This window comes from Novosphingobium sp. 9 (assembly GCF_025340265.1).
Lineage (GTDB): Bacteria > Pseudomonadota > Alphaproteobacteria > Sphingomonadales > Sphingomonadaceae > Novosphingobium.
Genome location: NZ_CP022707.1, coordinates 396,920 through 453,614, shown reverse-complemented (window position 1 = coordinate 453,614; position 56,695 = coordinate 396,920). Strand labels below are relative to the sequence as shown.

49 protein-coding genes, 2 tRNA genes and 4 pseudogenes (2 of these 55 cut by a window edge) are annotated in these 56,695 nt (G+C 65.6%); 33 read left to right on the top strand and 22 right to left on the bottom strand.

Going from position 1 to position 56,695, the window contains the following annotated elements:
- Window positions 1-1,046 carry the 3' portion of a CDP-alcohol phosphatidyltransferase family protein gene (locus tag CI805_RS02265; RefSeq protein WP_260925741.1) on the top strand. Its footprint begins 130 nt before the window's first position, so only the last 1,046 of its 1,176 coding nucleotides appear in the window; the start codon falls outside the window, past its left edge; the stop codon is at window positions 1,044-1,046.
- Complete coding sequence (locus CI805_RS02260) at window positions 1,043-1,468, top strand: HIT family protein (RefSeq protein WP_260925738.1); 426 nt, start codon at window positions 1,043-1,045, stop codon at window positions 1,466-1,468. The genes CI805_RS02265 and CI805_RS02260 overlap by 4 nt, the downstream gene beginning before the upstream one ends.
- Here CI805_RS02260 and CI805_RS02255 read toward each other — a convergent pair.
- The 4 genes from CI805_RS02255 to CI805_RS02240 all read right to left on the bottom strand — a co-directional run bounded on the left by CI805_RS02255 (window position 1,465) and on the right by CI805_RS02240 (window position 5,610).
- Window positions 1,465-1,605, bottom strand: coding sequence for a hypothetical protein (locus tag CI805_RS02255; protein ID WP_260925735.1), 141 nt, complete (start codon window positions 1,603-1,605; stop codon window positions 1,465-1,467). The two genes, CI805_RS02260 and CI805_RS02255, sit on opposite strands and share 4 nt — an antisense overlap.
- Before the next feature lie 122 nt (window positions 1,606-1,727).
- Window positions 1,728-2,744, bottom strand: a complete 1,017-nt coding sequence (locus tag CI805_RS02250) for an agmatine deiminase family protein (RefSeq protein ID WP_409934919.1) — start codon at window positions 2,742-2,744, stop codon at window positions 1,728-1,730.
- Window positions 2,745-2,770: 26 nt separating this feature from the next.
- Complete coding sequence (locus CI805_RS02245) at window positions 2,771-4,537, bottom strand: M28 family metallopeptidase (RefSeq protein WP_260925731.1); 1,767 nt, start codon at window positions 4,535-4,537, stop codon at window positions 2,771-2,773.
- Window positions 4,538-4,728: 191 nt separating this feature from the next.
- Window positions 4,729-5,610: a hypothetical protein gene (locus tag CI805_RS02240; protein WP_260925729.1), complete on the bottom strand. Its 882-nt coding sequence runs from the start codon at window positions 5,608-5,610 to the stop codon at window positions 4,729-4,731.
- Between the two features lie 157 nt (window positions 5,611-5,767).
- On the opposite strand from CI805_RS02240, the pseudogene CI805_RS02235 reads away from it, so the two are divergent.
- From CI805_RS02235 to CI805_RS02220, 4 genes and pseudogenes are all read left to right on the top strand, one after another.
- Window positions 5,768-8,492, top strand: a pseudogene (locus CI805_RS02235) (bifunctional [glutamine synthetase] adenylyltransferase/[glutamine synthetase]-adenylyl-L-tyrosine phosphorylase).
- A 1-nt stretch (window position 8,493) separates the two neighbouring features.
- Complete coding sequence (locus CI805_RS02230) at window positions 8,494-8,967, top strand: peroxiredoxin (RefSeq protein ID WP_260925727.1); 474 nt, start codon at window positions 8,494-8,496, stop codon at window positions 8,965-8,967.
- Window positions 8,968-8,974: 7 nt separating this feature from the next.
- On the top strand, window positions 8,975-9,781 hold the full coding sequence (locus tag CI805_RS02225; protein WP_260925725.1) for a ferritin-like domain-containing protein: 807 nt from the start codon (window positions 8,975-8,977) through the stop codon (window positions 9,779-9,781).
- 253 nt (window positions 9,782-10,034) lie between these two features.
- A complete protein-coding gene (locus tag CI805_RS02220; protein WP_260925723.1) occupies window positions 10,035-10,688 on the top strand; it encodes a M23 family metallopeptidase in 654 nt (217 codons plus the stop codon).
- A 244-nt stretch (window positions 10,689-10,932) separates the two neighbouring features.
- Here CI805_RS02220 and hemN read toward each other — a convergent pair whose 3' ends face one another.
- Complete coding sequence (gene hemN / locus CI805_RS02215; protein ID WP_260925721.1) at window positions 10,933-12,261, bottom strand: oxygen-independent coproporphyrinogen III oxidase; 1,329 nt, start codon at window positions 12,259-12,261, stop codon at window positions 10,933-10,935.
- Between the two features lie 201 nt (window positions 12,262-12,462).
- Between hemN and CI805_RS02210 the strand changes: the two genes are divergently transcribed.
- On the top strand, window positions 12,463-13,164 hold the full coding sequence (locus CI805_RS02210; protein WP_260925719.1) for an OmpW/AlkL family protein: 702 nt from the start codon (window positions 12,463-12,465) through the stop codon (window positions 13,162-13,164).
- A 127-nt stretch (window positions 13,165-13,291) separates the two neighbouring features.
- Here the strand turns inward: CI805_RS02210 and CI805_RS02205 are convergent, their stop codons facing one another.
- On the bottom strand, window positions 13,292-14,608 hold the full coding sequence (locus CI805_RS02205; RefSeq protein WP_260925716.1) for an MFS transporter: 1,317 nt from the start codon (window positions 14,606-14,608) through the stop codon (window positions 13,292-13,294).
- A 279-nt stretch (window positions 14,609-14,887) separates the two neighbouring features.
- On the opposite strand from CI805_RS02205, the gene cyoA reads away from it, so the two are divergent.
- The 7 genes and pseudogenes from cyoA to CI805_RS02170 all read left to right on the top strand — a co-directional run bounded on the left by cyoA (window position 14,888) and on the right by CI805_RS02170 (window position 21,730).
- The gene (gene cyoA, locus CI805_RS02200) at window positions 14,888-16,027 is read left to right on the top strand and encodes a ubiquinol oxidase subunit II (RefSeq protein WP_409934918.1); all 1,140 of its coding nucleotides are present in this window, start codon (window positions 14,888-14,890) and stop codon (window positions 16,025-16,027) included.
- A 20-nt stretch (window positions 16,028-16,047) separates the two neighbouring features.
- The gene (gene cyoB, locus CI805_RS02195) at window positions 16,048-18,054 is read left to right on the top strand and encodes a cytochrome o ubiquinol oxidase subunit I (RefSeq protein WP_260925712.1); all 2,007 of its coding nucleotides are present in this window, start codon (window positions 16,048-16,050) and stop codon (window positions 18,052-18,054) included.
- Window positions 18,055-18,077: 23 nt separating this feature from the next.
- Window positions 18,078-18,709: pseudogene (cyoC, locus tag CI805_RS02190) on the top strand (cytochrome o ubiquinol oxidase subunit III).
- Window positions 18,706-19,113 carry a cytochrome o ubiquinol oxidase subunit IV gene (cyoD, locus tag CI805_RS02185; protein WP_260925711.1) on the top strand — a complete coding sequence of 136 codons (408 nt, stop codon included), beginning with the start codon at window positions 18,706-18,708 and terminating at the stop codon, window positions 19,111-19,113. Before cyoC ends, cyoD begins: the two are co-directional and overlap by 4 nt.
- Before the next feature lie 66 nt (window positions 19,114-19,179).
- Window positions 19,180-19,884 (top strand): SURF1 family protein, encoded by a 705-nt coding sequence (locus CI805_RS02180; RefSeq protein WP_260925709.1) that lies wholly within the window; start codon window positions 19,180-19,182, stop codon window positions 19,882-19,884.
- Entirely contained in the window at window positions 19,872-21,200 is a 1,329-nt protein-coding gene (locus CI805_RS02175; protein ID WP_260925706.1) for an ATP-binding protein, read from the top strand. The genes CI805_RS02180 and CI805_RS02175 overlap by 13 nt, the downstream gene beginning before the upstream one ends.
- Window positions 21,197-21,730, top strand: a complete 534-nt coding sequence (locus CI805_RS02170; RefSeq protein WP_260925704.1) for a response regulator transcription factor — start codon at window positions 21,197-21,199, stop codon at window positions 21,728-21,730. Before CI805_RS02175 ends, CI805_RS02170 begins: the two co-directional genes overlap by 4 nt.
- Window positions 21,731-21,878: 148 nt before the next feature.
- Here the strand turns inward: CI805_RS02170 and CI805_RS02165 are convergent, their stop codons facing one another.
- Window positions 21,879-22,355 (bottom strand): GNAT family N-acetyltransferase, encoded by a 477-nt coding sequence (locus CI805_RS02165; RefSeq protein WP_260927711.1) that lies wholly within the window; start codon window positions 22,353-22,355, stop codon window positions 21,879-21,881.
- A 148-nt stretch (window positions 22,356-22,503) separates the two neighbouring features.
- Between CI805_RS02165 and dxs the strand changes: the two genes are divergently transcribed.
- Window positions 22,504-24,426 carry a 1-deoxy-D-xylulose-5-phosphate synthase gene (gene dxs, locus CI805_RS02160; RefSeq protein ID WP_260925702.1) on the top strand — a complete coding sequence of 641 codons (1,923 nt, stop codon included), beginning with the start codon at window positions 22,504-22,506 and terminating at the stop codon, window positions 24,424-24,426.
- Window positions 24,427-24,449: 23 nt separating this feature from the next.
- On the opposite strand, the gene CI805_RS02155 is transcribed toward dxs, so the two are convergent.
- Both CI805_RS02155 and CI805_RS02150 read right to left on the bottom strand, forming a co-directional pair.
- Window positions 24,450-24,902, bottom strand: coding sequence for a GFA family protein (locus tag CI805_RS02155; RefSeq protein ID WP_260925700.1), 453 nt, complete (start codon window positions 24,900-24,902; stop codon window positions 24,450-24,452).
- A 123-nt stretch (window positions 24,903-25,025) separates the two neighbouring features.
- Window positions 25,026-26,867 (bottom strand): peptide MFS transporter, encoded by a 1,842-nt coding sequence (locus CI805_RS02150; protein WP_260925698.1) that lies wholly within the window; start codon window positions 26,865-26,867, stop codon window positions 25,026-25,028.
- Between the two features lie 258 nt (window positions 26,868-27,125).
- Here CI805_RS02150 and CI805_RS02145 point away from each other — a divergent pair, with 258 nt between their 5' ends.
- From CI805_RS02145 to CI805_RS02135, 3 genes are all read left to right on the top strand, one after another.
- Entirely contained in the window at window positions 27,126-27,407 is a 282-nt protein-coding gene (locus CI805_RS02145) for an integration host factor subunit beta (RefSeq protein WP_260927710.1), read from the top strand.
- Window positions 27,408-27,561: 154 nt separating this feature from the next.
- Window positions 27,562-27,646, top strand: a tRNA-Leu gene (locus tag CI805_RS02140).
- 204 nt (window positions 27,647-27,850) lie between these two features.
- Window positions 27,851-28,486 (top strand): PilZ domain-containing protein, encoded by a 636-nt coding sequence (locus CI805_RS02135; RefSeq protein WP_260925697.1) that lies wholly within the window; start codon window positions 27,851-27,853, stop codon window positions 28,484-28,486.
- Window positions 28,487-28,504: 18 nt separating this feature from the next.
- On the opposite strand, the gene msrB is transcribed toward CI805_RS02135, so the two are convergent.
- Genes msrB through CI805_RS02120 form a run of 3 tightly spaced genes read right to left on the bottom strand, consistent with a single transcriptional unit; the run spans window position 28,505 to window position 31,257 of the window.
- A complete protein-coding gene (gene msrB / locus CI805_RS02130) occupies window positions 28,505-28,996 on the bottom strand; it encodes a peptide-methionine (R)-S-oxide reductase MsrB (protein WP_260925695.1) in 492 nt (163 codons plus the stop codon).
- A 45-nt stretch (window positions 28,997-29,041) separates the two neighbouring features.
- Window positions 29,042-30,295, bottom strand: a complete 1,254-nt coding sequence (locus CI805_RS02125) for an ABC transporter permease (RefSeq protein ID WP_260925693.1) — start codon at window positions 30,293-30,295, stop codon at window positions 29,042-29,044.
- A complete protein-coding gene (locus CI805_RS02120; RefSeq protein ID WP_260927709.1) occupies window positions 30,292-31,257 on the bottom strand; it encodes an ABC transporter ATP-binding protein in 966 nt (321 codons plus the stop codon). The genes CI805_RS02125 and CI805_RS02120 overlap by 4 nt, the downstream gene beginning before the upstream one ends.
- Before the next feature lie 107 nt (window positions 31,258-31,364).
- On the opposite strand from CI805_RS02120, the gene queG reads away from it, so the two are divergent.
- Entirely contained in the window at window positions 31,365-32,444 is a 1,080-nt protein-coding gene (queG, locus tag CI805_RS02115) for a tRNA epoxyqueuosine(34) reductase QueG (protein WP_260925690.1), read from the top strand.
- Between the two features lie 7 nt (window positions 32,445-32,451).
- Here the strand turns inward: queG and CI805_RS02110 are convergent, their stop codons facing one another.
- The 6 genes from CI805_RS02110 to CI805_RS02085 form a co-directional block, all read right to left on the bottom strand.
- Window positions 32,452-33,705, bottom strand: a complete 1,254-nt coding sequence (locus CI805_RS02110; protein ID WP_260925688.1) for an NAD(P)/FAD-dependent oxidoreductase — start codon at window positions 33,703-33,705, stop codon at window positions 32,452-32,454.
- A 61-nt stretch (window positions 33,706-33,766) separates the two neighbouring features.
- A complete protein-coding gene (locus CI805_RS02105; RefSeq protein WP_260925686.1) occupies window positions 33,767-34,756 on the bottom strand; it encodes an LLM class flavin-dependent oxidoreductase in 990 nt (329 codons plus the stop codon).
- Window positions 34,753-35,718, bottom strand: a complete 966-nt coding sequence (locus CI805_RS02100; RefSeq protein ID WP_260925684.1) for a hypothetical protein — start codon at window positions 35,716-35,718, stop codon at window positions 34,753-34,755. The genes CI805_RS02105 and CI805_RS02100 overlap by 4 nt, the downstream gene beginning before the upstream one ends.
- Window positions 35,719-35,737: 19 nt before the next feature.
- Window positions 35,738-36,511 (bottom strand): alpha/beta fold hydrolase, encoded by a 774-nt coding sequence (locus CI805_RS02095; RefSeq protein WP_260925682.1) that lies wholly within the window; start codon window positions 36,509-36,511, stop codon window positions 35,738-35,740.
- Window positions 36,512-36,578: 67 nt separating this feature from the next.
- The gene (locus CI805_RS02090) at window positions 36,579-36,785 is read right to left on the bottom strand and encodes a helix-turn-helix transcriptional regulator (protein WP_260925672.1); all 207 of its coding nucleotides are present in this window, start codon (window positions 36,783-36,785) and stop codon (window positions 36,579-36,581) included.
- Window positions 36,782-37,213, bottom strand: a complete 432-nt coding sequence (locus tag CI805_RS02085; RefSeq protein WP_260925670.1) for a hypothetical protein — start codon at window positions 37,211-37,213, stop codon at window positions 36,782-36,784. The genes CI805_RS02090 and CI805_RS02085 overlap by 4 nt, the downstream gene beginning before the upstream one ends.
- Window positions 37,214-37,642: 429 nt before the next feature.
- On the opposite strand from CI805_RS02085, the gene thrS reads away from it, so the two are divergent.
- Both thrS and CI805_RS02075 read left to right on the top strand, forming a co-directional pair.
- Complete coding sequence (gene thrS, locus CI805_RS02080; protein WP_260925668.1) at window positions 37,643-39,667, top strand: threonine--tRNA ligase; 2,025 nt, start codon at window positions 37,643-37,645, stop codon at window positions 39,665-39,667.
- Between the two features lies 1 nt (window position 39,668).
- Window positions 39,669-40,340 (top strand): spermidine synthase, encoded by a 672-nt coding sequence (locus CI805_RS02075; RefSeq protein ID WP_260925651.1) that lies wholly within the window; start codon window positions 39,669-39,671, stop codon window positions 40,338-40,340.
- 115 nt (window positions 40,341-40,455) lie between these two features.
- Here CI805_RS02075 and CI805_RS02070 read toward each other — a convergent pair whose 3' ends face one another.
- Together CI805_RS02070 and CI805_RS02065 are read right to left on the bottom strand one after the other, a co-directional pair.
- Window positions 40,456-41,151 (bottom strand): SDR family NAD(P)-dependent oxidoreductase, encoded by a 696-nt coding sequence (locus tag CI805_RS02070; RefSeq protein WP_260925649.1) that lies wholly within the window; start codon window positions 41,149-41,151, stop codon window positions 40,456-40,458.
- An 85-nt stretch (window positions 41,152-41,236) separates the two neighbouring features.
- Window positions 41,237-41,995 carry a phosphocholine cytidylyltransferase family protein gene (locus CI805_RS02065; RefSeq protein WP_260925647.1) on the bottom strand — a complete coding sequence of 253 codons (759 nt, stop codon included), beginning with the start codon at window positions 41,993-41,995 and terminating at the stop codon, window positions 41,237-41,239.
- Between the two features lie 195 nt (window positions 41,996-42,190).
- Between CI805_RS02065 and CI805_RS02060 the strand changes: the two are divergent.
- Both CI805_RS02060 and CI805_RS02055 read left to right on the top strand, forming a co-directional pair.
- Window positions 42,191-42,997: pseudogene (locus CI805_RS02060) on the top strand (lipopolysaccharide biosynthesis protein); the annotation flags it as partial.
- Window positions 42,998-43,585: 588 nt separating this feature from the next.
- Window positions 43,586-44,823: pseudogene (locus tag CI805_RS02055) on the top strand (M20 family metallopeptidase).
- 6 nt (window positions 44,824-44,829) lie between these two features.
- Here CI805_RS02055 and CI805_RS02050 read toward each other — a convergent pair.
- Window positions 44,830-45,120, bottom strand: coding sequence for a GNAT family N-acetyltransferase (locus CI805_RS02050; RefSeq protein WP_260925645.1), 291 nt, complete (start codon window positions 45,118-45,120; stop codon window positions 44,830-44,832).
- A 91-nt stretch (window positions 45,121-45,211) separates the two neighbouring features.
- Here CI805_RS02050 and CI805_RS02045 point away from each other — a divergent pair, with 91 nt between their 5' ends.
- Window positions 45,212-46,207 carry a threonine aldolase family protein gene (locus CI805_RS02045; protein ID WP_260925643.1) on the top strand — a complete coding sequence of 332 codons (996 nt, stop codon included), beginning with the start codon at window positions 45,212-45,214 and terminating at the stop codon, window positions 46,205-46,207.
- Between the two features lie 13 nt (window positions 46,208-46,220).
- On the top strand, window positions 46,221-47,141 hold the full coding sequence (locus CI805_RS02040) for a DMT family transporter (RefSeq protein ID WP_260925635.1): 921 nt from the start codon (window positions 46,221-46,223) through the stop codon (window positions 47,139-47,141).
- Here the strand turns inward: CI805_RS02040 and CI805_RS02035 are convergent.
- On the bottom strand, window positions 47,042-47,905 hold the full coding sequence (locus CI805_RS02035; protein WP_260925633.1) for an SDR family NAD(P)-dependent oxidoreductase: 864 nt from the start codon (window positions 47,903-47,905) through the stop codon (window positions 47,042-47,044). The genes CI805_RS02040 and CI805_RS02035 overlap by 100 nt on opposite strands.
- Before the next feature lie 81 nt (window positions 47,906-47,986).
- Between CI805_RS02035 and pepN the strand changes: the two genes are divergently transcribed.
- The 8 genes from pepN to CI805_RS01995 form a co-directional block, all read left to right on the top strand.
- Entirely contained in the window at window positions 47,987-50,638 is a 2,652-nt protein-coding gene (gene pepN, locus CI805_RS02030; RefSeq protein ID WP_260925631.1) for an aminopeptidase N, read from the top strand.
- A gap of 28 nt (window positions 50,639-50,666) precedes the next feature.
- Complete coding sequence (gene pgeF, locus CI805_RS02025) at window positions 50,667-51,464, top strand: peptidoglycan editing factor PgeF (RefSeq protein WP_260925629.1); 798 nt, start codon at window positions 50,667-50,669, stop codon at window positions 51,462-51,464.
- A gap of 243 nt (window positions 51,465-51,707) precedes the next feature.
- Window positions 51,708-52,241 carry a ubiquinol-cytochrome c reductase iron-sulfur subunit gene (gene petA, locus CI805_RS02020; protein ID WP_260925627.1) on the top strand — a complete coding sequence of 178 codons (534 nt, stop codon included), beginning with the start codon at window positions 51,708-51,710 and terminating at the stop codon, window positions 52,239-52,241.
- A 37-nt stretch (window positions 52,242-52,278) separates the two neighbouring features.
- Window positions 52,279-53,598: a cytochrome b gene (locus tag CI805_RS02015; RefSeq protein WP_260925626.1), complete on the top strand. Its 1,320-nt coding sequence runs from the start codon at window positions 52,279-52,281 to the stop codon at window positions 53,596-53,598.
- Window positions 53,595-54,434: a cytochrome c1 gene (locus tag CI805_RS02010; RefSeq protein WP_260925624.1), complete on the top strand. Its 840-nt coding sequence runs from the start codon at window positions 53,595-53,597 to the stop codon at window positions 54,432-54,434. The genes CI805_RS02015 and CI805_RS02010 overlap by 4 nt, the downstream gene beginning before the upstream one ends.
- A gap of 121 nt (window positions 54,435-54,555) precedes the next feature.
- Window positions 54,556-55,092 carry an adenine phosphoribosyltransferase gene (locus CI805_RS02005; protein WP_260927708.1) on the top strand — a complete coding sequence of 179 codons (537 nt, stop codon included), beginning with the start codon at window positions 54,556-54,558 and terminating at the stop codon, window positions 55,090-55,092.
- 128 nt (window positions 55,093-55,220) lie between these two features.
- Window positions 55,221-55,294 (top strand) — tRNA-Gly (locus tag CI805_RS02000).
- 209 nt (window positions 55,295-55,503) lie between these two features.
- Window positions 55,504-56,695 carry the 5' portion of a tyrosine-type recombinase/integrase gene (locus CI805_RS01995; protein ID WP_260925622.1) on the top strand. It continues 38 nt past the right edge of the window, so 1,192 of the gene's 1,230 nt are visible here — the first part of the coding sequence; the start codon lies at window positions 55,504-55,506; its stop codon lies beyond the right edge, outside the window.

Below are 56,695 nucleotides of genomic sequence, written 5' to 3'. Positions count from 1 at the left end.
CGGGGCCGGGCGCCACCGTGCTCTCGAACGCGGCCTATGCCTTCGATCCGGCGTGGTGGCGGCATGTGCTGGCGAACCCCGGCATGGTGCTGTGTCTGGGCGGCGTGCCGGTGCTCGCCCATGCCCGGACGCCCGACGAGGCGCAGCGAATCGCCAAGGCGATGGAAAGCGCCTCGCCGATGGGGCCGCTGGCGCTCGATGGCGAGGGCGCCTTCACCCTGCTGCGCTACGAGGATGGCCCGACCATCGAGAACAAGTCGTTGCGCAAGCGCGAGACGCCGTTCGTCCTGCCGCTGCGGGCCGATACCGTGCGCCAGATCGAGCGGGCGAGCTATTTCGGCGCCTACAAGGGCGTCACCGATATTCTCACCAAGTACCTCTGGCCGGAATGGGCGCTGGTGCTGACCCGGATCTGTGCCGCGCTGCGGATCACGCCGAACATGGTGACGAGCGTCGGCGCGGTGTTCTGCGTGATCGCCACGGTGCTGTTCGCGCAGGGGCACTACTGGTGGGGCATGGCGACCGGCCTGGTGTTCATGGTGCTCGATACCGTGGACGGCAAGCTGGCGCGCTGCACGATCACGTCCTCGGCCTGGGGCAATGTGTTCGACCATGGCATGGATCTGGTCCATCCGCCGTTCTGGTGGTGGTTCTGGGCGACGGGCCTTGCCGCGTGGAACCTGTCCTTCGACAGTGCGACGTTCTGGTGGGTGCAGGCCGCGATCCAGCTGGGCTATTGGGTCCAGCGCGCGATCGAGGGCGTGTTCATGCGCCAGAACGGCGGGATGCATATCCATGTCTGGCGCCGTTTCGACAGCCGGTTCCGGCTTATCACCGCGCGGCGCAATCCGAACATGGTGATCCTGTTCGTCGCGACCGCGCTCCAGCGCCCCGACATCGGCCTGATCGTGGTGGCGTGGTGGACGGTGCTGTCCTGCGCGATCCACGCGGTGCGGCTGGTGCAGGCCTGGGCCTTGCGCGCGCGGGGCGGCAGGATCGTCTCGTGGCTGTCCGATGAAGGCGAGAAGATGGAGAAGGCGGCATGAACGCGACGCTCGAAAAGTTCGGCTATCCACACACGCTGGTGGCCGAGTTCGATCACTGGGTGGTGCTGGCCCGCCCTGCGCAGCCCACGCTGGGCGCGCTGGTGCTGGCGGCAAAGTCGGACGTCACGGCCTTCGGTGATCTGCCGCTCGAAGCCCACGCCGAACTGAAGACGGTCACGACAGCGATCGAGGCCGCGCTGCGCGAGGCTGTCGACTACGCGAAGCTCAACTACCTGATGCTGATGATGGTGGACCCGCATGTCCACTTCCACGTCATCCCGCGCTACGAAGGCGCGCGCGAATGGCAGGGACGCGCGTTCGTCGATGCCGGCTGGCCGAAAGTCCCCGATCTGGGGCAGGCGATTGCGCTGGAGGGTGAGGATCTCGCCGCGCTGGTCGCGTGGCTGAAGCTGCGTTTTTAGAGAAACGGCAGCGGCGCGCGGGCGAGGATCACTACCGCAGCGAAGGCCACCACCAGCGCACAGCGCAGCGCATCGGCGGGTGCCGAGAGCGGTTGCGGGCGCACCAATGTGCGGCTTAGGGCGATGACTTTTGCCATGCCCGCCGTTCTGCGCTGCCAGACCTTACCAAAATGCTAAGATCGGCTACTGCGCCGCGCCGCTGGAACGGCAGGGCGCATATTACGGGAGAGCCGTTTTTGCGACTCTCCCGCCTGATGCCTCAGCCTTCGATTGGCGAGGGCATCTGCTGGCTGGAGCAGTGGAACGAGCCGCCGCCCGCCAGCACCGCGTCGGCCAGCACGCCCACCGTCTCGCGATCGGGGAACAGCTCTGCGATCGCGGCGACGCCATCGGCATCGTGCTTCGTGCCATAGACCGGCACCACCACCAGCTTCGAGGTGATCGCGAAGTTCATGTAGCTGGCAGGCTCGATCCGGCCCCCATTCTCACTGGCACTCTCGACCCGACCGGGGGAAAGGACTTCGCGCACCGTCACGCCATAGGCCTCGGCGCGGGCCTTGGCATCGGCATAGATCGCCGCGTTGGGATCGTCGGTGCCGGTCGCGCGCGGCAGGGCGAGCGTGTTGGGCGCCACGAACCGGGCGAGGTTGTCGACATGCCCGTCGGTATGGTCGTTGATCAGGCCGTCGCCCAGCCACAGCACCCGGTCGTAGCCGAGATCGCGCTGGAGGCGGGTCTCCAGATCGTTGCGGGTCAGATGCGGGTTGCGGTTGGGGTTGAGGAAGACCTGTTCGGTCACGGCGACAAGGCCCGTGCCATCGCCGTCGATCGCGCCGCCTTCGAGAATCCAGTCCGCCACTTCGACGTCGAGCCCGGCATCGCGCGCCAGTTCAGCGCCGATCTCCTGATCGCCGTCCATCAGGTACTTGCCGCCCCAGCCGTTGAAGCCGAAACGCTTGGCCTTACGGTTGCCGAGCGTGTCGGTGACCACCAGCGGCCCGGTATCGCGCAGCCAGACATCGCCATAGCTGCGCACTTCGAGCGAGACCTTCGAGGAGACCAGCGAGGCGGCGCGCGCCCGGTTGGCTTCGTCGCGCACGACCAATCGCACCGGCTGGCCGCTTTCGGCTACGGCGCTGGCGAAGGCCGCCATCTGCACCTGCGCGTCCTCCAGGAAGCCCGGCCATTCGACCGGATCGTGCGGGAAGCCGATCCACAGCCAGTCCTGCGGGTGCCATTCGGGCGGCAGCACCCAGTTCACGGTATCATTCGTCACGTCAGATCGTCTCACTTGTGGCATTCTTACGGATGACAGCCGCCCGTGGCAGCTGCACAGGCCTTGTCGCGGATGGCGCGGAACTCGTCACCTTTGCGCCAGTTCGGCCACCAGTCGCTGTCGGCCATGGCGCGGCCGAGCGCATAGTACATTTCGGCGTCTTCCTGAATGCCCGCCCAGTTCCAGCTGTCCGAATATTCGTCCGACGGGGCGTGGTAATGGTGCTGGTTGTAATCCTCGCCGATCTTCTCGCCCGCGGCCACACCACCGTCGAACAGGTCGGGGCTGCGGGCGATGTCGAACATCGGCACGCCGCGCTTGGCGAAGCTGAAGTGGTCCGAACGGTAATAGCCGCCGCGCTCGGAATGATCCTCGGGCACTTCGGACAGGCCCTTGTCGGCCAGCACGTCGCGGAACAGGTCGGTCAGGTCCGACTTGTCGCCGCCGGTCATCGAATACGAGCGCGAGCGCGGCGCGGGCAGCAGCGCGTCCATGTTGACGCCGCCCACGGTGTGATCGAGCGGATAGACCGGGTTCTGCGCATAGTATTCCGAACCGAGCAGCCCCGATTCCTCCAGCGTCAGCGCGATGAACACCTGACTGCGCGCGGCAGGCCCGGCCTTGACGTTGGCGGCGGCGAGCGCGGTCAGCGCGGCGACGCCGGTGGCGTTGTCGACCGCGCCGTTGCAGATGCCGTCACCCGTCGCATCGGGGGTGCAGTGGCCAAGGTGATCCCAGTGCGCCGAATAGAGCACGACCTCGTCCGGGCGCTGCGAGCCCGGCAGGATGCCGATCACGTTGTGCGAGCTGGAGCGGCGGATGGTGTTGTCGAAGCCGTAGCTGATCTTAAGGCCCAGCGGCACCGCGTGGAACCCCTTGACCTTGGCAGCGGCAGACAGCGCGGCGAAGTCTTTGCCCGCATCCTTGAAGATCGCTTGTGCGACCGGCAGCTGCACCCAGCCGTTGGCCATGGTCTGGTCCATGCCGTCGTTGGCCTTCTGGACCGAATATTGCGATCCGGTCCAGCTGGAGTTGACGACGTTCCAGCCATAGGCGGCGGGGAAGGTGTCATGCACGATGATCGCGGCAGTGGCGCCCTGCCGCGCGGCTTCCTCGAACTTGTAGGTCCAGCGGCCGTAATAGGTCATGCGGCGGCCCTTGAACGGGCCGGTCTCGTCCTTGGCCTCGTAATCGGGATCGTTGACGAGGATCACCGCCGTCTTGCCGTGCATGTCGATGCCCGCATAGTCGTTCCAGCCGAGTTCCGGGGCGTTGATGCCATAGCCGACGAACACGAGGTCGCTGTTCTCGATCCGGGTCTTGGGCGTCACGCGCCAGCTGGCGGCGACGAAGTCCGCGCCGACCTTGAACGAGAGCGGCGTCTTGCCGCCGGTCACGGTCATCGGCGTGAAGTTCCCGGCGGTCATCTCCACGGTGGGCACTTCCTGCAACCACTGGCCGTGGTTGCCCGGCTGGAGCCCGGCGGCCTTGAACTGCGCGATGATGTAGTCGAGCACCTTTGGCTCGACCGCCGTGCTGGGGCCGCGTCCCTCGAAATCGTCTGCCGAAAGCCGCTTGGTCACGGCCTTCATCGTGTCCACCGAGATCGCGGGCGCGACGTCCGCATCGTCCTTGGGCGGGGCGAGCGCGGTGCCCTTGGGCAGCGGGCCATCGTACTTGCTCTTCTGGGCCAGCGCGGGCGTGGTGCCGATCAGCGCCAGCGCGGCAACGCCCGCCAGTGCCCGGCCCACAAAGGAGGCGGCGGCCAGAGAAGGAGAGGAGACATGCTTCATCGTGAGAAGAACCCGTGCTTGAGGCCCGGCAGGCGCGAGACTGGAATGCGGCCCGTCGACAGGACGGGCAGCGGATGCGGGACCGCAGCACACAACGCAGGGGACGACAAGAGTCGAGTGCGCAAGGAGCCATGCTTTTCCGCCGCGGCGTAGCGTCAGGCCGAAGGCGTTGTCAGGCCGAAGGCGCGTTGTCAGGTAGAAGGCGTGGCGGCTCTGGCGGAGGCCGCGATCAGGTCCGCACCGGGAAGCCGGGCCAGAGCGAAGCGCTGCCAGTAGGGCTGCGTCACGACCGCGCGGCACAGGTCCGCCCAGAACGCCTGACGTCCCGCTCGCTGCGGCCACGCGCGGCGGAGCAGGGCATCGGCTTCCTTGGCGTGGCCGGACAGCATCAGTTCGACGAGCGTTTGCACGGTAACCGGCGTGCCGGAGAAGGAGGGGCCGGGATAGAGGCTTTGCGTTTCCGGCGTGCCGTGCGTCCACTGGGTGAGTTCGCGGGCGACGGCCCGTTCGCGCCGGTCGAGGTCGGCGGAGCGCATGGGGCGGGTGGTCAGCGCTTTGGGATCGAGCGCGAAGTCGCCATCCCGCCACACCAGCGGCAGCGGGACGAGCGCGGCGCCTGCATGGGGTGCGCCGTTGAAGTATTCGATGTCGAAGGCCAGCGAGATGCGGGGGCCGTCAGGCGATGGCGTGACTTTCGCGGCATCGATGCGCTCGCCGCGCAGGCGCTTCACGACAGGCGCGGCGCTATCGGAGAAGGTCACGGCCAGCAGATCGCCATCTCCTCCGGAGCCGCCGTCGTCACCCAGCACGATGACATCCGGTCCCGCCCCGCCGGGAGGCCGGCTCCAGAGCACGCGGGTGGTCATATAACCCGCGCCGATCAGCGTTTCCTGCCCTGCATGGCGCAGCGCGATGGCCTTGCAGGTCTCGTCGATATCGCCGCCCGGCGGGCAGCGGGTGGTCAGCAGCGCATCGCTGCCGTGCTGCCAGAGCACTTGCGCTGTTGGCGGCGTCGCAAAGGTGACGGATGCTGCAAGCAGGGCAAGGGGCATGACGACGCGGTATGCGGACATGATCGACTCCGGGCGTTCGGGGAACAGCGAAAAGCTACGCCTGATCAAGGATCAGCGTAAGCTATCGCGCGAAAAATTCCGGCCCGTTCGCGGAGGAAATGGAGGTGTTTGCGCAAGCCCGTTTCCAAACCGGCGCGAAGCGGGCAGGACTGCGGTCATGACTGCCGCTGATACTGCCGACTGGGCCGGAGCCATTGCGCGGGCGAAGGCCCATGCCCCCTACCTTGCCACCGGGCTGGAGCGCCTGCCCGCGCTGGCCGGATTGCTCGCGCAGGGAGACTGGAACGGTGCGCTGGCGCTGGCCCGTGCGGCAGGCGAAGGCGCCTCCGATGTCGGCGTTGCCCTGAGGCGGGAGCGGCGGGCGCTGTCGCTGGCGCTGGCCATCGGCGATCTGGCCGGAGCCTTGCCGCTGCTGGAGGTGACAGGCGCGCTGTCCGACATGGCCGACCGTTCGCTCGACATGGCCATCGCCGATGCCATCCGCCGTCGCGCGCCCGATAGCGAGCCTGCGGGTTTCCTCGCGCTGGCGCTGGGCAAGCATGGGGCGCGCGAGCTGAACTTCAGCTCCGATATCGACCCGATCCTGCTTTACGATCCCGCGCTGCTGCCCCGTCGCGAGCGTGACGATCCGGGTGAGGCGGCGCAGCGCGTGGCGCGCAGCGTGGTCGAGACGCTCTCGCGCGTGACCGAGGAGGGCTATGTCTTCCGCGTCGACCTGCGCTTGCGCCCGGCGTCCGAAGTCAGCCCCTTGGCGATCCCGGTCGCAGGCGCGCTCAGCCATTACGAAAGCTCGGCGCTGGCATGGGAGCGTGCCGCGTTCATCCGGGCGCGGGCCTGCGCCGGAGACGTGCCTGCGGGCGAGGCGTTCCTGACGGCGATCCGGCCTTTCGTGTGGCGTCGCAGCCTCGATTTCGGCGCGATTGCCGAGATCGGGCGGTTGACCCGCCAGATCCGCGCCAGTGCGCGCGGGCCGGAGCGGGTCGGCCCCGGCTTCAACCTCAAGAAAGGGCGCGGCGGCATCCGCGAGATCGAGTTCTACGCGCAAGTTCATCAGCTGATCCATGGCGGTCGCAACCCGGCGCTGCGCCTGCGTGGTACGCGCGAGACTCTGGATGCGCTGGCCGATGCGGGGCTGCTCCCGGTCCGCGAGGCGCAGCTTCTGGGCGAGAGTTACGACCGGCTGCGGGTGATCGAGCACCGGTTGCAGATGGTCCATGATCAGCAGACCCATGCGCTGCCCGAAAAGCCGGAAGCGCTCGATGCCGTGGCCCGGCTCGATGGTCTGGCAGACGGCGCCGCGCTGCTGGGGGAAGTGGAGGCGATCACCTCCGAAGTCGGTACGCGCTACGATGCCCTGATCGCCCAGAGTGCGCCGGTAGCGCCCGGTGTTTCCGTACCGGTGGCGATGCCCGATCAGAGCGACCTTGACGAGGCGAGCACCGCGCTCGGCTTCAGCGATGCCGATGCGCTGGCGAAGCGGCTGCAAAGCTGGGAATCGGGCAAGATGCGCGCGCTGCGCAGCGATGCCGCGCGGGGCGCCTTCGCGGCGATCCGCCCGGCGCTGATCGCTGCACTCGCCGCTGCGCCCGAGCCCGAGCGCGCACTCGCCCGCTGGGAGCGGCTGCTCGACAACCTGCCCAGTGCGATCAACCTGTTCCGGCTGCTTGAAGCGCGCCCGGCCTTGCTCGATATGCTGGCGCACATCCTCTCGATCGCGCCGCCGCTGGCCGATGCCCTCGCGCGCCGTGCCGACCTGCTCGATCCGCTGATCGATGCCAGCGCCTTCGCGCTGCCCGGTGAGGTCGATCAACTGGTCGCCGACTTTGCGCGGCGCGAGGCGGGGGACGATTACGAGGCGGTGCTCGGTCGCGTCCGTCGCCGGGTGGGCGAGCTTCGCTTCGTGCTCGGCGTCCAGCTTATCGAAGGGCGCAACGATCCGCTCGATGTCGGTGCGGCGCTCTCGCGCATTGCCGAGGCGGCGATCCGCGTGCTGATCGACGCCGCCCGCGCCGAGTTCGAAGCGCGCCACGGCGCCGTGCCGGGGGGAGAGCTCATCCTGCTCGGCCTCGGGCGGCTGGGGGGGTATCCTGACCCATGCTTCCGATCTCGACGTGGTGTTCCTGTTTACCGGCGAGCATACGCGCGAATCGCAGGGCGAGCGTCCGCTGGGGGCCACGCTCTACTTCAACCGGTTGGCGCAGCGCGCGATTGCGGCGCTTTCGGTGCCGACGGCGGAGGGCGCACTCTATGAGGTCGACACGCGTCTGCGCCCCTCGGGAGAGCAGGGGCCGCCTGCCGCCAGTCTCGACAGTTTCGTGCGCTATCAGGCCGAACAGGCGTGGACCTGGGAGCACATGGCGCTGTGCCGGGCGCGCCCGCTCTACGGTTCGCCGGAGGGGCGCGCCGCGCTCGATGCCGCCGTGCAGGAGGTGCTCACCAGTCCGCGCGACCCGGCGAAACTGCGCACCGATGTGATCGAGATGCGCGCGCGGATGGCGCAGCACAAGCCGGGCAAGGGGGCTCTCGACGTGAAACTGGCGCGCGGCGGTCTGGTCGATCTGGAGTTCCTTGTCCACCACGCCCAGCTGGCGAGCGGGAAAGGCCTGGACCCGCGCATGGGCATGGCGATCGCGGCTCTGGTGAAGGCGGGGCAGCTGCCTGCCGATCTGGTGCAGGCTTACGGCGTGCTCGCGCGGTTTCTTGTCGCGGCAAGGCTGCTGGCACCCGATTCGCTCGACCCGCCCGAGGCGGCGCGGCTGGCCCTTGTGCGAAGCTGCGGCTATGGCGGCTGGGAAGAACTGACGGCCGCGCTGCGGCAGGCCCGCCGGCAGGTCGCTGCGGCCTGGCAGGCAGCCTTCGGCGAGACCTTGGAGATCGATTGACATGACCAGCTTCCCCGGCGTCGGCGACGCCATGCCCAACATCGCACTTGAAACCACCGATGGCGGGCAGGTCCGCGTTTCGGATTTCAAGGGCCGCAAGCTGGTGCTGTTCTTCTATCCCAAGGATTCGACGCCGGGCTGCACGACCGAGAACATCGACTTCTCGGCGCTTGCGGGTGCGTTCGAGGCGGCGAACACGGCCTTGCTCGGCATCAGCAAGGATTCGGCGAAGAAGCACCTGAACTTCATCGCCAAGAACGATCTCAAGGCCCCGCTTGCGACCGATGCGGAAGAAGGCGGGTTGTCCGACGCACTCGGCATCTGGACCGAGAAGCAGAACTATGGCCGCACCTACATGGGCATGGTGCGCACGACCTATCTGGTCGATGCCGAAGGGAAGATCGCGCAGGTCTGGAACAAAGTGAAGGTCAAGGACCACGCCGCGCAAGTGCTGGAAGCCGCAAAGGCGCTCTGACCTCCGCATGCGCGATGCCCTACCCAGTGTTGCGGGCGCGATCCGCGCGGCGCTGCTCGAAACCGATCCGCATGCCAAGGTGATGAAGACCCGAACGGTGGCGCGGGACTGGCGCATGGGCCGTCTTTCCCATCGTTTCGATGTGGCGATGCCGGACGAGCCGGGGCGGCCCGAGCGCCCCGAACTGCTCCCGCCCGGCCAGATGCCCCGGCGCGGCAAGGCAGGCGGCGGCCGCATCGCGCTGTGGCATTCGTTTGCGCATATCGAGTTCGTGGCGATCGACCTGGCGCTGGATATGGCGGGGCGGTTTGGTGAGGAGATGGGGGATCGCGCTTTCGTCAGCGATTTTCTGGCGGTCGCGGCGGACGAGGCGATGCATTTCGCGCTGATCGACCGGCATCTGCGCACGATGGGCAGCCAGTACGGCGCTTTGCCTGCGCATGGCGGCTTGTGGGAGGCCGCGAGCGCCACGCGCGCCGATGTGGCCGGACGTCTGGCGGTAGTGCCGATGGTGCTGGAGGCGCGGGCGCTCGACGTCACGCCGTCGACGCTCGAACGCGTGCGGGCAGGCGGAGACGAACGCGGGGCGCGCATCCTCGAACGAATCCTTGACGATGAGATCCGGCACGTCCGTTTCGGCGCAAATCATTTCGCCGCAGTGGCGACGAAGCGCGGCGAAACACCTTCGATTCTCTGGAAAACCCTCGTAAATCATTACTTCCGGGGTAAGGTTAAGCCGCCGTTCAACGACTCGGCGCGGGCCGCAGCCGGTTTGTCGCTGGAATTTTATGGCGATCTTGCGCCTGATTTTTGACAGCGCATAACTTCCAACATCGAGAGACGGCGGGGGTTCCGACCATCTCAAATATTTTCGCGATGCCGAAACGGCGTCGCAGCAGACAGCACGCGCCGGTCGGCTGCGGAATTCGCTTCCGCGCAGATCGCCGGGAAACAAGGTATTGCGAGTGGTCGTAACGAAGAATTTCGCCAAGCTCTCCGCAGTTTTGGGCCCAGTAGTTTCGGGTAGGGCCGTTTCGGGCAAGTTGGCCATTACCGGCGCGGCAGGCATGCTTCTGGCAGCGCATCCCGCTCTGGCGAACAGCAGCGCAGCAGACATTTCGGCGCCGATCCGTGCCAGCCAGCAGGCAGCACAGTCGGCCAGCGGCGGCGAGGACACCCAGTTCCGCCGCCTTTTCAGTTCCTGGCAGAACTACGAGGAAACCGGCTTCGTGGCCGTGAAGCCCAAGGCCGAGGTCGCCGGTATCGGTTCGCTCCAGCAGGTGTCGATCCCCTCGCTGGTTCCGGTCGATTACGTTCGCGAAAGCAGCGGCTTCGGTCTGCGTGACCACCCGATCCTCGGTGGCATTCGCGCGCACAAGGGCCTCGATCTCGCTGCCCCCACCGGCACCCCGATCCATGCGACCGCCGATGGCGTTGTCGGCCGCGCCCAGTGGGTCAGCGGCTATGGTCTGCTTGTCCAGCTTGAACATGGTGGCGATCTGGAAACCCGTTACGGCCACATGTCGCGCATCGCCGTCGCCGATGGCCAGTTCGTCCACAAGGGCGATGTGATCGGCTACGTCGGCCAGACCGGCTATGCCACCGGCCCGCACCTGCACTACGAAGTCCGCGTCGATGGCGTCGCTGTCGATCCGACCCCTTACATGCAGGTCAGCCTTGCCTCGTTCGAGAAGAGCGAAGGTGAAGCCAAGGGCGGCTGATCGTCACCAGTTTTCCGGTTAGGAGAGGGGAAGGGCGGCCATTGGCCGCCTTTTCTTTGTGGGCCTCGCGCCGATGCTGGCGTGGCTCCCTATCTTCGATGCGGGAAAAGCGGGGCGGCACAGGTGATGGCCCATGCCGCCCAAGGTAGGGAGAAGCGGACAGGCAGGACGCTCGGGTAGGAAACACCTGCGCTGCCGGCGATCCGCTTGTGCCCGTGCCCGCAGGCGCGGGCATTGATCGCGGTCAAACCGCTGAACTGAAACGCCTTGCCGATTCCCGGCGATAGGGATCGAAGCAGGCGGCGATGGCACGGGCATAGGGCAGCCCGGCAGGCGGGATCACCAGATCGCCCCGGTCGATCTCGCAGACACCCGCCAGCAGGAACGGCGCCAGCAGCGCTGCCGCTTCATGGGCGATGGCTTGCGGCATGGCGCTGCGTCCCTGACAGAGCAGCGCCTCTATCACCTCGCCGCGCGCGCGGTCCTGCGGGCTGCGAAGAAGGCCGCGCGTGGCGGGAAGGCGATCCTCGGCCAGCAGCGCACGGTATCGACCGGCGTTCTTGTCGTTCTGGGCGAGCAGGTCGGGAAAGCCGGAGATCGCCGAGGCGCCAAGGCCGATCAGCACCGGCGCGCTGTCCTCGGTAAAGCCCTGGAAGTTGCGCCGCAGCCGCCCGGTAAGCGCCGCCTGCGCGAGGGCATCGCCGGGCCTTGCGAAATGGTCGAACCCCACCGGGATATAGCCCTTGCCGGTCAGGTATTCGTGGCCGAACGCGGCCATGGCGAACCGGGCGGCAGCATCGGGCAAGGCGCTGCCGTCGATCCGGCGCTGGCGCGGCACGATGTGCGGGACATGGGCATAGCCGAACAGCGCGATCCGGTCGGCCCCGAGCGCGACGCTGCGGGCAAGGCTGTCCTCCAGATCGTCCATGGTCTGGCCGGGCAATCCGTACATCAGGTCGAAGTTGATCGAGGTGACGCCCGATGCCCGCAGCATGGCGCAGGACGCCTCGATCAGTTCGCCCGGTTGAATGCGGCCGATCGCCCGCTGAAGCTGCGGAGAGAACGTCTGCACGCCAAGGCTGGCTCTGGTGAAACCGATCGAGCCCAGGACTGCGGCCCATTCCCGGCGCAGCGAGCGCGGGTCCAGTTCGATCGAGAGCACCGGGCGTTCGGCGGCCTTGGCGGGAATCGCGAAGTGCAGCAGCAGCGCATCCATCAGCCGCACGAAATCGACCGGGGCAATGCCGTTGGGACTGCCGCCACCGAAAGCGATTCTCCCTATCCGTGCTTTTGACGGTAGCCGTTCCGCGACCAGCGCGATCTCGCGATGGAGCGCATCGAGATAGCGCGCGACCCGTTCGGCACGGTTCGCGGCGCCGGTATTGCAGCCGCAGTACCAGCAGATCGCCTCGCAATAGGGAATATGGACATAGAGCGAGACCTCGCCGTCGATGCTCTCGATGGCCTGGGCGAGCGGGGCCGAGAGGTCGGTCTCGGCGAACTCGGCAGCGGTGGGAAAGCTGGTGTAGCGCGGCACCGGCACGGCGAGCAGATCGGGATGATAGGTCCACATGCGGCATTGTGTCTCATGGCGAGGCCCTGGCTCGCATTGCGCTCGATCAAGTGGGCGCCGCCAAAACATCGCAAGTTTGCGGCGTATCAATTTCAGCGCGTTGCAAAAGGCGCAAAGGCCTTCGGGACAGCCGCTTTACAGGGGGAGACGCACGGTGCGGCCCCGGCGACTGCCACAGACAGTTCGGAAAAGAGAAGGATTATGCGCAAGATCACTCTGCTGGCCGCGCTTGCCGCCGCGACGACTTTGACGGCCCCTGCCCATGCGGGCAGCCCGGATGGCAAGATCCAGGTGAAGGTGCTGGGCAGCGCGGTGCTGCCGGACGGCGGGATCTCGAAAATCGAGACGCTCGATACCTCGACGACGCTGGGCAGCACGCTGGCGGGCATGGGCTCGGTCGGCACCAAGGCGAACAACAATGTCGTACCCACCGTCGCGATCGAGTACTTCTTCACGCCCGCGATCTCGGTCGAGACGATCTGCTGCTTCACCCAGCACCACGTCAGCGGGACCAAGGCGCTGGCGGGCACCGATCTGGTCGATCACGTGCTGATCCTGCCCGCCACGGTGACGCTGAAGGCGCATCTGGTGAACAAGACGCCGTTCAAGCCCTATGTCGGCGTCGGCCCCGCCTGGTTCTTTGTGTTCGATGAAAAGCCCGGCGATACGGCGCAGGCGCTGGGTATCGACAAGGTGCGCATGTCGAACAAGGTCGGCTTTGCGCTGCAGGGCGGTGTGGATGTCGCGCTGGGGCAGAGCGGGTTCGGCCTGTCGCTCGATGCCAAGAAGTACTGGGTGAAGCCAACCGCCTCCTTCTATGACGAGGATGGCACGCTGGCACTGCGCACACGCCACGATCTGGACCCCTGGGTGCTCAGCGCGGGCGTGAGCTACCGGTTCTGAGAGAAGGGCCGGTTCTGGCGCGACCTATGTGAAAACGGCTCCGGGTTCTGGTGAACCGGAGCCAGGCAAAGAAAAAGGGGGAGCCCGATGGGCTCCCCCTTTTTCGTGTCGGGATGGACCGTCTCGCTCAGTTCTTGCTGGCGAGGGTCTTGTTCCACCACAGCGCGATCAGCGTGGCGACCGCGCCCGAGAGCAGGTAGGCGCCCGAGGCCCAGAGGCCGAAATGGGTCGCCAGCGCCAGCGCCAGCAGCGGTGCGAAACCGGCGCCGACCAGCCAGGCCAGATCGCTCGTCAGGGCCGAACCGGTGTAGCGGTGCTCGGGCGTGAAGCCCGAGGCCACGACACCCGACGACTGGCCGAAGGCGAGGCCGAGCAGCGCGAAGCCGATGAACAGGAACAGCGACTCGCCGCCCGCACCGGCATTCAGGGCCAGCGGCGCGAGAATCGCGAAGATCGCGATGGCCACCGAGCAGCTGCCCAGCAGCGTGCGGCGGCCCAGCTTGTCGGCCAGAACGCCCGAGAAAATGACAGCGACGAGGCCAACGGCAGCCGCTGCCGATTCGAGCAGCAGGAAGTGGGTCGGCTCCTCGCGCGTGAACAGGAACGTCCACGAAAGCGGGAAGACCGAGACCATGTGGAACAGCGCGAAGCTGGCGAGCGGTGCCAGCGCACCGGCAACGACCGTGCGCCAGTTGTTCGACAGCATTTCGGCAACCGGCTCGGGCTGGAGGTCACGCGATTCGAACAGGTTCTCGAACTCGGGCGTGACGACCATGCGCAGGCGCGCGAACAGCGCGACGACGTTGATCGCGAGCGCCACGAAGAATGGATAGCGCCAGCCCCAGTCGAGGAAGTCGGCGGCCGGCAGTTCGGCGATCATGTAGGCGAACAGCAGGCTGGCGATCAGCAGGCCGAACGGCGCGCCGATCTGCGGGATCATCGCGTACCAGCCACGCTTGCCTTCCGGCGCGTTGAGCGCGAGCAGCGAGGCGAGGCCGTCCCAGGTGCCGCCGAGCGCGAAGCCCTGCAGCAGGCGGAAGATCGCCAGCAGAACCGCGGCATTGCTGCCGATCGTCTCATAAGTCGGGACGAAGGCGATCGCGGCGGTCGACCCGCCCAGCAGGAACAGCGCGACGGTCAGCTTGACGCCGCGACCGGCAGCGCGATCCAGCGCCATGAACGCGATCGAGCCGAAGGGGCGGGCGATGAACGCCAGCGCGAAGATGCCAAACGAATAGAGCGTGCCGGTCAGCGGGTCCACATTCGGGAAAATGACCGAGGGGAACACCAGCACCGAAGCGATGGCATAGACGAAGAAGTCGAAGAACTCGGAGGTGCGGCCGATGATGACACCGATCGAGATTTCTCCCGGCGAGATGTCGTGGCTCGACTTGTGTTCCTCCAGCCCTAGGGCTTCGCGGGGTGTCTGGGCGGTGGTCGTCATCGTTGTTGCGGACCTTGAGTGGCAAATATCGAAAGGTACGAATCGAGGCGCGTATCGTCAAAAGACGAGCGCCGACAGCGTGGCCCTATCGGCATTGACGAAGGTCAAGGGGATTGGACAAAATGTCCTATGTTCGCACCCGCAGCACCGGCGTAGCCGACCGCCATGCGCACTTCAGACTCGAGCAGGGGCAGTCGCGCCCTGCGATCCTTCCGCCTGCAGCCGCTGTTTGCGACCCTGGTCGCAACGTCCGCCCTCGCCCTGGGCGGATGTAACACGGTGGTTCTGCATCCCGCGGGCGATGTCGCCCAGCAGCAGGGCGACATGGTGGTCATCTCCACCCTGTTGATGTTGATCATCATTCTTCCGGTGATCGCGCTGACGGTTCTGTTCGCCTGGCGCTATCGCGCCTCGAACAAGGCTGCCAAGTACGATCCCCACTGGGAGCACTCGACCCAGCTCGAACTGGTGATCTGGGCCGCGCCGCTGCTCATCATCATCTGCCTTGGCGCGCTGACCTGGGTCGGCTCGCACATGCTCGACCCCTACCGCAAGCTTGGCCGCATCGACGCATCGACCCCGGTCGCCGCGAATGCCAAGCCGCTTGAGGTGGATGTCGTCGCGCTCGACTGGAAGTGGCTCTTTATCTATCCCGAGCAGGGCATCGCCACGGTGAACGAACTGGTCGTTCCCGAAGGCCGCGAGATCGCGTTCCGCATCACTGCTTCGAACGTGATGAACTCCTTCTATATTCCTGCCCTTGCCGGCCAGATCTACGCGATGCCGGGCATGGAGACGCAGCTGCACGGCGCGTTCAACCGCACCGGCACGTTCGAGGGCTTCTCGGCCAACTACTCGGGCGCGGGCTTCCCCTACATGCGCTTCAAGACGCACTCGGTTTCGGATGCGGACTTCCAGTCGTGGGCCAAGGGCGTGCAGGGGCAGTCGCTTGACCGCACCGCCTATATCGATCTCGCCAAGCCGAGCGAGAAGGTGCCCGTGATCCATTACGGCAAGGTCGACGCCGACCTCTACAACGCGATCGTCAACAGGTGCGTCGAGCCCGGCAAGATGTGCGAGAGCGAGATGATGATGATCGACCAGCGCGGTGGTCTCGGCAAGGCAGGCGTTCATAACGTCGCGATGCTGAACCACGAGCGCGCCGGTGCCAACGATCCCGCCACGCTCGCCAAGGCGCAGCAGGAGCTCGCCTGGGTGCGCGCCCTGTGCAAGGACAAGCCGGGCGAAGTGGCCGACAATTCGGTCGCCGCACCTGCCAGCCTGCGCCCGCTTACCGGTGCCGGTCTCTCGGTGCCCGGCCAGTCGCTGCGTAGCGCTGCCGCCGAACGCCGTTCCGAGACCGCCATGGCCGAGTCTGCAAAGACCGACGCCGCGGCTGCCTCGCGCAATCCTTCCTGACCTGACCCAGGACCGTATTCATGGAAACCGTAGTACATAATCACTGGAGCCCGTTACTGGGCCGCCTATGGTGGGATGCCCTTCCCACCGAGGCGATTGTCCAGGTCACCTTCATGGTTGTCGCACTGGGCGGCATCGCGCTTGTCGCGGCCGTGACCTATTTCAAGCTGTGGGGCTATCTCTGGAAAGAGTGGCTCACCAGCATCGATCACAAGAAGATCGGCATCATGTACATCATCCTCGGATTGGTGATGTTCCTGCGCGGCTTCTCCGATGCGATCATGATGCGTCTCCAGCAGGCGATCGCGTTCAACGGTTCGGAAGGCTATCTGCCGGCCTACCACTACGATCAGGTCTTCACGGCGCACGGCGTCATCATGATCTTCTTCGCGGCGATGCCGTTCGTGACGGGTCTGATGAACTATGTGGTGCCGCTCCAGATCGGTGCGCGCGACGTCTCGTTCCCGTTCCTGAACAACTTCAGCTTCTGGATGACGACGGCCGGTGCGGTTCTGGTGATGGCTTCGCTGTTCATCGGTGAATTCGCGATGACCGGCTGGCTGGCCTATCCGCCGCTGTCGAACCTGGCCTACAGCCCGTGGGTCGGCGTGGACTACTGGATCTGGTCGCTGCAGATCGCGGGCATCGGCACGCTGCTGTCCGGCGTCAACCTGATCGCAACCATCGTGAAGATGCGCGCACCGGGCATGACCCTGATGCGTATGCCGATCTTCACCTGGACCGCGCTTTGCACCAACATCCTGATCGTCGCCGCCTTCCCGGTCCTGACCGCGGTTCTGGCGATGCTCACGCTCGACCGCTACGTCGGTTTCGACTTCTTCACGAACGACTTCGGCGGCAACCCGATGATGTACGTGAACCTGATCTGGATCTGGGGCCACCCCGAGGTCTACATCCTCATCCTGCCGCTGTTCGGCGTGTTCTCGGAAGTCACCTCGACGTTCTCGGGCAAGCGTCTGTTCGGCTACTCGTCGATGGTCTACGCCACCGTCGTCATCATGCTGCTGTCCTACCTCGTGTGGCTGCACCACTTCTTCACCATGGGTTCGGGCGCGAGCGTCAACTCGTTCTTTGGCATCACCACGATGGTGATCTCGATCCCGACCGGCGCGAAGCTCTTCAACTGGCTGTTCACGATGTATCGTGGCCGCATCCGTTTCGAGCTGCCGATGCTGTGGACCGTGGCGTTCATGATCACCTTCACCATCGGTGGCATGACCGGCGTTCTGCTCGCCGTTCCGCCTGCCGACTTCGTGCTCCACAACTCGCTGTTCCTGATCGCGCACTTCCATAACGTGATCATCGGCGGCGTGGTGTTCGGTGTGTTCGCCGGCATCAACTTCTGGTGGCCGAAGGCCTTCGGGTTCAAGCTCAACAAGTTCTGGGGCCTTGTCAGCTTCTGGTGCTGGGTTGTCGGCTTCTACCTGGCGTTCATGCCGCTCTACGTCCTGGGCCTGATGGGCGTCACCCGCCGCATGCGCGTGTTCGACGATCCGTCGCTGCAGATCTGGTTCGTCGTCGCCGCCATCGGTGCCTTCGTGATCGCTGCCGGCATCGCCGCGATGATCATCCAGTTCGCCGTGTCGATCTGGAAGCGCGAGGAACTCAAGGACGTCAGTGGCGATCCCTGGGGCGGTCGCACGCTCGAGTGGTCGACCAGCTCGCCGCCGCCGGCCTACAACTTCGCGTTCACCCCGATCATTCACGATCGTGACGCGTGGGACGACATGAAGCGCAACGGCGTGGCACGTCCGACCTCGGGCTACCTGCCGATCCATATGCCCAAGAACACGGGCGCCGGGATCATTCTGGCCGGTTTCGCTACGGTGTTCGGTTTCGCGATGATCTGGTTCATCTGGTGGCTGGCTGCGGTCTCGTTCGCGGCGACCATCGGCTACGCGATCTTCCACACCTTCAACTACAATCGGGACTATCATATCCCGGCCAGCGAGGTCGAAGAGACCGAGCAGGCACGTGACCGCCAGCTGGCGGCGCTGGGAGCTTGAGCACCATGAGCACTGCAACCCAGATGAACCCGCATGCGGGCCTCGATCCGGCGCAGCTGACGGCTGCCTACTACGAGCTGGAAGAGCATCACCACGAAGAGGGCGCCAGCACGTCGCTCGGCTTCTGGCTCTACCTGATGAGCGACTGTCTCATCTTCGCGATGCTCTTTGCAGCTTACGGCGTTCTCGGCGGCAACTATGCCGCCGGGCCCGGCCCGCACGATCTGTTCGAGCTGCCGCTCGTGGCGATCAACACCACGATGCTGCTGCTTTCGTCGATCACCTACGGCTTCGCCATGCTCGCCATGGAGAAGGACAAGCAGGGCCAGACGCTGGCCTGGCTGGCGATCACCGGCCTGTTCGGTGCCTCGTTCGTCGGCATCGAGCTGCACGAGTTCGCAGGGCTGATCCACGAAGGCGCCACGCCCGAGCGTTCGGCCTTCCTGACCTCGTTCTTCTCGCTGGTGGGCACCCACGGCCTTCACGTCACCTGCGGCCTCGTCTGGCTGTGCACGCTGATGGTCCAGGTCGTGAAGAAGGGCCTGATCCCGCGAACAAGCGCCGCCTGATGTGCCTCAGCATGTTCTGGCACTTCCTCGACGTCATCTGGATCGGCGTCTTCACCTTTGTCTATCTGATGGGAATGCTGCGATGAGCGCGCACCACGACTCGCACGACCATGGCCACGGCCATGGTCACGACGATCACCACGGCGGTGCCAGCCACGGGACTTTCGGGTCCTACATGATCGGCTTTGTCCTCTCGGTGATCCTTACGGCCATCCCGTTCTGGCTGGTGGGCAGCGGGGCGATCTCGAACCACACCACGACGGCGCTGGTCATCACTGCCTTCGCCGTGGTGCAGATCGTCGTTCACATGATCTACTTCCTGCACATGAACACTAAGTCGGAAGGCGGCTGGACGTTCATGGCGATGATCTTCACGGTGGTGATCGTGGCGATTGCGCTGTCGGGTTCGCTGTGGGTCATGTGGCACCTGAACACCAACATGATGCCGTCGATGGCGGACATGGCGAAGCAGGCCCAGAACCTGCCCTGATCGGGCGGGTTCCTACCGACCAAGTTCGCACCAATGACCACTCCAACACGCAGGCGGCCCTGGGCTTTGACAGTCCTCTTGCTGCTGGCCGCCTGCGTTTTCGTCGCCCTGGGTATCTGGCAGGTCCACCGGCTCGCCTGGAAGGAAGCCCTGATCGCCCGGGTCGACGCCCGCGTTCATGCAGCCCCCGTCGCCCTGCCGCCCAGCGCGGCCCTCGATGCGGCAGCAGCCAGCGACGATAGCGACAGCATCGACTATCTTCGCGTTCGCTTTTCCGGGATCTATGACGCGTCAGGAACCGCGCTGGCGCTTGCCTCCACCGATCTGGGGCGCGGATACTGGGTGATGACGCCGATGCTGCTCGACGGCGACCGCAAGATCTACGTCAATCGCGGGTTCGTCCCCGACGGCACCAAGCCGGACAGTGCGTTGCTCGCCGTGCCGAACGATAAGGTTGAGGTTGTCGGCCTGCTCCGCTCGAACGAGCCCAAGGGCAGCCTGCTGCAATCCAACCGTCCGGCGCAGGACCGCTGGTATTCCCGCGATGTGCTGGCGATGGCGATTGCCCACAAGGTCGGCGCGGTCGATCCGGCCTTCGTCGATGCGCAGACGCCGGTTCCGGCCAAGGGCGCAGGCCCGGTTCCCGGTCTGACCGTGATTTCATTCCCCAACAGCCATCTTTCCTACCTGCTCACGTGGTTTGCCATGGCTGCGCTATCGCTCGCCGGCATTGTCGTGATCTGGCGCCGGCGTGAGCCGTGGTCCGCCTGACGCGGCCTTTTCGCGCGGCGCGCAGCGAAGCGCTGAGCTGGAGCAACGTCGAACTCCTGATGTGGCTGCGCTGGCTGGCGGTGGCGGGGCAACTCGTCACCATCCTGCTCGTGGAGACCGTGCTCGACGTTCGGCTGCCGCTGGTGCCGCTGCTGGCGGCGCCGGTGGTGCTGATCCTCGTCAACTTGGGCAGCATCGCGCTGCTCAATCGTCGCCACCGGTTCTCGCAAGGGGAACTCTATGCCGCGCTGACGATCGACGTCGAGGCGCTGTGCTGGCAGCTCTATCATTCCGGCGGCGCGACGAACCCTTTCACCACACTGTTCCTGCTGCAGATCGTCATCGGCGCGATCATCCTCGAGGCGCGCTGGTCGGTTCTGGTGGCGGTGAACACCAGCCTGTGCATGCTGCTGCTGCTCTTCGCGCACGTACCGCTGGATTTCCCGAACACGCACGCAAACGAGCCTTTCGGGCTCTACCTTGTCGGCAGCCTGCTGTGCTTCCTGCTGTCAGCCGTGTTGCTGGTCGTGTTCGTCGGCCAGCTTAATCGCAACCGCCGAACCAGCGAGCGCGAACTGTCGAAGCTGCGCCAGCAGGCGACCGAGGAGGCGCATATCGTGCGCATGGGCCTGCTCGCATCGGGCGCGGCGCATGAACTGGGCACCCCGCTGTCCTCGCTCTCGGTCGTGCTCGGAGACTGGAGCCGCATTCCGGCCATCGCCCAGGAGCCGGACCTTCTGGCCGACATCGCCGACATGCAGCGCGAACTCCAGCGCTGCAAGGCGGTGGTTGGCAGCATCCTGATGTCCGCCGGTGAGCTTCGCGGCGAAGACCCGCAGGTCGAGGGACTGCGTTCCTTGCTGGGCGATATCGTCACGGAATGGCGCCCGCGCGCCGGTGGCATCTTCCTGTACGAGGACGGCCTTGGCGAGGATCTCGACGTGATTTCCGATCCGGGCCTCCAGCAGGTGATCGGCAACGTGCTGGACAACGCGCTGGAGGCCTCGCCTGCCTATGTGCGGATGGCGGCGGTGCGCGAAGGGACCGAAGGGCTGGGCGATCTCGTGATCACGGTGGAGGATCGCGGGCCGGGCTTTTCGGCATCGGTGATCGGGCGGATCGGCCAGCCTTACATCTCGACCAAGGGATCGGAGGGGCGCGGCGTGGGCCTGTTCCTGACGGCCAACGTCCTGCGCACGCTCGGCGGCCGACTGGCGGTTGCAAATCGCGCAGAGGGTGGTGCGCAAGTACGGCTCACGATTCCGCTTGAAGCCATTGCATGGCAACCCGCAGAGGCGCAGAGGCGCAAGACATGACCGACGACAAACCCCGCCTTCTCATCATCGAGGACGACGCCACGCTGGCGCGCACTCTGGCGCGCTCCTTCGAGCGGCGCGGATACGTGGTCTCCACGGCGGCGAGCCCGGACGAGGCCGCGCGGCTGCTGGAAACCGGAAGCTTCGATTTCGCCGTGGTCGATCTCAAGCTGGGCGCCGCGTCGGGCCTCACTTGTGTCGAGATGCTGCACGCCCATGACCCGGAAACGCGCATCGTTGTGCTGACCGGCTTTGCCAGCATCGCCACCGCCGTCGAAGCGATCAAGCTGGGGGCCTCGCACTATCTGGCGAAGCCTTCGAACACCGATGATATCGAACAGGCCTTCGGCATGCGGGAGGGCAACACCGCCGTTCCGGTCGAAGGGCGGCGCAGCTCGATCAAGACGCTGGAATGGGAATATATCCACCAGGTCCTGGCCGAGTGCGACTTCAACATCTCCGAGGCGGCGCGTCGGCTCGGAATGCATCGCCGCACGCTGGCGCGCAAGCTCGAGAAGCGGCAGGTCTAGGGCCGATCGACATTCAGCCCTGACGGCCTGCAAGTGGCGATTTCCCAAGCTTCCGGTACTCACGTAAAGAAAGTACGCTGCGCTCCGGGTCTCGAAAATCACCCTTTTCGGCTCGCCATCGTCTGAATGTCGATCAAGCCTAAGGCCGTTACGCGAGCGGTTTGCGCATGCGGATAAGCGGGACGGGCGCTCCGCCGCGCGCATCCTCGATATGCTCGATGGCTTCGTATCCGCTGACCTTGTAGAGCGGAATGCCCGCCGCCGTTCCCATCAGTTCGCACGAGGTGAAGCCCTCGGCTTTCGCGGCTGCCTCGCAGTGCGCGAGCAGGGCGCTACCGATACCGCGCCGGACCCACGCGGGATCGGTGTACATCGCCCGCACACGCGCGGCTTCGGTGGCTGGATCGAGCAGGCGCGGTTCGCGAAGGCCTGCCGAGTGATCGCCGCCATAAAGAGTCGCGCGACGGCTCCAGCCACCGCAGCCGACGATCTGGCCGTCGATCTCCGCCGCGAAATAGGTTCGGTCTTCCACCAGCTGGCGGTCGAGGCCCATGACGGCCTTGCTCGATTCGATCTGTTCGGGGGACAGGAAATCGCCCTGCAGGTGCGCGATGGCCGCGTCCATGATCTGCGAAAGGCGCGGCAGGTCTTCGGGCAGGGCGGTACGGATGACGGGCTGTGTCTTGGAAGGGGCCACGGATCTTTCCTCAGGTCTTGAATGATGCCGCCATGTCATAATCGACACCGCCCAGCCAAGCGTGTAAGGCCGCTGGATGGCTGAAAAACCGGCAACCCCGCTGCTCGATACCGTTGATACTCCGGATGACCTGCGCAGGCTCAAGCCCGCACAATTGCGCCAGCTCGCCGATGAACTGCGTGCAGAGACGATCTCTGCCGTCGGACACACCGGCGGCCACCTCGGCTCGGGCCTTGGCGTGGTCGAGCTGACCGTTGCCATCCACTACGTTTTCAACACGCCTGCCGACCGGCTGATCTGGGACGTCGGCCATCAGGCCTACCCGCACAAGATCCTGACCGGTCGCCGTGACCGTATCCGCACGCTGCGTCAGGGCGGAGGACTTTCGGGCTTCACCAAGCGTTCGGAAAGCGAATACGATCCCTTCGGCACCGCGCACAGTTCGACCTCGATTTCGGCAGCGCTGGGGTTTGCCGTGGCGAACAAGATCGCGGGCAAGCCGGGGCGCGGCATCGCCGTGATCGGCGACGGCGCGATGAGCGCAGGGATGGCCTACGAGGCGATGAACAACGCCGAGGCCGCCGGAAACCGCCTTGTCGTGATCCTCAACGACAACGACATGTCGATCGCGCCGCCGGTCGGTGGGCTTTCGTCCTACCTCGCGCGTCTGGTGTCTTCCGGCAAGTTCCTGGGTCTGCGCGAACTCGCGCGCAAATTCGCCCGCCGCCTGCCGCGCCCGCTGCACACGGCGGCGCGCAAGACCGAATCGTTCGCGCGCGGTATGGCCATGGGCGGCACGCTGTTCGAGGAACTGGGCTTCTACTACGTCGGCCCGATCGACGGGCATGACCTCGATTCGCTGGTGCCTGTGCTCGAAAACGTGCGCGATGCGGGCGAAGGCCCGATCCTCGTCCATGTCGTGACGCAGAAGGGCAAGGGCTACGGCCCCGCCGAACAGGCGGCGGACAAGTATCACGGCGTCCAGAAGTTCGACGTCATCACCGGGGAACAGGCCAAGGCGCCTGCTGGTCCGCCCAGCTACACCGGCACCTTCGCCAAGGCGCTGCTGGCCGAAGCCATGGTCGATCCGACGATCTGCGCGATCACTGCGGCGATGCCGTCCGGCACCGGGCTCGACAAGTTCGCGCAGACCTTCCCCGATCGCAGCTTCGATGTCGGCATTGCCGAACAGCACGCGGTGACGTTCGCGGCAGGGCTTGCGGCGCAAGGGATGCGCCCGTTCTGCGCGATCTACTCGACCTTCCTCCAGCGCGCCTTCGATCAGGTGGTGCACGATGTGGCGCTCCAGAACCTGCCGGTGCGCTTTGCGATCGACCGTGCGGGCCTCGTCGGCGCCGATGGTGCCACGCATGCCGGTTCGTTCGACGTGACCTATCTCGCTACGCTGCCCAACATGGTGGTGATGGCCGCTGCAGACGAGGCGGAACTGGTCCACATGGTCCATACCGCTGCGAAGCACGACAGCAGCCCGATCGCCTTCCGCTATCCGCGCGGCAACGGCGTCGGCGTGGCGCTTCCCGAGGTTCCCGAACAGCTGGAGATCGGCAAGGGCCGCGTGGTCCGTGAAGGCTCCAAGGTGGCGATCCTATCGCTCGGCACGCGTCTGGCCGAAGCGCTCAAGGCCGCCGACACGCTCGATGCCAAGGGGCTTTCGACGACGGTTGCGGACATGCGCTTCGCCAAGCCGCTCGATACCGACCTGATCCGCCGCCTGATGCTGAGCCATGAGGTGATCATCACCATCGAGGAAGGCTCGGTCGGTGGTCTTGGCGCCCATGTCCTCACCATGGCGAGCGACGAGGGGCTGACCGATGCGGGCCTCAAGATCCGCACGATGCGGCTGCCCGACGTGTTCCAGGACCACGACAAGCCCGATGCGCAGTACGACGAGGCGGGCCTCAATGCGCCGAATATCGTCGATACCGTGCTCAAGGCGCTGCGCCACAACAGCACCGGCGTTGCCGAGGCGCGCGCCTGAAATCGGCCCTCAGAGCCTGCTGGTCATGCGGGCTCTTCGGGAATGAAGCGCAGGACACCGGCAAGCCGCGCTGGCTTGCCGGTGTCTCTGGTGTGATTGATGCCATCCGTCACCGGCACTTCGGCAAAGTCGAAGGGGCTCATGCCGTCGAGGCAGGCGACGTTCACGCCATATTGGTTGGGGTTCGAGCGGCGCTGATGGTGCGTGTAGATGCCGCAGCGTGAACAGAAGAAGTGCTCCGCTTCCCGTGTGTTGAAGCGGTAGCTCGTCAGCACGTCTTCGCCTTCGATGATCTTCACGCCGCCCATCTCGGCGGAAACGGCGACGGCACCGCGCATCCGGCAATAGGAGCAGGTGCAGCGCCGGATGGAGCGGAAGCCGTCGCTCAAGGTCGCCTCGAACCGGACCGCGCCGCAGTGGCATTGCCCTCCATGTGTATCCGGTGTCTGGGTGCCCTGTTGATTGTCGGATGTCATTGTCGGCTCTCCCGTTTTTCAGCTGGAGCAGGAGTATGGCGGGCTGCGTTCATGGCGCCAAGAGCCTGCGCGGCTGACAGCAAAAGGCCCGGAAGATCGTTTGATCCTCCGGGCCTTTGTTTGTCAGTGCTTTGTGACCGGGTGCATTCCTGCCTCGCTGGCCTCCAGCCCGGCTTCCGTCGCGCCGAGCGGCGGCTCGTCGGGCTGACCGGCGCCCAGCGTGCCAAGGTGCATCCAGCGCCGCACCAGCGGCGAGAGCGCCAGCACGACCACCGCGATGCCGATCGTCACCCAGCCGATGCGGGTATAGACGTGGAGCGTGACGGCCTTGCTCATCTCGCCGCCGGCACCGCTCGTCGCCTCGCCGATCTTGCCGGCGATGAAGTTGCCTGCCGCCGTCATGTAGAACCACGCGCCCATCACGAAGCTGCCCAGATGCAGCGGCGAGAGGCGCGTCATGGCGGAAAGGCCGACCGGCGAGAGGCACAGCTCGCCGGTGGTGTGCAGCAGGTAGATCAGGAACACGAAGACGACCGAGGTCATCACCGCAGGGTTGTCGGTGCCTGCGCCCCACACGAAGACGAGGAAGCCGAGGCCGACCTGGATCAGCGCGTAGCCAAACTTGGCAGGCGCCGAAGGCTCCCAGCCGCGCCTGGCGAGCCACTGCCACAGCCCTGCGAAGACCGGACCGAACAGCACGATGTAGATCGGGTTGATCGACTGGAACAGGCTGGTCGGCACCCCGCCGCGATCGACGAACTTGTCGGTATAGAGGCTGAGCGAGCCGCCCGCCTGCTCATAGAGCCCCCAGAAGATCGGGTTGAGCAGGACGAGGAAGATGACGGCATATAGGCGATCGCGGGGATGATGCTGGATGCTCCGGCTTTCCACCAGACAGACGTAGAGGGCGATCACTATGCCGGCGAGAATACCACCATACCCAATGGTCGACTCAACGCGGCCCGTGGAGAGCGCAAGCGCTGAAATCAGCAGCACGGTAAGCCCGGCCGCCATCGTGTAGACCCGTCCTCGCGGTGCCTCGGAAATGCCGCCGTAGGGAAGCGTGAACACGGCCTGGAACAGTGTATAGGCCAGCATCGCGATACCGCAGACGATCAGCGCGGTCTGGATCACGTCGAGGTACTGGATAAGCAGCCAGATCACGCCGACAGAGGCCACGCCGATGCCGTAGAGCATCCATTCGCGCGCCTTGGCGAGCGGGACGGGGGGCTCGCCGTTGCCGCGCAGGGCCGGTTTGCCGAAGGCGAAGATCACCATGCCCAGCACCATGCCGATGCCCGCAAGGCCGAAGCCCCACGACCAGCCGATGGTCTCGCCCAGATAGCCCACGAGGATCGTGCCGAGCGCCGAGCCGGTGTTGATGCCCATGTAGAAGATCGTATAGGCGCTGTCGCGGCGGATGTCGGTGATCTTGTAAAGCTGGCCGACGATGACCGAGATGTTGGCCTTCAGGAAGCCCGAGCCGACGATGATCAGCGCCAGTGCGAGCCAGAACACGTTGATCGCCGGGTCAGCCTGCTTGGTGGCGGGATCGGTGATCCCGTGCAGCCCCTCATAGGCCATGGCCAGGTGGCCAAGCGCCAGCACGATGCCGCCGAACAGCACCGCCTTGCGCTGCCCCAGCCAGCGGTCAGCCAGATAGCCGCCCAGCACCGGGGTGATGTAGACGAGGCTGGTATAGCCGCCGTAGATCAGGCTGGCATGGCCATCGTCGAACAGCCAGAACTTGGTGAGGTAGAGGATCAGCAGCGCGCGCATGCCGTAGTAGGAAAAGCGTTCCCACATCTCGGCATAGAACAGCACGAACAGGCCGCGCGGGTGGCCTGCGAATTCCTCGCTGCGGCGTGCGGCGATCAGGCCGCCCACCATCAACACCACGAAAAGGGCAACAGCGGCAATCGCGCCGATCCAGTCCCCCTCGTTCCACATTTCCATCGGCTTCATGCGAAGTCCCACCATCCCTGTAGCACGTCGGCGGTTCGCCGATCTGAAACGGGGAGGTTATCAACCCGCGCGACGGTGTAAATGGGAGCGAAACCGGACCTTGTGCGTTCCAACTATGGCACAGGTATCGGAAAACGTGGAAATACCTTGCCCATTGCGCAGTTCAGGGTCCAGTGGCACTTTGAAAGCGCGCAGGATGTAGCACTCGCGCAAGATAATGATTCGCGTGGCTTTGAAACTTTTTTGGGGGTGACACCGATGATCCGCTCGGAACTGCTGCATGTGCTGGCAAAGGAAAATCCGGAACTGCGCATCGAGGATGTGGAGCGCGCACTCGATACTTTCTTCGAAGAGATCACCCAGCGACTGGCCGATGGCGGCCGTGTCGAGCTGCGTGGCTTCGGCGCGTTTTCCACGCGGGAACGCGAAGGTCGTACCGGCCGCAACCCCCGCACGGGTGACAGCGTGGAAGTGCCCGCCAAGCGCGTACCTTATTTCAAGCCCGGCAAGGAAATCCGCGAGCGCCTCAACGCCGAATGATACGCTAGGCGATTTTCCGTGTCTGGGGGGCAGGGCACTGGAGAATTGCATAAAGTGTGTGATTTTGACGGATTTTCCGTGAACGCGTTTGCGGTCTGCGCAGACGCTGGTATGGGCTGCCAGCCGTGCCCGGCATCGGGCAGGCAATCACCGGGCGGGCGTGGCGGAATGGTAGACGCAGCGGACTTAAAATCCGTTTGGGCTTCCCAGTGCGGGTTCGAGTCCCGCCGCCCGCACCAGTGGTTTTTCAAAGCCTTGTGCAAGTTCTGACAGCTGTCCTGCGAAGTGCTCCTGCAAATATTAATACTTTTTAAATTTGCGATACCGTAAAACACGGGCTGCGGCATCAGCATGTAGTTTCAAAGAATCGGGTGGCCATGCGTTAGTGGACCGTTTTTTCGTCCGCACCGCTGTGCGGATGGGCAAAGGGGTATGGCAAGGTCATGGAGCACGTCGGTGGTTTCGATCCGGTTTACCCGGCCGAAGTCGCGCCCAGCGGTGCGGAGCTTCGCGAGCGGCCGCGCTTTGCGCTCTTGCTGCGTAGCGCGAAGCTGATAGGCGATCAGGGCGAGTTCCTCTGTATCGTGCGCGACGTATCCGAAAGCGGCGTGCGGCTGAAACTGTTCAACGACCTCTCCCGGATGACAGGGCTTTCGCTGGAAATGGCGACCGGCGATCTTTTCGCCCTCGACATGGTATGGGCCCGCGATGGCGAAGCCGGGTTCCGCTTTCTCGATCCTATAGACGTTCAGCGCTTTATCGGTGAGGGTGGCCCCTATCCCAAGCGCCCGATCCGCCTGCGCCTGCGTCATCCGGCCCGGTTGATGATAGCCGGAGAACCGCACGCGGCGATGATCGTTGACCTTTCGCGGCAGGGCGCCGGGGTCGAGACCCAGCGCCATCTCGCCATCGGTCAGCGCATGCGGCTGGAAGCGGAAGGCCTGCCACCCTTCGACGCCACCGTCTGCTGGCGCCGTCATCCGGGTTATGGGCTCGTTTTCACGCAGTTGATGAGCCTGGAGGAACTGGCCGAACGTTCGGCTCGCGTGCAGGCGATGAGCTTTACCGAGGCGCCCTGATACCGTGGGAGTTTGGGTTCAGCCCGGAGTGAAGATCATCGCTGCGCCGTTCATGCAATAACGCTTGCCGGTTGGTGGTGGCCCGTCGTCGAAAACGTGGCCCAGATGGCCGCCGCAGCGCGAACATCGCACTTCGGTTCGCACCATGCCGAAAGTCCGGTCGGTCGCGGTCAGCACTGCGCCGGGCAGGGGTTTCCAGAAGCTGGGCCATCCGGTGTGACTGTCGAACTTGGTCTTTGATGAAAAGAGCGGGTTGCGATCTGCAGGACAGACGAAAGTGCCGGATCGATGCTCGCCGTTGAGCGGCGAGGAATAAGCGCGCTCGGTGCCGGCTTTTCGCAGAATTGCGAACTGCGTGGGCGTAAGGCGTTGTCGCCATTGGTCTTCGGTGAAGTTGACCGGATAGCTGCGCGCCTTTGCCGGAGCTGCGATGGCGAGCGCACTGGCAGAGCCCATGGCTGCAAGCAAGGTGCGGCGGGACAGCGATATTTGATCGAATGATCGGGGCATGGCGCGATCTCCTCGTTACAGGAGATCGCGTCGCGCGGCGCGAAGTCAATGGGGCGCAGGTTTTTTGCTGGCGGAGCGCCCGACGATCATACGTAAAATGCGTGCGGCAAGGCTCTTTCGGACAGGTGCCGGGCCCGATTTCATGACTCTCTTGCGGAAGAGGCGCGCGCCGAACCGGATCAGGACGATCACCCAGGCGATTTGCCATGCGATGGCCAGCAGATGCGGCCAAAGCCTGGGATCCTGCGCTGCGCGGGCGAGCATCGCATAGGGGGAACTGAACGGGAAGAGGCAGATGGCGATCTCGCCGGGGCTGCCGGGCACGGTAACCGCAAAGGTCGCCAGAAAGAAGATCACCAGTTGCATCATCGAGGCGGGCATCGACAGCGTCTGCACTTCGCGCACCGTTGTCGCCATCGAGCCTATGGCCAGGAATACCGATCCCAGCAGCAGATAGGCCAGCATGAAATAGATGGCGCCAAGCGCGAAGAGAGCGGGCCAGCCCACGGCAGGAGTAGGCAGTGTCAACGAGACATGACCGCCGATCAGGATCGCGCCGGCCAACGATCCCCAACAGGCAATGCCGACCAGCGATATTCCCAGCATCGCGAACAGCTTGCCCATGAAGACCGCATCCATCGGAATGGCGGCCGCCAGAACTTCGATGATCTTGTTTCCTTTTTCCTCCACCAGATTGGAGAGGACCATGCCCGCCAGCAGCATCGTCAACAGGAACAGAAGGGTCTGTGCGCCTTTCGCGGTCGCCAGCTCTCCGGCATGCTGGCTGGCGCCCGATGTCGTGGTCGTCACCAGCGTAACCGATGGGTAACGGGCATCGGGCCCGGTTTTTGCAGCCTGTGCCAGCAGCGCCGTTGGACCGCGCCAGTCTTCGAGGCGGCCTCGCGTGCCGGTGAGGCGCGGGGCGGCAGGTGTGCCCGAGAGGATCGCGGCGACTTCGCCCTTGCCGTTGCGCAGCGCGAGACCGGGATCGAAATGTTGCCCCGGTGCCAGCCGCTGCACCACTGTCAGATCCGGCAGGACGGCAGCGAATTCTGGCTTCAGGCGATCGTATGCGCCCAGTACGGCGTCCACGTCGGCAGACTGCATGGCGATGCCCAGTTGAGGCGGTGACACGCTCTTTTCTGCATGCGAGCCCAGTCCATGGGCGAGGGCGAGGATAACGACCGGGAACAGCGGCCCGCACAGGAACCAGAGGAAACTGCGGCTGAGCAGGATCGCAAAGAAGTCGCGCCGCGCAACTACGAAGGCGGCGGAGAGGATCGGCAGGCGGCCCTTCATGCGGCGTCTCCTTCGGTGGCGGATTGTGTGAGCGCCCGCGCGGCGGCCTCTCCGGCGATGGAGACGAAGGCATCGTGCAGCCCGGCCCGCTCGATCGACAGCGAGAGGATACCGGCATCGCCCTCGATCAGGGCACGCAGCAGCGGCTCGATGCCGCTCTCGGGCAGGGCGAAGAGGTGATAGCGCCCCTCGCGCCGGGTATCGGCGGGCAGGACGTGGCGCCAGGGGCCTTCGGGATCGCGGGTTTCCAGCCGCACGCGCGGGCGGATACGGTCGCGCGCGACATCGACCGGTCCGGCGAAGGGAACGCGGCCGCCCGCAATGATCGCGACATCGTCGCACAGGCGCTCGGCATGGGCGATGACATGGGTTGAGAAGATCACGGTCGTGCCGGCTGCCGCCAGCGCGCGCATGGTCTCTTCGAGCCGCCCCTGATTGATTGCATCGAGGCCGGAGAAAGGCTCGTCGAAGATGACGAGGCGGGGATGATGGACCAAGGTGCCCAGAATCTGCACCTGTTGCGCCATGCCCTTGGAGAGCTGGCGGATCTGCCGGTCGGCGGCATGGCCAAGGCCGTGCTCTTCCAGCAGGGCCCGGCCGCGTTCGCGCCCGATCTTCAGGGGCAGGCCGCGCAGTGCGCCCAGGAAGGCGATCGCCTCCACCGCTTTCATGGCGGGATAGAGGCCGCGCTCTTCGGGAAGGTAGCCGATCAGCCGCGCGACATCCTGCGGGTTTGCGGCGCCCAGCACACGACGCGAGCCTTCGTCCGGGTCGATGATGCCCAGCAGCATCCGCAGCGTCGTGGTCTTGCCCGCGCCGTTGGGGCCGAGAATGCCGTAGAGCGCCCCTTCGGGCACGGAAATGTCGACACCGTTGACAGCAGTGGTGCCCTCGAAGCGCTTGATCAGGCCCCGCGCTTCTATCGCGAGCGGCCGGTCGGAGGGGGGCGTTTCTGCCAGCATCGCATTGCCCGGCCCATCTGCTACGTTGTCGCTCACCGTACTATCTCCTATGGGCCGCCGCCGGGTGCCCGATAAGACGGTGCCCTGTGAAAGGAACCCTTGCAAGCGTGACGACCACCGCGCTCGAATTGCTGGCGAAAGACCTTGAGGCAGAGGCGCGTGCGCTGGGCTTCGCGGCTTTCGGTATCGCGTCGGCGCGCGAGGACGAAGTGCGGGCGGCGCGACTGGAAGAATGGCTGGCAGAGGGCGCCTATGGCTCGATGGAGTGGATGGCCGATCGCCTCCATCACCGCCGCTCGCCGCAGGGCCTGTGGCCGCAGGCGCGCAGCGTCATCGCGCTGGGAATGAGCTATGCCCCCGCGCTCGATCCGCTGCGGCTGGAGGCTGAGCCGCAGGTCGGACGCATCTCGGTCTATGCGCAAGGCGCGGATTACCACGATGTCGTGAAGAAGGCGCTCAAGCATCTGGCGCGCTGGCTGGTGAGCGAGGCTGCGAAGCGGGGGATACCCGATGCCGAGGTGAAGGTGTTCACCGATACCGCGCCGGTGATGGAAAAGCCGCTGGGGCAGGCAGCAGGGCTGGGCTGGCAGGGCAAGCACACCAATCTGGTCAGCCGCGAGGAAGGCTCGTGGCTGTTTCTGGGCGAAATCTACACCAGCCTCGATCTGGCCCTTTCAACGCCGGGTCGCGATCGCTGCGGATCGTGCAGCGCCTGTCAGGACGCCTGCCCGACAGCGGCGTTTCCGGCGCCCTACCGATTGGATGCGCGGCGTTGCATCAGCTATCTGACGATCGAGCACAAGGGGCCGGTGCCCGAGGAATTCCGGGCAGCGCTGGGTAATCGTATTTATGGCTGCGACGATTGTCTGGCGGTCTGCCCGTGGAACAAGTTCGCCGACACCGCGCATCGCATCAAGGCGTTTCTGCCGCGAGCCGAACTGACCGCGCCGGAGCTTGCCGATCTGCTGACGCTGGACGATGCGGGCTTTCGCAAGCTGTTCTCGGGCTCGCCGATCAAGCGGGTGGGGCGCAACCGGTTCGTACGCAACTGCCTCTATGCGGCAGGCAACAGCGGTCTGGCAAAGCTGTCGCCGCTGGTGGAAGCACTGCTCGGCGACGAGGATGAAGCCGTCGCCGATGCAGCTAAGTGGGCCTTGGAGAGATTGCAGGATCGGCAGAAGGCCTGAGAGTCCGTTACATCAGGTCCTTGAGGTTGGTCTCGATGTCCGCCAGCGCATCGGGATCGACTTTCGTGCCCGCCTCGATCAGCTTGCGACCCTGCACGTAGTCCTTCACCCGGTTGACGGCATCGATGGCGAGCACGCGGCCGTCTTTCAGGTACACCACCGAGAACGCCCGCGTGGCCGGATCGCCGCGCAGCACGGCGGTGTCGTGACCCGCACCGATCCCGGCGGTCTGCAGTTTCAGGTCGTACTGGTTCGACCAGAACCACGGGAAGGCCTTGTAGGGGGCAGGCTCGTTCGCGCCTCCTTCATCGGCCTGCGCGGCGCAGATCGCCTTGGCCACGCTGGTCGCCATGTCGTTGGCGTTCTGCACCGATTCCACGCGCATCACGCGCCCGCCCGCAAAGTCGCAGGCGAAGGCCGCGCAGTCGCCGATGGCATAGATGTCGGGCAGCGAGGTGCGGCAGAACTCGTCGACATCGACGCCGTTCGCCCCGCTCGCGCCTGCCAGGATCAGCGGGCCGACGGCAGGCACGATGCCGATGCCCACGATCACGGCGTCGGCGGGCAGGACCTCGCCATCGGCCAGGCGCACGCCGGTCACGCGCTTGCCGTCGCCTTCGAGGCCCTCGACCGCCGCGCCGATGCGCAGGTCTACGCCATGGGCGCGGTGCTCGTCCTGATAGAACGCCGAGAGCGCCTCTCCGGCCACGCGCGCCAGCACCCGGTCGAGCGCTTCGAGCAGCGTCACCTCAAGGCCCAGTTTGGCCATCACAGCCGCCGCCTCCAGCCCGATATAGCCGCCGCCAATGACGACGATCTTCCTCGCGCCGGCATCGACTTCGGCCATCAGCGTATCGCAATCCTCGCGGGTGCGCACGGCGTGAATGCCTGCGAGTTCCGCGCCCGCACACGAGAGGCGACGCGGATCGCCGCCGGTCGCCCAGACGAGCGTGCCGTAGGTCATCGTCTCACCATCGGAGAGCGTCACCGAATGCCCCGCCGCATCGACCTTCACCACTTCGATGCCGAGGCGGAAGGTCACGTCCTTCTCCGCCCAGAACGTCGGCGGGCGGATATAGAGCCGGTCGAAGGTCTTCTCGCGCGCGAAGTATTCCTTGGAGAGCGGCGGGCGCTCGTAAGGATACTCCGGCTCGCGCCCGATCACGGTCACGCTGCCTGAAAAGCCGTTCTGCCGAAGCGCAATGGCGCACTGCGCACCGCCATGCCCCGCGCCCACGATGATTACGTCTCTATGCGTCATGGCCGGGGTGTAGGCCGCAAATGCGCGGCCCGGTCAATGCCCGTAATGCGAACGGGCTGTTTCAACTGTGTTTCAGTGCATCCATGGTCAATTCCAGCGAGCGGATCTGGGCCTGTGGATCGTAGGTCGCGCAGGCGCAGATCACTTCATCGGCGCCGGTGCGTTCGACGAAGGCCTCGATGCTTTCCCGCACGTCCTGCGGGGTGCCGACGGCGCGCACGGAGCGGACCTGCTCCAGCATGGCATTCGCGGCGGCAGGCAGGCTGGCGCGATAGTCGCGGATCGGCGGCGGCAGGCGCAGCGGCTGGCCCGAGCGCAGGGCAACGAAGCTCTGGTCGGTGGAAGAAGCGAGATATTCGGCCTCTTCGCGGGTATCGGCGGCCAGCACGTTGATCGCGGCCATGAAGTGCGGCTTGTCGAGCGTGGCCGAGGGCTGGAACCGCTCGCGATAGATGCGCGCGGCCTCGTCGAGGTGCGTTGGCGCGAAGTGCGAGGCAAAGGCGTAGGGCAGGCCGAGCACGGCGGCGAGCTGCGCGCCGAACAGGCTGGAGCCGAGCACCCAGATCGCCACGTCCGCGCCCGAGGCCTGCGGCGAGGCGACGCCGCCCACCGCCTGCCCACCGAAGCGGGCCTGCAGTTCGACGATATCGTTGGGGAAGCGCTCCGCCGCGCCGACGATATCCTTGCGCAGCGCCTGTGCGAGGCGCCCATCGGCGCCTGCTGCGCGCCCGAGTCCAAGGTCGATACGGCCGGGAAACAGCGCCGCGAGCGTGCCGAACTGTTCGGCGATCAGATAAGGCGTATGGTTGGGCAGCATGATGCCGCCCGCGCCGATGCGGATCGTGCTGGTCGCATTGCCAAGATGTGCGAGCACGACCGAAGTCGCGCCTCCCGCAATCCCGTCCATCCCGTGATGCTCTGCCACCCAGAAGCGCGAGTAGCCGGCTTTCTCGGCAGCCTGCGCGGTCGCGGTGGTTGCAGCGAGGGCCGAGGAGATGCTCTCGCCCTCACGGACGGGAACGAGATCGAGCAGGGAGAGGGGAATTGTCATTTCGGTTTCGCGGGTGTCCCTTGCTGGGCGGGAGCGGCGGTCTTGGCGGCTGCAGCGCTTGTCGCCGGTCCCTGCGCATCGATCTGGTCTAGCTGGCTGAGGTAATCGCGCGCGGTCTGCGCCTCGTCGCTGTCGGGATCGGCCTGGATCACCGACTGCCAGCTCTTGCGGGCGGCATCCTCGTGCTTGGAGAGCATGGCGATGGCGCCTGCCTCAAGTCCGACGGCGGCGCCATAAGGCGACTTGGGCGGGGAAAGCGCCCCGGCCTTCTCGATCTGGGTCTGGGCTTCGGCGAGGTTGCCGAGACGGCGCGAAAGCGTGGCCGAGAGCAGCCAGACTTGCGCGTTATTCGGATCGGCCTGACGACGCTCCGCCAATACGACTCCGGCCTGTACAGGTTGTCCCACGGCGACCAGCGCGCGGGCACGGTCGAGGTCGATCGAGGTGACGAGGCTGCCGTCGCTGCCCGCCTTGGCGTCGGTTTCGGCATCGCCGAGAAGGGCGAGCGCAACGGTGGGGTCGTTGGCCGCGAGTGCCGCGTTGCCTGCCATCGCGCCAAGCCGGGCGCGGCTGGCATGGTCGCTGGCATCGGCCGCATCGCGTGCCTGCGTGAAGGCGCGCTGGGCGTCAGGCCACTGGTCGAGCGCGGTGTAAGCCTGGCCCAGGCACATCCCGGCGCGTACACGGACGGCGCCGGTCGCGCTGGACATGGCCTTTTCGGCAACGTCCACGGCCTGCTCGGGGTCGGCATCGACCGCGTCGATACAGCCTGACGCCGCTTTGGGCTGCGGCAAAAGCGGCGCCGAAGCGGCGGCATCTGCCGCGTCCTGCTCACGCTTGCGGGCCTGATTGGCCTTCTTCTCGATGATCTCTTCGGGCAGCGCCGAAGGGCCGGTCTGCATGCCGGTGATCGGATCGACCTGAAGCATCATCAGCGGCGCGAAGAGCAGGGGGAACGGCATGGCGGGCAGGTCTTTCGGGTCAGGTCGCGGCTGGTTCGTGCGTCAGGATCAGGTGCGCAACGGTGCCCAGCAGCAGACGGATATCGGATTCGCGCGAAAGGCGATGATCGCCGTCCTTGATGAGCGTGACCTGCACCTCGGATGAACGCAGGTGCTCGGCAAGGCGCAGGGAAATGTCGAAGGGCACATCGGTATCGCGCTGGCCGTGGAGCAGGCGCACCGGGCCGTCGAAAGCGATTTCGCGATCGAGCATGAGGTTGGCCTGACCGTCCGCCCAGAAGCCGGGATGCGTCGGCGTGGGCTCGGGGCCGTATGGGTTCTCTTCCCAGAGCGTTGCACCATCGGCCAGCAGCGCCTTGTCCATCTGCGCAATGCCCCAATCGGTATGATCGGGCGCAGGCGCGATGCCGACCAGACCGCGCACGCGATCGGGCAGGGCTTCGGCCACCAGCAGCATCAGCCAGCCGCCGGTCGAGGAGCCGACAAGGACGACCTCGTCCAGTTCCAGCGCCTCGATCAGCGCGATCACCTCGTCCCGCCAGCGCGAAAGGGTGGCGTTTGCAAATTCGCCGCCGCTTTCGCCGCAGCCCGAATAGTCGAGCAGCAGGCAGGCGCGCCCGTTCGCCTGGGCCATCGCGAAGAGGGCCAGCGCTTTCGATCCGGTCATGTCGGAAAGGTATCCGGGCAGGAACACGATGGCGGGGCCGGCGCCGGCCGTGAAGCGATAGGCAATGCGGCGCCCGTCGGCGAGGGTGAGGTATTGCGGCGGGAAGGGAACGACAGTCTCGGTCATGGCCCGCCATCTGGGGATGCGCGGCGGCAAGGGCAAGTCTCGAAAGGTAAGCGATTGTACGGGAGGATCAGATGTCTGCTGCGTCCTCGCGCAGGAAGATCGCCTCGATGGCGAGGTCGAACAGGTCGGCGATGCGGAAGGCCAGCGGCAGCGAGGGATCGTATTTGCCGGTCTCGATTGCGTTCACGCTCTGGCGGCTGACGCCGAGACGCTCGGCGAGGTCCTGCTGGCTCCAGCCGCGTTCGGCGCGCAGGACTTTGAGGCGGTTCTTCACTTGGCGCCTCCGCGCGTGCCCCATGCGTTGGCCGCCATACCGGCGAACAGGCAGACCGCCCACAGCGGAAAGACGAAGAACAGCGGCAGGCGTGGGACGTTGGTATAGATTTCCAGAATGCCCCAGACGCTGCAGATCGCGAGGGTCAGGCCGGTGGCGATCATCGCCTTGCGCACTTCGAGCATGCGCAGATATTCGTCGTCGAGTTCGAGGAACAGCCGCGCGATCGACCAGAGCATGCCCAGCACCGCAAGGCCCGGCAGCAGCGCGATGGCGATCGTGCCGACCGAGGCCGTGCTGTGCTTGTGGAGCAGAGAGGACGCCGCAACGATGGCACCGGTATAGAGCACGGCACTGACGGCCATACGGCGCGCATAGCGTTTGTAGGCGGGATTCCTGGGTTGCGTGAAAGGATTGCAGGATGTCATGACAAGCCTCCTTGTTTGTTGGTAAAGTAAACTTGTCATTTTGATGCAACGATGTCAAGTGTCATTGACATTAGGTGAGGGCTTCGGCCTTGGATGCGCCAATATCCTTGGATTCCTGCCGCATTGGCGCTACATCGCCCGGCATGACGCAGGCGCGCCCTACCCAGACCACTACCACCACCCGGTGCCACCGGGCACGGTCGGTCGCGGTCTGAAGTCGCCGCGCTGCCGTCGCCCGGAATTTCGGGCGGGGCTGGCGTCTCTCTCCCCAAACGAAGCCGTTTTAGACGACGCCGCACCTTCACCCGGCGGCGCGCCTGTGCCATGGCGCGCTGCAAAGCCCGGTTCCTGAAAGAGTCCGGGTCCATGACGCTTTGACGCCCACATGCCGTTGGTATGGCATGGGGCAAACGAAAGATGAGTTCGCACATGTCCGAGATGTTCAAGATCAGCCTGCCCGACGGTTCCGTCCGCGAGATGCCCGAAGGCTCGACCCCGGCAGACGTCGCCGCCGCCATCGGCCCCGGCCTTGCCAAGGCGGCCATCGCCGCGCGGATCGACGGGGAACTGGTCGATCTCACCCGACCCTTCGCAGGCGATGCGAACCTCGCTCTCGTGACCTCGCGCGATGAGGCGGATGCGCTGGAACTGGCGCGGCACGACTATGCGCACGTTCTGGCCGAAGCGGTGCAGGCGCTGTTCCCCGGCACGCAGATCACCTTCGGCCCGGCGACCGACGACGGTTTCTATTACGATGTGATGGCGCCCGAAAGCCGCGAGCCGTTCTCGATGGACGATCTCCCGGCGATCGAGGAGAAGATGCGCGAGATCATCAAGGCCGACAAGCCGCTGGTCCGCGAAGTCTGGAGCCGTCAGCAGCTGATCGAGCGCTGGACCTCGGAAGGTGAGCGCTTCAAGGCCGAATGGGCTGCCGAACTCCCTGAGGGCGAAGAACTGACCGTCTACTGGTCGGGCCAGCCCGGCTCGCAAGGTGCCTGGCTCGACATGTGCCGCGGTCCGCACCTGCCCTCGACCGGCAAGCTCGATCCGGCCGCCTTCAAGCTGACGCGCGTCTCGGGCGCCTACTGGCGCGGCGACCAGAAGAACGCGCAGTTGACGCGCATCTACGGCACCGGTTGGCTGAACAAGAAGCAGCTGAACGAGCATCTGACGCGCCTTGAAGAGGCCGCCAAACGCGATCACCGCCGTCTGGGTCAGGAGATGGACCTGTTCCACCTCCAGTCCGAAGCGCATGGCTCGGTGTTCTGGCACCCCAAGGGCTATGTGATCTGGCGCGAGCTGGAAGCCTACATGCGCCGCGCCATCGATGGGGCGGGCTACAAGGAAGTGAAGACCCCGCAGGTCATGGACGCGCGCCAGTGGGAGCAGTCCGGCCACTGGGGCAAGTACCGCGAGAACATGTTCGTCATCCCCGACGAAGTGCCCAACGTCGAGGACGAAGGCCCGATCGTTTCGGACGAGGCCGAGTGGATGGCGCTCAAGCCGATGAACTGCCCGGCGCACCTGCTGATCTTCCGTCAGGGCATCAAGTCTTACCGCGAACTGCCGCTGCGCATCTACGAGAACGGCTGCTGCCACCGTAACGAGCCGCACGGCGCGCTCCATGGCCTGATGCGCGTGCGCCAGTTCACGCAGGACGATGCGCATATTTTCTGCCGCGAAGACCAGATCGTCGCCGAAGTGCGCGCGTTCTGCGAACTGGCGGACCGCGTCTACAAGGACTTCGGTTTCACCTACGCGATCAAACTGGCACTGCGCCCCGAAAAGCGCTTCGGCACCGAAGAGATGTGGGACATGGCCGAAACGGAGCTGCGCAACGCGGTGTCCGACGCCGGCCTTGCGACGCCGGAATACGGCTGGGAGGAGCTGCCGGGCGAAGGCGCGTTCTATGCGCCCAAGCTGGAATGGCACCTGACCGACGCGATCGGCCGTACCTGGCAGGTCGGCACGATCCAGTCCGACCGCGTGCTGCCCGAGCGTCTCGACGCCTCGTACATCGGCGAGGACGGCGACCGTCACCGCCCGATCATGCTCCACCGCGCGATCTTCGGCTCCTACGAGCGCTTCATCGGCATCTTGATCGAGCACTTCGCGGGCAAGTTGCCGGTCTGGCTCGCGCCGGTGCAGGCGGTGGTCGCCACCATCGTTTCGGACGCCGATCCCTATGCTTACGAGGTGATGGAAAAGCTGAAGGCGGCGGGCGTTCGTGTCGAGACCGATCTGCGCAACGAGAAGATCAACTACAAGGTGCGCGAGCATTCGCTGAAGAAGGTTCCGCACCTGCTGGTCGTCGGCAAGCGCGAGGCCGAGGAAGGCACCGTCGCCCTGCGCACGCTGGGCGCCGAGCACCAGAAGGTCATGTCGCTCGACGAGGCGATTGCCCTGCTCAAGGCCGAGGCAACCGCGCCTGACCTTCGCGGAAAGGACGCCTGACATGATCCAGCGCGAACTCCTCGACGCGGCCTGGGTGCCGGGTGGTGAGAAGCTCGAACTGTTCCGGCACGACAAGGACTTCATGATCGTGCTGGGGCACAACGAACTGATGAGTTCGCGCCAGTGGGGCTCGGAAGAGGCGCTGGCGGTGCAGTCGATCGAACGCATCGCCCACGCCAAGCGCCCGCACATTCTGATCGGCGGCTATGGCATGGGCTTCACACTGCGCGCAGCGCTCAAGCTGCTGCCCGCTGATGCGAAGATCACGCTGGTCGAACTCGTGCCAGAGATCATCGAATGGGCGCGCGGGCCGATGGCGGACCTCGCTGCCGGTTGCCTCGACGATCCGCGCGTGAACCTCGTGATGAGCGATGTTGCGCAGATGATCGACGGCGCGCGCGGCGAATACGATGCGATCCTGCTCGATGTCGACAACGGCCCGGACGGCCTTGTGCGCGAGGACAACAACGTGATCTATTCCAAGGCAGGCCTGCGCGCCGCCCGCGCGGCACTGACGCCCGGCGGGGTGCTGTCGATCTGGTCGGCAGGCCCGGACCCGGCCTTCGCCCGCCGTCTGGAGCGCAACGGCTTCACGGTCGAGGAGCGCCGCGTCCACGCCCGCAGCAACGGCAAGGGCGCCAAGCACACGATCTGGTTCTCGAAGGTCGCCTGAGGTCGGGTCTTATACCAAGGCGCTGAGATGCTGGCGCATCACGCCTTGGAAATGTTCAAGCGCCACAAGGGCTTGACCAAAGCTGCGGTGAGTAAAGCTCATCCCAGCTTTGGTATCACCAGGGCACGACCTTGCCGAAGCGATCAAGATATTCGAGGCCGGGGCGCTGGCGCTTGCCCTCGATGATGTCGGCCAGGATCGGCAGCGAGTCTTCCAGCGTATAGGGCGCGTCTGCACCGCCGAGATCGGTGCGAATCCATCCGGGCGCCAGTGTCAGCAGCGCGCGGGAGGCATCCTTCTCGCGTGCGGCGAAGCTGCGCATTGCCATGTTGAGCGCCGCCTTCGAGCAGCGATAGACCTCGCGCAGGCCCACTTCGTTGTTGGCGATGCTCCCCTGCCCGGACGACATGACACCGATGAGGCCGCTTGCCGGGACAAGGTGTTGCAAGGCCTCGATCACCCGCATGGGCGCAAAGGTGTTGGTCAGCATCACGTGCTGGAAAACATCGACGGATACGTCTCCGACCGGTGTGTCGGGTTCTTCGTTGGTCGTGCCCGCATTGACGAACAGCATGTCGAGCGTCTGGCTGACCAGCCGTTCGAGCAGGGCATCCGTTTCATCGGCGGAGTTGATGTCCAGCGTCTCGACGATCAGACGTCCGGCGCAAGTCTCGGCCAGATCGTGCAGGGGCGTGCGCGAGCCGCTGCGCACGGTGCCGATCACGCGCCAGCCGCGCGCCAGAAATTCACTCGCAAGGCCAAGGCCAAGCCCGCGCGAAGCGCCGACGATAAGCAGGGTGGGTTCGGTCATGGCAGGCTCCTGTCTCCAAGGTTCCCTGCTATCTGGGGACGGCTATCACCGTCCGCCAGTTCCGTTTTCCAATTCCCTAAGCCACTTACACCCAACTGTCGGTAAGCTTCGTTGCGACTTCGATGTCGTTGAGGAAGTCCACCTCGCCCCAGCCGAGGCCCTCGATCGAGACGGTGCCGACCTGCATCGTCGGCGCGATCCAGTCGATCACTTTCAGATACCAGTGCTGGACGCCCTCGGGCGTGCGCATGACCTTGCGCACGGTCTCGCGGAACAGGTCGACGCCCTCGCCCCGGAAGGCGAGGAAGCCGATGGATTCGGCGTTGGACTGGGCGGCGGTCAGCGTCTTGCCGATGTGGACGAGGCGGCCATCGGCCTCGCGCTCCACTTTCATGTCGTCGCTGTCGTAGCCGTCGGCCTTCACGTCCACGGTGACGGTGATCGGCCAGGGCTTGCCGTCCGGCGCCAGTGCGCCTTCCTGCACCTTGGCGACGATCTCTTCCGATACCAGCGTGTCTCCGTTCAGGATCACGAAGTCGCCCTGCATGCGGTGGCGCACGATCCAGCACGAGCCGAGGTTGTCGGCCACCTTGAAGAACGGGTTGTAGAAGGTCTTGATCTCGACGCCGGGGATCTCGATCGCGGCGAGATGCTCGTCGAGCATGTCGGTCATGAAGCCGGTGACGATATCGATCCGCTTGAAGCCGCCGCGCGCCAGCATTTCGATCTGCCATGCGATCAGCGATTTGCCGGAGAAGTCGATCATGCACTTGGGCCGCTCGGCGGTGAGCGGCAGCAGGCGCGAGCCCTGTCCGGCGCTGAGAAGAATGGCGTGTTCGATCATAAACGGGTGCCTCGGCAGAGAACCTTGCGCCACAGCGCCGGTACTCGGGGAAAATCGGGTGATATGTTGCAGCCCTCTAACGCTTGATGTTCCGCGAGGAAAGGCCGGGGCGGTGTACCGAAGCAGGTCAACGGGCGATCAGGAGGCAAAAGGCGCGGCTTGCCTCTGCCGGTTCGCTCGTCCACATGCCGGGTCATGACTGCCACTCGCGAAGCCGACGCGGAATCGACTCCGCTGCGCCGGATCCTCAAGAACACCGCATGGCTGCTGGGCGGCAAGGGCTTTGGTGCCGTGTGCGGGCTTGCCTATCTGGCAATCCTGACCCGCACGCTGGGGCTCAAGGACTTCGGACACTTCTCGCTGATTTTCGGCACCGCGCAGGCGTTGATCGCGATCGCGGGCTTCCAGACCTGGCGCGTGGTGGTGCGCTATGGCAGCGATCACGTCCATAACCGGGACTGGGGGCGCTTCGGGCGGCTGGCGATGCTGTGCGGTATGCTGGACCTTGTCGGCGCGGTGATTGGCTGCGGCATCGCGGCCATCGTGATCTACGGCTTTTCGCACCAGCTCTCGCTCAATCCCGAATATATCGACACGGCGTTCTGGTTCAGCTGCGCCTCGCTCTGGGCGCTGGTGTCGGCGCCGACCGGCATCGTGCGTGCGCTGGACCGGTTCGACCGCTCGGTCTACGTCGAGGCGGTGGTGCCGGTGGGGCGCCTGCTGGCTGCGCTGCTGATCTGGGCGACCGGCCCTTCGGTGCAGCGCTACCTGCTGGCCTGGGCGGTGATCGACCTGATCGAGGCGGCGCTGTACTGGATCACGGCCAGACGGCTGTGCCCCGAGGCGATCAACCTGGCCAACCTGTGGCGCTGGCGCGAGGCGTTGCGCGAGAATGACCGGGTGGGGCACTTCTTCTTCGTGACCTTCTGGGGCTCGACCGTCGATGCCCTCACCCGCAACGGGCCGTTGCTGGCGGTCGGCGCCTTCGTCTCCACCAAGGCGGCGGGTCTCTATCGTCTGGCCTCGCAGATTTCGCAGGCGCTGAGCAAGCTCTCCAGCCTGCTGACGCGCACGGTTTATTCCGAAGTCGCGCGGGTCCATGCCGGTGCCGATCTTCGTCAGTTCCGCCGCCTCGCCTTGCAGACCAGCCTCTATGCGGGCCTCGCAGGCCTTGTCGTGGTGGGCGTGGCACTGACGGCGGGGCGCTCGCTGCTCGAACTGATCGCGGGTGAGGCGTTCGAGGGCGGTGCGGCAATTCTCGTGCCGCTGACGCTGGCCTCCAGCTTCGATCTGGCGAGCGTGGTGTTCGAGCCGGTGCTGCACTCGACCGGCAATGCGCGCCTTTCGCTGACCGCGCGGGTGATCGCGCTGGGCGCGCTGGGCGTGGGGCTCTACCTGTTCCTGCCGATGGGCGCGGTGGGGGCGGCCTGGGCCGTGGCGCTGGGCGGGTTCGTCTCGTACCTCGCGATGGGCGTGATGGCGTGGAATACGCTGCGGGGATGGCACGGCGCGCGATACCGGCTTCGGCGGACTGACACGCGGCCGCGCGGCCCCCTCGACAGTCGGCCCCTGAGGGGTATCATGCCCGGCATGAACGCCCCCGTCACCGATCTCGTCTCTCCCTCGCTGCTCGCCGATGCACAGGCGCTGGCGCCGGACATCGTGGCGCTGCGCCGCGCGATCCATGCCGAACCCGAACTGGGGCTGCATACGCCCAGGACGCGCGACAAGGTGCGGGAGGCGCTGGCCGACCTGCCGCTCGAATGGGTCGAAGGCCCCTCGACCACAGGTCTCGTCGCCACGCTGAAAGGCCGCGCGGGTGACGGCCCCTGTGTGCTGCTGCGCGGTGACATGGACGCGCTGGCGATGCCCGAGGAGACCGGGCTGGACTTCGCCTCGACCCTGCCCGGCAAGATGCATGCCTGCGGACACGATGCTCATACTGCTATGCTGGCGGGCGCGGCGCGCGTGCTGTGCGGTCGCGCCGATACGCTGGCGGGCGAGGTCCGTTTCATGTTCCAGCCGGGCGAGGAAGGTTATCACGGCGCGCGCTTCATGCTGGAGGACGGACTGCTGGGCGGCGAGGGCACGGACCGTGCGCTGCCCGATGCCGCATTCGCCTTTCACGTCATGCCCAATGCCCCGCATGGCTCAATCTCCGGGCGCGCCGGGCCGCTGATGGCAGCGGCGGACGAGATCGGTATCGAGGTGTCTGGTGCGGGGGCCATGCCTCCACGCCCCATCTCACGCAGGACCCGGTGCCGGTCGCCTGCGAGATCGTCGCGGCGATCCAGACGATGGTGGCGCGGCGCTATCCGGTGTTCGATCCGGTGGTGGTGACGATAGCCAAGATCGAGGCGGGCAGCGCGCATAACGTGATCCCCGACAGCGCGAAGCTGGTCGGCACCATGCGCACGCTGTCGCCTGCCAATCGTGCGCGCCTCAAGGCCGAGTTGCCCCGTCTGGCCGAGGGCATCGCTGCGGCGCATGGCCTCAGCGCGAAAGTCACCATCAAGGACGGCTTCCCGGTGACGATGTGCGATGCGCGCGCGGTCGATTTCGCGCAAGGGCTGGCGGGCACGATGTTCGGCGCGGACTGCTTCCGTCGCCTGCCCGATTCGATCATGTGGGCGGAGGACTTCTCCTATGTGCTGGAGAAAGTCCCCGGCGCGATGTTCTTCCTTGGCGTGGCGAAAGAGGATGCAGACTGGAGCGCGGCCAGCGGCATTCATTCCACCCGCATGATGGTGGACGAGACGGTCCTGCCGCGCGGCTCGGCATTTCTGGCAGGCCTTGCCGAGACGTTCCTCGCCAACGGCGGGTTCTGATGGCGATCAGGCCTTCACGTCGTCCCATTCGGGATGGCGCTTGAACATCGCGGCCACATAAGAGCACGTCGGCGCGATGCGGAAATGGTTCTCGCGCGCGTCGGCCACCAGCGCTTCGACCAGTCTTGCCGCCACGCCGCGCCCGCCGATCTCGGTCGGGACCAGCGTGTGATCGGCGTAGTGAACGCCGTCCCGCTTGGTCCAGGTGAGCAGGCCGAGGGCATCGCTGTCGGCCACATGGGCGCGATATTCGCCGCCGCCGGGCTTTTCGTGCTTGGTGATCGTCACGCCGACCATGGGCAAGATCCTTGATTTTGTTGCTGCAATACCGTGCTGCAGTGCAACCGGACGCTTGACGGCGCCGCAGCACTGCCTAACCCATATGGCCATGCAGTTCCTTTCCGACAACGCCGCCCGAGTTCACCCCAAGGTCTGGGAGGCGATGCAGGCCGCCGACGCGCCGCAGCCGCCATACGATAACGATGCGCTCAGCCGCGAGTTCGACGCGCGGTTCTCGGCGCTGTTCGGGCGCGAATGCGCCGCGATCTGGGTGGCGAGCGGGACGGCGGCCAACTGCATCGCGCTGTCGACCATGGTCGCGCCGCACGGCGGCGTGGTCTGCCACGCCGATGCCCATATCGAGAACGACGAAGGCGGAGCGCCCGGCTTTTACCTCCATGGCGCCAAGCTGCTGCTCGGCGGAGGCGAGAATGCCAAGCTGACACCCGATTCGGTGCGCGCGGTGATCGAGGCGATCAATCCCAGCGTTCATCAGGTCCAGCCGCACGCCATCTCGATCACGCAGGCGAGCGAGGCCGGCTGCGTCTATACTCCCGCCGAACTCGCCGCGCTGACCGGTCTTGCGCGCGAGCGCGGCCTCAAGTTCCATGTCGACGGCGCGCGCTTCGCCAATGCAGTCGCCTCGCTGGGCGTTTCACCTGCAGAGGGGGTGGGCGATGCCGATGCGCTGAGCTTCGGTTTCGTCAAGAACGGCGGGTTCTGTTCCGAAGCCATCGTGTTCTTCGACACCGGCCTTGTCGAAGTCGCCCGCTATCGCCGCAAGCGCGCGGGGCACCTGCAATCGAAGGGGCGGTTCCTTGCCGCGCAGATACTGGCGATGCTCGACAACGACCTGTGGCTCGATAACGCCCGCGCGTCGAATGCAGCGGCAGCGGAAATCGCCGCCTCGGCTGCCGGGCGGCTGGTCAATCCGGTTGAGGCGAACGAGGTGTTCCTGCGTCTCAATGCCGATGAGCGGGCGATCTTACGCGGACAGGGCTTCTCGTTCTACGACTGGGACGAGACGACCGCCCGGATCGTGACCGCGTGGGACACCGTTCCCGAACATGCGACGGCGCTCGCGCGCGCCATCGCTGCGCTCTAGGGGGCTGGCGACAATGCGCGAGGAGGGGGCCTCGCTGCTGCGGCCACAGGTGGCGCTGCCGTTCCTGCTGGTCTGCATGATCTGGGGATCGACCTGGTGGGTCATCACCGGGCAGATAGGGCAGGTGCCGTCGGCGTGGTCGGTGACCTATCGTTTCGCGATGGCGACGCCCGCGATGTTCGCAGTGGCGCTGATCATGCGCAAGTCGCTGTCGCTCGGCATGGCTGGGCACCGGCTGGCGCTGATGATGGGCGCACTGCAGTTCTGCGGGAACTACAACTTCGTCTATCTGGCCGAGGAGCACCTGACTTCGGGCATCGTCGCGGTGATGATCTCGCTGATGCTGGTGCCCAACGCGGTGCTGGCGCGGCTGTGGCTGGGGCAGCCGGTGACGAGGCGGTTCCTGCAAGGCAGCGCCATCGCTATCGCCGGGATAGCCCTGCTGCTGATCCACGAGGCGCGCGATGCGCCGATGGGCGGCGGCGTGATCTCCGGCATCGTCTTCGCGGTGATCGCCATGCTCTGCGCCTCGTTCGCCAACGTGATGCAGGCGAACGAGACCGGGCGCTCGCTGCCGATGGTCAGCCTGCTGGCCTGGGCGATGCTCTACGGCACGCTGATCGACGCGGTGCTGGCCTCCGTCACGGTCGGCGCGCCGGTGATCCCGCAAGGCGCGACCTTCTGGTGGGGCACGGCCTACCTTGCCTTCGCAGGCTCGGTCGTGACGTTCCCGCTCTATTACACGCTGGTGCGCCAGTTGGGGCCGGGGCGTGCGGCCTATAACGGGGTGGCGGTCGTCGTCGTCGCGATGCTGATCTCGACGGTGTTCGAGGGCTATCGCTGGACGCTGCTCGCCGGGCTTGGCGCCGCGCTGGCGACAGTCGGGCTGGTCGTGGCGCTGAGCGCGCGCAGGCCTGCCGCGAAATCGGGATAGCGCGGGGACCAGCCGAGCACGCGCCTGGCCTTGCCGTTGGCGACGCGGCGGTTCTCGGCATAGAACGCCCGCGCCATCGGCGAGAGCTGGGCCTCGTCGAGCGGCAGCACCGGCGGCGGGGCGATGCCGAGCAGGCGGCAGGCTTCCTCGACCACGCGGTTCTGCGGGCACGGCATATCGTCGGCAAGGTTGTAGGCCCCTGACGGCGCGGCAAACCCGGCCACGACGCCGCGTGCGATGTCATCGACATGGACCCGGCTGAACACCTGATCGGGCAGGTCAATGCGATGCGCGCGGCCTTGCGCTGCCCGCTCCAGCATATTGCGTTCGGGGCCATAGATGCCCGGCAGGCGGTGGACCCGCGCGCCCAGCGCCAGCCATGCCGCATCCGCCTCGCTACGGGCAGAGCGCCGCCCGCCGCCCGTGGGCGCGCTTTCGTCCACCCAGGCGCCGCCGGTATCGCCGTAGACGCCGGTGGAGGAGAGATAGCTCAGCGCTTTGCCTGCCAGCGCCGCGCCGTAGCGCTCCAGCACCGGATCGAGCGGCTCGCCGCGCCCCTCGCGTCCCGGCGGCACAGAAGAAAGCACATGGTCCGCATCCGCCAGCGCCAGCCGCACGCTCCCCTCGTCATCGAAGGAAAGCGTACCTTCGCGACCGGTCGAGACCACTTCCCACCCCTGGGCCGTCGCATCGCGGGCGATCCGCGTGGCGGTATAGCCGAGGCCGAAGATGAACAGGCGGGGACGGGGGGAGGTTGCAGGCATGGCGTCGTCCATGTCCCCGCAAGCGAGCCCTTCCGTCAAGTCACGGCTGGCAATCGTGTGGCGATGGCCTAAGTACGAGGCATGGATATCGCCAGCAGACCCTCGCAGCCCGAAGACACCCAGGTCGCGGACGCCGCTCCGCCGCCGCAGACCCCGGCGGTGATCCGGCGCGAGGATTATCAGCCGCCCGCGTGGCTGGTGCCCGAGATCGCGCTCGATTTCGCACTGGGCCTCGATGCGACGCGGGTGGTCGCGAAGCTTTCGGTCCAGCGCAACCCCGCCGGGAACGGCACCTCGACGCTGCGCCTCAATGGCGACCAGATCGTGCCGGTGGCCGTTGCGGTCGATGGCGAGGCCGTGAACGACTGGCGCCTCGATGGAGACGATCTGCTCGTCGAACTGAGCGGCGATGCGCATGAAATAACCGTGGAAACCGCGCTCAATCCGGCGGCGAACAGCCAGCTGATGGGGCTCTATGCCTCGAACGGGATGCTCTGCACCCAGTGCGAGGCGGAAGGCTTCCGCCGCATCACCTTCTTCCCCGACCGCCCCGACGTGCTCTCCACCTATTCGGTGCGGATGAGTGGCGACAAGGCGACGTTCCCGATCCTGCTGGCCAACGGCAACTGCACCGCGAGCGGTGAGGGCGAGGACGGTATGCACTGGGCCGAGTGGCATGACCCCTGGCCCAAGCCGAGCTATCTTTTCGCGCTGGTGGCGGGCGACCTGATCGCCAATCACACCACCTTCCAGACGATGGGCGGACGCACGGTGGACCTCAACGTCTGGGTTCGTCCGGGCGATGAGGGGCGCACCGATCATGCCCTCGAATCGCTGGTCAACTCGCTGAAATGGGACGAGGAAACCTTCGGTCGCGAGTACGATCTCGACCTGTTCAACATCGTTGCCGTGTCCGATTTCAACATGGGCGCGATGGAGAACAAGGGCCTCAACGTCTTCAACACGCGCTATGTTCTGGCCGACCCTGACACTGCGACCGACGGCGATTACGATGCCGTCGAAGGCGTGATCGGGCACGAATACTTCCACAACTGGTCGGGCAACCGCGTGACCTGTCGCGACTGGTTCCAGCTTTCGTTGAAGGAAGGCTTCACCGTCCTGCGCGACCAGTTGTTCAGCGCCGACATGGGCAGCGAGGCGGTCAAGCGGATCGAAGACGTGCGGATTTTGCGCAGTGCCCAGTTCCCCGAGGATTCCGGCCCGCTCGCGCATCCGATCCGTCCCGATTCCTATCAGGAAATCAGCAACTTTTACACTGCGACCGTCTATAACAAGGGCGCCGAGGTGATCCGCATGATGCGCACCATGGCGGGCGCAGAGCGGTTCCGCAAAGGCACCGATCTTTACTTTGAGCGGCACGATGGCGAGGCCGCGACCTGCGAGGATTTCGTCAAGGCGATCGAGGACGGCGCCGGGCTGGACCTGACGCAGTTCCGCCTGTGGTATTCGCAGGCAGGCACGCCGCAGGTGCGGGTTGAACAGGTACAGAACGGGACAGAGACGGTGCTGACGCTGACACAGGCGGTGCCTGCCACGCCCGGCCAGCCCGAAAAGCAGCCGATGCCGATACCCCTGCGCGTCGCTCTGTTCGACCGTGCCACCGGCACCCATTCGGGCGAGCAACTGATCGTGCTGACCAAGGCCGAGGACAGCTTCGCGTTCGCCGGTTTCAAGACCGCGCCTGTCGTCTCGATCAATCGCGGTTATTCCGCGCCCGTCGCCATCGAGATGGACCGCGACCCGGCGGACCTCGTGTTCCTGGCCGCGCACGATGACGATTCTTTCGCGCGCTACGAAGCGATGCAGAGCCTCGTCGTCCGCCACCTTGTGGCCGCCGTCGATGGGGCACTGTCCGACGAGGCGCGCGAGGCCGGGCAGCAGGCGATCGGACAGGCCTTCGCGGCCGTGCTCGCCGATGAGGCGCTCGACGATCTGATGCGCGGCGAACTGATGATCCTGCCTTCGGTCGCCTATCTGGCCGAGCAGATCCTCGTCAGCGATCCCTCCGCGATCCATGCCGAGCGCGAGGCGCTGAAGGCGTGGCTGGGCCGGACCTGTGCCGAGGCGCTCGCGGCGATGCACGACCGCGCCAGCGCCGTACCCTATTCGCGTGAGGCTGCCGCTCGCGGCGCGCGCAAGGTGAAGACGCAGGCGCTGGTCTATCTCGCGGCGGGCCAGCCGCAGCAGACGGCGGCGCGCGCCATGGCGCAGTACCGCGCGGCGGACAACATGACCGACCGGCAGGGCGCGCTGATGGTGCTCGCCGGGCTCGATGCGCCCGAGCGCGAGGAGGCGCTGGCCGACTTTTATGCGCGCTATGCCGACAATGCGCTGGTGGTGGACAAGTGGTTCTCGCTTCAGGCCGGATCGCTGCACCCGCGCGTGCTCGACCACGTCCGCGAACTGGCAAAGCACCCTGCGTTCACCATGGGCAATCCCAACCGCGTGCGCGCGCTCTATATGGCATTGGCGGTCAATCCGGGCGCTTTCCACGATGCCAGCGGCGAGGGCTATCGCACCATCGGCGATCTGATCCGCCGCCTCGATCCGGTGAACCCGCAGACGGCGGCGCGCTTCGTGCCTGCGCTGGGGCGCTGGCGCCGGATCGAGCCGGTCCGCGCCGCGCTGATGCGCGAGGAGCTGGAAAAGATCGTCGCGCAGGCGGGCCTGTCGCGCGATGTCTTCGAGCAGGCGAGCAAGAGCCTTGGTTGAGGTCGGAGGCGAGATCGGAACTGGCGCGATGAAAAGTGCAGATATCGACGTGTCCGGCCCGGTGCAGGTCTTTCAGGCGCCGTGCCTCGAAGGCGTGCCGCATGGCTTCCTCGGGCGCCGGGGCGGGGTGAGCGGCGGCGAGATCGCCGGGCTCAACTGCGGCCTCGGGGCCAACGACGATCCGGCGCTGGTGGCCGAAAACCGCGACCGTGCGGTGATGGCCGTGGCGCCCTGGGCGCGGCTGCTGGGCGTCTACCAGATCCATTCCGCTGATTGCGTGATGGTGGGGGACAAGCCGTGGAACGAGGTCCAGCGCCCCAAGGCCGATGCGCTGGTGGTCGACCGCCCCGGCATCGTGCTGGGTATCCTGACCGCCGACTGCGCGCCGGTGCTGTTCGCCGACCGCGATGCGGGCGTCGTCGGGGCGGCCCATGCCGGATGGAAAGGTGCCTTTGCCGGGATCACCGATTCGACCATCGCCGCGATGGAAGCGCGCGGCGCGAAGCGCGAGCGGATCGTCGCTGCCGTCGGCCCGTGCATTGCGCAGGCCTCCTACGAGGTCGACAGCGGTTTCCGCGACCAGTTCCTGCGTCGCGATCCCGCCACCGAAGCCTTCTTCGTGGCCGGGCGCGAGGCGCACTATCAGTTTGATCTCGAAGGTTTTGTTGCATCGCAACTAAAACGCGCCGGGATTGCACGGGTGGAAGGCCTTGGACTGGATACTTATGCCGATCCCCAGGCGTTCTATTCGTATCGCCGCGCCACGCATCTTGGTGAGGCCGACTATGGCCGCCAGATTTCGCTGATCGCCCTGCCGCAGGACTGATCGGATTTACCGTGCCAACTGGTGCCTCCGAACTCGAATAGTTGGGGGCAAAAAGCCGGTTGGCACTTTAGTCTTTCCCGTATAACCATAGGGGCCAAGGTCTCCTCGGCTGATCGCGCGAATGTGCGGTCAGGTGAAAGGAAGACCAAGATTTTTGGGAGCAACCGGGCTATCGGGTCGTCATTGGCCCCAAAGCTCGGCTGTGTTCCGGGAGTGGGCTGTCTGGAACAGGACAAGGCAACCATGGCAGAACAGGGTGGCGTGCGGCGGCGCGATTTCCTCAACGTGGCAGCGGTCAGCGCGGCCGGTGTCGGAGGGCTGAGCCTGTTGGTGCCCTTGGTCGGCCAGATGTCCGCCTCTGCCGATGTGCGCGCGGCCTCTTCCACCGAAGTCGATATTTCCGCGATCAAGCCGGGACAGGCGATCAAGGCGGTGTTCCGCAAGCAGCCGGTCTTCGTGCGCAACCTGACCCCGCACGAGATCCAGATGGCCAATGCGGTGCCGCTATCCAGCCTGCGCGATCCCGAGACGCTGGCGCAGCGTACCAAGCCCGGCCACACCAACTGGCTGATCACCATGGGCGTGTGCACGCACCTTGGCTGCGTGCCGCTGGGCGCGGGTGAGGGCGAGCCGCGCGGCGAGTTCGGCGGCTATTTTTGCCCGTGCCACGGCTCCAGCTACGATACCGCCGCGCGCATTCGCAAAGGTCCGGCGCCGCTCAACCTGCAGGTGCCGGATTATCAGTTCGCCTCGGCGCATGTGGTGAAGATCGGCTGAGGGTGGGGAAGGTGAAGGACATGAGGAGCAGGTTGCCATGAGCTTTCCCTGGGCCAAGCACTACGAACCCAAACATCCCGCGATGAAGTGGCTGGACGAGCGCCTGCCGCTGCCGCGCCTCGTCTACAATGCGGTGGGCGGCGGCTATCCGGTGCCGCGCAACCTCAACTACTGGTGGAACTTCGGCTTTCTGGCGGGCCTGTGCCTGATGATCCAGATCGTGACCGGCGTGGTCATGGCGATGCACTATGCCGCCAATACGCAGGTCGCCTTCGACAGCGTGGAAATGACGGTGCGCGACGTCAACTGGGGCTGGGCGTTCCGCTATGCCCATGTCAACGGCGCCTCGGCGTTCTTCGTGGTGATGTATATCCACATCTTCCGGGGCTTCTTCTACGGATCGTACAAGGCCCCGCGCGAGATGGTGTGGCTGCTGGGCGTGGTCATCTTCCTGCTGACGATGGCAACGGCGTTCATGGGCTATGTCCTGCCCTGGGGGCAGATGAGCTACTGGGGCGCCAAGGTCATCACCGGGCTGTTCTCGGCGATACCGCTGGTGGGCGACCCGCTGCAGCAGTGGCTGCTGGGCGGTTATGCGCCGGACAATGCCGCGCTCAACCGCTTCTTCTCGCTGCATTACCTGCTGCCCTTCGTGATCGTGGGCGTGGTGATCCTGCATATCTGGGCGCTGCATATCCCCGGATCGTCGAACCCCACCGGGGTCGAGGTGAAGCAGGAGAGCGACACGGTGCCGTTCTACCCGTTCTACATCGCCAAGGACGGCTGGGCGATCGGCGTGTTCGCGATCATCTTCTCGGTCTTCGTGTTCTTCGCGCCCAACCTGCTCGGTCACCCGGACAACTACATTCCGGCCAATCCGATGAGCACGCCCGCGCATATCGTGCCCGAGTGGTATTTCTGGCCGTTCTACGCGATTCTGCGCGCCTTCACCTCGAACTTCTTCTTCATTCAGGCCAAGCTGATGGGCGTGCTGGCGATGTTCAGCGCGATCCTCGTCTGGTTCTTCCTGCCCTGGCTGGACCGCTCGCCGGTGCGCTCGGGCAAGTATCGCCCGGTGTTCAAGTGGTTTTTCGCGGTGCTGGTGGTGGACGTGCTGGTGCTGGGCTGGTGCGGCGGTGCCCCTGCGGCAGAGCCCTACGTGATGATCAGCCAGCTCGCGGCGATCTATTACTTCGCGCACTTCCTGATCGTGCTGCCGCTGGTCTCGCTGCTGGAGCGCCCCGATCCGCTGCCGTTCTCGATCACCGAATCGGTGCTGGGCAAGGATCATGAGGTGCCGCTGGTTTCGCCGTCGACTCCGCCGCCTGCTCCAGCGAGCGAGGAGGTCACGGCATGATCCGCCTCGTCTCGATCCTCGTCGGGCTGTTCTTTGCCGCAGGGCTCGGCTGGTCGTTCTACAACGGCGCGATGACCGCCATCGAGGACCCGGCGGCGCAGACCGTCGAGCAGGCCTATCACCGTGAGCCGAAGGAAATCCACTTCGCCAGTGACGGGCCGTTCGGACGGTTCGACAACCAGCAGCTCCAGCGCGGCTTTCAGGTCTATCGCGAGGTCTGCTCCGCCTGCCATTCGCTCAGCCATGTGGCGTTCCGCGACCTTTCGCAGATCGGCTATTCCGAGGCGGAGGTGAAGGCCATCGCGGCAGGCATGCAGGTGCCCGGCATCGATCCGGTGACAGGCGAGGCGAACATGCGCCCCGGCACGCCGACAGACTACTTCCCCAAGCCCTTCGCCAACGATGTGGCGGCGCGTGCGGCGAACAACAATGCGATCCCGCCCGACCTCTCGCTGATCGTCAAGGCGCGGGAGGGCGGCGCGGCCTATGTCCACTCGCTGCTCACCGGCTTCCGCGCCCAGCCCGCCTCGCTGCTGCGCCGCTTCCCCGATGCAAAGACGCCGCAGGGTCTGCACTACAATCCCTATTTCGCGAACCTCAACCTCGCGATGGCGCCCCCGTTGGTGGCCAACGGACAGGTGCAGTACGGGCCGGGCAATCCGAAGCCGACGGTGGACCAGATGGCCACCGACGTCGCCGCCTTCCTGATCTGGACGGCGGAGCCCAAGATGGACAAGCGCAAGCAGACCGGCTGGGTCGTGCTCGGCTTCCTGCTGTTCGCCACCACCATGGGCTATCTCTCGTATCGCCAGATCTGGTCCGGAACAAAGCACTAGGGCCTGTCGACATTTAGCCCTGACGGCCTGCCGATAACGCCTTGACCCTCGCCGGAGCGGGGGCCATCCGGGCCGCATGACCCAGAATGGCATGGCATCCAACCCTATGACACCCAGTGGCATGACGGAAGCGGACTTCAAGGCGCTTATCCGCACGATCCCGGACTTTCCCAAGCCCGGAATCCTGTTCCGCGATGTGACCACGCTGATCGGTGACGGCTCCGGCTTTGCCGCCGCCGTGGCTGCGATGGCCGACCTTGCACGCGCCGCCGGTGCCGAGGCGATCGCCGGGATCGAGGCGCGCGGCTTCATCTTCGGCGCCGCGATGGCCGCGACGATGGGCCTGCCGTTCATTCCCGTGCGCAAGCCCGGCAAGCTGCCGGTTGCGGTCCTCGCCATCGACTATGCGCTGGAATACGGCACCGACACGCTGGAGGTCGATCCGGGCGCCGTGGGCGAGGGACGCCGTGTGGTGCTGGTCGATGACCTGCTGGCGACCGGCGGCACCGCGATGGCAGCGGCGGAACTGCTGCGCCGCGCGGGTGGGGTAGTGGAAGAGGCGCTGTTCGCGGTCGAACTCCCCGAACTCGGCGGTCGCACGCGACTGGCAGGGGCGAATATCGTCTGCCGTACGCTGATGACGTTCGAAGGCCACTGACAGGCGCGCTTGTAAACGGGGGACGTGTAAAACTGCCTCCCGGTGCGCAAAGCGGATTGACTGCGCGCCTGCTCCCGTGGCAAGCGCTGTTTCCCGATGTGCAGGCGACAGCCTGCCATACGGCATGAGCGGGTATAGCTTAGTGGTAAAGCTCCAGCCTTCCAAGCTGGCTATGCGGGTTCGATTCCCGCTACCCGCTCCAATTTCCTGTCCGTCGATGTTCGTATTCGTCTAGACAGCCCCGGAAAATCCAAGGTAATTAGCGGTTATCAGGCCGCAAGCGTTCACCCGCGTTCGCATTTAGCCACCAGCCGGTGGGGGTATGATTGGGGGGTATCTGCAAACGGCCAATTCGATACCCCCACGTCTGGGGGTGTTTCGGGGGCTAGGCCCTGGAAAGGCTGGCAGCATATGGCGCTTACAGACGTGGCAATTCGGAACGCTAAGCCGGGCGCAAAGGCAACCAAGCTGGCGGACGGGGCAGGCATGTTCCTGCTGGTCACGCCAGCAGGCGGAAAGCTCTGGCGGCTCAAGTATCGGATCGACGGGCGGGAAAAGCTGCTGGCGATTGGAGCCTACCCTGAAATTGGGCTGAGCGAAGCGCGCAAGCGGCGCGAGGAAGCGCGGGCGATGATTGCGCAGGGCCAAGACCCGTCGCGTGAAAAGCAGCGCGAAAAGGTTCGCTCGCGCATCCAAGCGGCAGACACGTTCACCGCCATCGCCAATGAGTATTGCGCCAAGCGCAAGCGCGACGGCGAAAAGGGCTGGTCGCCCGCCACCGCCACGCGCAGCGAATACCTGCTGTCACTGCTGAACCTCGGCATCGGCAAGTTGCCCATTGCCGAAATCGAGCCTGCCGATGTGCTGGTGGCCGTTCGCAAGATCGAAGCCAAGGGCAATTTAGAAAGCGCGCGCCGCACCCTGCAACTGGCCAGCATGGTTTTCCGCTATGCCGTCGCCACCGCGCGTTTGCGCTCGGACCCTACGCGCGATCTGCGCGGGGCGCTGACTGCGCCCAAGGTGACGCACTACGGCGCAATCACCGAAGCGAAGCGCGTGGGCGAATTGCTGCGGGCCATCGATGGCTACGAAGGCAGTGGCATTACCAAGCTGGCCCTGCAAATCGCCCCGCACGTGTTCGTTCGCCCCGGCGAACTGCGCCATGCCGAATGGAGCGAAATCGATCTGGATGGCGCGCTCTGGATCATCCCGGCGGGCAAGATGAAAATGCGCAAGCCGCACCACGTTCCGCTTTCACGACAGGCCTTGGAACTGTTCCGCGAAGTGCAGGCAATCACTGGCCCGTCCGGCTACATTTTTCCTTCCGTGCGCACCCGCACCCGCCCGATGAGCGAAAACACAATCAACGCCGGACTGCGGCGGCTGGGGTATGCGACCGATGAAATGACGGCACATGGCTTTCGGGCGATGGCTTCCACCCTGTTGAATGAAAGTGGCAAGTGGCACCCGGACGCCATCGAACGCGCTCTGGCCCATGGCGACGACGACAAGGTGCGCGCAGCGTATCACCGGGGCGCGCATTGGAAAGAGCGCGTCGATATGGCGCAATGGTGGTCGGACTATCTGGATCAGTTGCGCGAAG

Bases quoted from the DNA above. Each gene is read 5' to 3' on its own strand.
- msrB (WP_260925695.1), bottom strand. From the start codon at position 28,996: ATGCCCCGATCATTCGATCAAATATCGCTGTCCCGCCGCACCTTGCTT.
- CI805_RS02220 (WP_260925723.1), top strand. From the start codon at position 10,035: ATGCTTCTGGCAGCGCATCCCGCTCTGGCGAACAGCAGCGCAGCAGAC.
- CI805_RS02085 (WP_260925670.1), bottom strand. From the start codon at position 37,213: ATGACATCCTGCAATCCTTTCACGCAACCCAGGAATCCCGCCTACAAA.
- CI805_RS02005 (WP_260927708.1), top strand. From the start codon at position 54,556: ATGACGGAAGCGGACTTCAAGGCGCTTATCCGCACGATCCCGGACTTT.
- CI805_RS02120 (WP_260927709.1), bottom strand. From the start codon at position 31,257: ATGCTGGCAGAAACGCCCCCCTCCGACCGGCCGCTCGCGATAGAAGCG.
- CI805_RS02100 (WP_260925684.1), bottom strand. From the start codon at position 35,718: ATGCCGTTCCCCCTGCTCTTCGCGCCGCTGATGATGCTTCAGGTCGAT.
- CI805_RS02065 (WP_260925647.1), bottom strand. From the start codon at position 41,995: ATGATCGAACACGCCATTCTTCTCAGCGCCGGACAGGGCTCGCGCCTG.
- hemN (WP_260925721.1), bottom strand. From the start codon at position 12,261: ATGTGGACCTATCATCCCGATCTGCTCGCCGTGCCGGTGCCGCGCTAC.
- CI805_RS02110 (WP_260925688.1), bottom strand. From the start codon at position 33,705: ATGACGCATAGAGACGTAATCATCGTGGGCGCGGGGCATGGCGGTGCG.
- CI805_RS02225 (WP_260925725.1), top strand. From the start codon at position 8,975: ATGCGCGATGCCCTACCCAGTGTTGCGGGCGCGATCCGCGCGGCGCTG.
- petA (WP_260925627.1), top strand. From the start codon at position 51,708: ATGGCAGAACAGGGTGGCGTGCGGCGGCGCGATTTCCTCAACGTGGCA.
- CI805_RS02035 (WP_260925633.1), bottom strand. From the start codon at position 47,905: ATGCCTGCAACCTCCCCCCGTCCCCGCCTGTTCATCTTCGGCCTCGGC.
- CI805_RS02240 (WP_260925729.1), bottom strand. From the start codon at position 5,610: ATGTCCGCATACCGCGTCGTCATGCCCCTTGCCCTGCTTGCAGCATCC.
- CI805_RS02255 (WP_260925735.1), bottom strand. From the start codon at position 1,605: ATGGCAAAAGTCATCGCCCTAAGCCGCACATTGGTGCGCCCGCAACCG.
- CI805_RS02070 (WP_260925649.1), bottom strand. From the start codon at position 41,151: ATGACCGAACCCACCCTGCTTATCGTCGGCGCTTCGCGCGGGCTTGGC.
- CI805_RS02125 (WP_260925693.1), bottom strand. From the start codon at position 30,295: ATGAAGGGCCGCCTGCCGATCCTCTCCGCCGCCTTCGTAGTTGCGCGG.
- CI805_RS02010 (WP_260925624.1), top strand. From the start codon at position 53,595: ATGATCCGCCTCGTCTCGATCCTCGTCGGGCTGTTCTTTGCCGCAGGG.
- CI805_RS02095 (WP_260925682.1), bottom strand. From the start codon at position 36,511: ATGACCGAGACTGTCGTTCCCTTCCCGCCGCAATACCTCACCCTCGCC.
- CI805_RS02245 (WP_260925731.1), bottom strand. From the start codon at position 4,537: ATGAAGCATGTCTCCTCTCCTTCTCTGGCCGCCGCCTCCTTTGTGGGC.
- pepN (WP_260925631.1), top strand. From the start codon at position 47,987: ATGGATATCGCCAGCAGACCCTCGCAGCCCGAAGACACCCAGGTCGCG.
- CI805_RS02050 (WP_260925645.1), bottom strand. From the start codon at position 45,120: ATGGTCGGCGTGACGATCACCAAGCACGAAAAGCCCGGCGGCGGCGAA.
- CI805_RS02230 (WP_260925727.1), top strand. From the start codon at position 8,494: ATGACCAGCTTCCCCGGCGTCGGCGACGCCATGCCCAACATCGCACTT.
- CI805_RS02210 (WP_260925719.1), top strand. From the start codon at position 12,463: ATGCGCAAGATCACTCTGCTGGCCGCGCTTGCCGCCGCGACGACTTTG.
- thrS (WP_260925668.1), top strand. From the start codon at position 37,643: ATGTCCGAGATGTTCAAGATCAGCCTGCCCGACGGTTCCGTCCGCGAG.
- cyoD (WP_260925711.1), top strand. From the start codon at position 18,706: ATGAGCGCGCACCACGACTCGCACGACCATGGCCACGGCCATGGTCAC.
- dxs (WP_260925702.1), top strand. From the start codon at position 22,504: ATGGCTGAAAAACCGGCAACCCCGCTGCTCGATACCGTTGATACTCCG.
- CI805_RS02150 (WP_260925698.1), bottom strand. From the start codon at position 26,867: ATGAAGCCGATGGAAATGTGGAACGAGGGGGACTGGATCGGCGCGATT.
- CI805_RS02165 (WP_260927711.1), bottom strand. From the start codon at position 22,355: ATGGACGCGGCCATCGCGCACCTGCAGGGCGATTTCCTGTCCCCCGAA.
- CI805_RS02045 (WP_260925643.1), top strand. From the start codon at position 45,212: ATGCAGTTCCTTTCCGACAACGCCGCCCGAGTTCACCCCAAGGTCTGG.
- CI805_RS02260 (WP_260925738.1), top strand. From the start codon at position 1,043: ATGAACGCGACGCTCGAAAAGTTCGGCTATCCACACACGCTGGTGGCC.
- CI805_RS02145 (WP_260927710.1), top strand. From the start codon at position 27,126: ATGATCCGCTCGGAACTGCTGCATGTGCTGGCAAAGGAAAATCCGGAA.
- CI805_RS02075 (WP_260925651.1), top strand. From the start codon at position 39,669: ATGATCCAGCGCGAACTCCTCGACGCGGCCTGGGTGCCGGGTGGTGAG.
- CI805_RS02135 (WP_260925697.1), top strand. From the start codon at position 27,851: ATGGAGCACGTCGGTGGTTTCGATCCGGTTTACCCGGCCGAAGTCGCG.
- CI805_RS02015 (WP_260925626.1), top strand. From the start codon at position 52,279: ATGAGCTTTCCCTGGGCCAAGCACTACGAACCCAAACATCCCGCGATG.
- CI805_RS02105 (WP_260925686.1), bottom strand. From the start codon at position 34,756: ATGACAATTCCCCTCTCCCTGCTCGATCTCGTTCCCGTCCGTGAGGGC.
- pgeF (WP_260925629.1), top strand. From the start codon at position 50,667: ATGAAAAGTGCAGATATCGACGTGTCCGGCCCGGTGCAGGTCTTTCAG.
- CI805_RS02170 (WP_260925704.1), top strand. From the start codon at position 21,197: ATGACCGACGACAAACCCCGCCTTCTCATCATCGAGGACGACGCCACG.
- CI805_RS02205 (WP_260925716.1), bottom strand. From the start codon at position 14,608: ATGACGACCACCGCCCAGACACCCCGCGAAGCCCTAGGGCTGGAGGAA.
- CI805_RS02040 (WP_260925635.1), top strand. From the start codon at position 46,221: ATGCGCGAGGAGGGGGCCTCGCTGCTGCGGCCACAGGTGGCGCTGCCG.
- CI805_RS02155 (WP_260925700.1), bottom strand. From the start codon at position 24,902: ATGACATCCGACAATCAACAGGGCACCCAGACACCGGATACACATGGA.
- cyoB (WP_260925712.1), top strand. From the start codon at position 16,048: ATGGAAACCGTAGTACATAATCACTGGAGCCCGTTACTGGGCCGCCTA.